At 69.2% G+C, this 56,871-nt stretch carries 53 protein-coding genes and 1 pseudogene (2 of these 54 running past the window's edge); 33 read left to right on the plus strand and 21 right to left on the minus strand.

What is annotated here, in order from left to right; genetic code table 11:
* Positions 1–657 carry the 3' portion of an alpha/beta fold hydrolase gene (locus HFP15_RS08640; RefSeq protein ID WP_210716953.1) on the plus strand. 105 nt of this gene lie to the left of the window's left edge, so the window shows 657 of its 762 coding nt (coding positions 106–762); its start codon lies off the left edge, out of view; the stop codon is at positions 655–657.
* Positions 658–690: 33 nt separating this feature from the next.
* The gene (locus tag HFP15_RS08645; protein ID WP_168513386.1) at positions 691–1,923 is read left to right on the plus strand and encodes a metal-dependent hydrolase family protein; all 1,233 of its coding nucleotides are present in this window, start codon (positions 691–693) and stop codon (positions 1,921–1,923) included.
* A gap of 44 nt (positions 1,924–1,967) precedes the next feature.
* Here HFP15_RS08645 and HFP15_RS08650 read toward each other — a convergent pair whose 3' ends face one another.
* Complete coding sequence (locus HFP15_RS08650) at positions 1,968–3,272, minus strand: DUF349 domain-containing protein (RefSeq protein WP_168513388.1); 1,305 nt, start codon at positions 3,270–3,272, stop codon at positions 1,968–1,970.
* Positions 3,273–3,498: 226 nt separating this feature from the next.
* Between HFP15_RS08650 and HFP15_RS08655 the strand changes: the two genes are divergently transcribed.
* From HFP15_RS08655 to dapF, 3 genes are read left to right on the plus strand one after another with little or no spacing between them, the layout of a single operon-like run.
* Positions 3,499–4,179, plus strand: a complete 681-nt coding sequence (locus HFP15_RS08655; protein ID WP_168513390.1) for a class III extradiol dioxygenase subunit B-like domain-containing protein — start codon at positions 3,499–3,501, stop codon at positions 4,177–4,179.
* Positions 4,176–5,078: a tRNA (adenosine(37)-N6)-dimethylallyltransferase MiaA gene (gene miaA, locus HFP15_RS08660; protein WP_168513410.1), complete on the plus strand. Its 903-nt coding sequence runs from the start codon at positions 4,176–4,178 to the stop codon at positions 5,076–5,078. The genes HFP15_RS08655 and miaA overlap by 4 nt, the downstream gene beginning before the upstream one ends.
* 9 nt (positions 5,079–5,087) lie before the next feature.
* Positions 5,088–5,909 (plus strand): diaminopimelate epimerase, encoded by an 822-nt coding sequence (gene dapF, locus HFP15_RS08665; protein ID WP_168513412.1) that lies wholly within the window; start codon positions 5,088–5,090, stop codon positions 5,907–5,909.
* On the opposite strand, the pseudogene HFP15_RS08670 reads toward dapF, so the two are convergent.
* Positions 5,898–6,107 (minus strand): annotated as a pseudogene (locus tag HFP15_RS08670) (MFS transporter); the annotation flags it as partial. The gene dapF and the pseudogene HFP15_RS08670 sit on opposite strands and share 12 nt — an antisense overlap.
* Positions 6,108–6,443: 336 nt before the next feature.
* On the opposite strand from HFP15_RS08670, the gene hflX reads away from it, so the two are divergent.
* Both hflX and HFP15_RS08680 read left to right on the plus strand, forming a co-directional pair.
* Positions 6,444–7,877 carry a GTPase HflX gene (hflX, locus tag HFP15_RS08675; protein ID WP_168513414.1) on the plus strand — a complete coding sequence of 478 codons (1,434 nt, stop codon included), beginning with the start codon at positions 6,444–6,446 and terminating at the stop codon, positions 7,875–7,877.
* A gap of 24 nt (positions 7,878–7,901) precedes the next feature.
* Positions 7,902–8,915 carry a hypothetical protein gene (locus HFP15_RS08680; RefSeq protein ID WP_376768863.1) on the plus strand — a complete coding sequence of 338 codons (1,014 nt, stop codon included), beginning with the start codon at positions 7,902–7,904 and terminating at the stop codon, positions 8,913–8,915.
* Here the strand turns inward: HFP15_RS08680 and HFP15_RS08685 are convergent.
* Both HFP15_RS08685 and lexA read right to left on the minus strand, forming a co-directional pair.
* A complete protein-coding gene (locus HFP15_RS08685; RefSeq protein WP_168513416.1) occupies positions 8,912–9,718 on the minus strand; it encodes a VOC family protein in 807 nt (268 codons plus the stop codon). The two genes, HFP15_RS08680 and HFP15_RS08685, sit on opposite strands and share 4 nt — an antisense overlap.
* A gap of 3 nt (positions 9,719–9,721) precedes the next feature.
* Positions 9,722–10,447, minus strand: coding sequence for a transcriptional repressor LexA (lexA, locus tag HFP15_RS08690; protein WP_168513418.1), 726 nt, complete (start codon positions 10,445–10,447; stop codon positions 9,722–9,724).
* 260 nt (positions 10,448–10,707) lie between these two features.
* On the opposite strand from lexA, the gene HFP15_RS08695 reads away from it, so the two are divergent.
* The 3 genes from HFP15_RS08695 (at position 10,708) to HFP15_RS08705 (ending at position 14,765) form a co-directional block, all read left to right on the plus strand.
* Positions 10,708–11,169, plus strand: coding sequence for a LysM peptidoglycan-binding domain-containing protein (locus tag HFP15_RS08695; RefSeq protein WP_168513420.1), 462 nt, complete (start codon positions 10,708–10,710; stop codon positions 11,167–11,169).
* Between the two features lie 278 nt (positions 11,170–11,447).
* Positions 11,448–11,918, plus strand: a complete 471-nt coding sequence (gene nrdR / locus HFP15_RS08700; RefSeq protein ID WP_168513423.1) for a transcriptional regulator NrdR — start codon at positions 11,448–11,450, stop codon at positions 11,916–11,918.
* 30 nt (positions 11,919–11,948) lie between these two features.
* On the plus strand, positions 11,949–14,765 hold the full coding sequence (locus HFP15_RS08705; protein WP_168513425.1) for a vitamin B12-dependent ribonucleotide reductase: 2,817 nt from the start codon (positions 11,949–11,951) through the stop codon (positions 14,763–14,765).
* Between the two features lie 48 nt (positions 14,766–14,813).
* Here the strand turns inward: HFP15_RS08705 and HFP15_RS08710 are convergent, their stop codons facing one another.
* The 3 genes from HFP15_RS08710 to HFP15_RS08720 form a co-directional block, all read right to left on the minus strand.
* Positions 14,814–15,401 (minus strand): DinB family protein, encoded by a 588-nt coding sequence (locus HFP15_RS08710; RefSeq protein ID WP_168513427.1) that lies wholly within the window; start codon positions 15,399–15,401, stop codon positions 14,814–14,816.
* Between the two features lie 339 nt (positions 15,402–15,740).
* Positions 15,741–15,971 carry a hypothetical protein gene (locus HFP15_RS43820; protein ID WP_168513429.1) on the minus strand — a complete coding sequence of 77 codons (231 nt, stop codon included), beginning with the start codon at positions 15,969–15,971 and terminating at the stop codon, positions 15,741–15,743.
* Complete coding sequence (locus HFP15_RS08720) at positions 15,971–16,603, minus strand: FMN-dependent NADH-azoreductase (RefSeq protein WP_168513431.1); 633 nt, start codon at positions 16,601–16,603, stop codon at positions 15,971–15,973. Before HFP15_RS08720 ends, HFP15_RS43820 begins: the two co-directional genes overlap by 1 nt.
* A gap of 76 nt (positions 16,604–16,679) precedes the next feature.
* Here HFP15_RS08720 and HFP15_RS08725 point away from each other — a divergent pair, with 76 nt between their 5' ends.
* The gene (locus HFP15_RS08725) at positions 16,680–17,549 is read left to right on the plus strand and encodes a sigma-70 family RNA polymerase sigma factor (RefSeq protein WP_168513433.1); all 870 of its coding nucleotides are present in this window, start codon (positions 16,680–16,682) and stop codon (positions 17,547–17,549) included.
* 246 nt (positions 17,550–17,795) lie between these two features.
* On the opposite strand, the gene HFP15_RS08730 is transcribed toward HFP15_RS08725, so the two are convergent.
* The gene (locus HFP15_RS08730; RefSeq protein WP_168513436.1) at positions 17,796–19,796 is read right to left on the minus strand and encodes a prolyl oligopeptidase family serine peptidase; all 2,001 of its coding nucleotides are present in this window, start codon (positions 19,794–19,796) and stop codon (positions 17,796–17,798) included.
* 30 nt (positions 19,797–19,826) lie between these two features.
* Positions 19,827–20,399, minus strand: coding sequence for a TIGR03086 family metal-binding protein (locus HFP15_RS08735; RefSeq protein WP_168513438.1), 573 nt, complete (start codon positions 20,397–20,399; stop codon positions 19,827–19,829).
* 83 nt (positions 20,400–20,482) lie between these two features.
* On the opposite strand from HFP15_RS08735, the gene pdxR reads away from it, so the two are divergent.
* On the plus strand, positions 20,483–21,886 hold the full coding sequence (gene pdxR, locus HFP15_RS08740) for a MocR-like pyridoxine biosynthesis transcription factor PdxR (RefSeq protein ID WP_168513440.1): 1,404 nt from the start codon (positions 20,483–20,485) through the stop codon (positions 21,884–21,886).
* Positions 21,887–21,982: 96 nt separating this feature from the next.
* The gene (locus HFP15_RS08745) at positions 21,983–22,411 is read left to right on the plus strand and encodes a CBS domain-containing protein (protein ID WP_168513442.1); all 429 of its coding nucleotides are present in this window, start codon (positions 21,983–21,985) and stop codon (positions 22,409–22,411) included.
* 942 nt (positions 22,412–23,353) lie between these two features.
* Here the strand turns inward: HFP15_RS08745 and HFP15_RS08750 are convergent.
* Complete coding sequence (locus HFP15_RS08750; RefSeq protein WP_168513444.1) at positions 23,354–24,400, minus strand: DUF2293 domain-containing protein; 1,047 nt, start codon at positions 24,398–24,400, stop codon at positions 23,354–23,356.
* Positions 24,401–24,836: 436 nt separating this feature from the next.
* Between HFP15_RS08750 and HFP15_RS08755 the strand changes: the two genes are divergently transcribed.
* A complete protein-coding gene (locus HFP15_RS08755; protein WP_168513446.1) occupies positions 24,837–25,937 on the plus strand; it encodes a DUF4192 domain-containing protein in 1,101 nt (366 codons plus the stop codon).
* A gap of 323 nt (positions 25,938–26,260) precedes the next feature.
* On the opposite strand, the gene galE is transcribed toward HFP15_RS08755, so the two are convergent.
* The 3 genes from galE to HFP15_RS08770 form a co-directional block, all read right to left on the minus strand.
* Entirely contained in the window at positions 26,261–27,250 is a 990-nt protein-coding gene (gene galE / locus HFP15_RS08760) for a UDP-glucose 4-epimerase GalE (RefSeq protein WP_168513448.1), read from the minus strand.
* A 157-nt stretch (positions 27,251–27,407) separates the two neighbouring features.
* Entirely contained in the window at positions 27,408–28,613 is a 1,206-nt protein-coding gene (gene galK, locus HFP15_RS08765) for a galactokinase (protein WP_210716983.1), read from the minus strand.
* A gap of 1,000 nt (positions 28,614–29,613) precedes the next feature.
* Positions 29,614–30,309, minus strand: a complete 696-nt coding sequence (locus HFP15_RS08770; RefSeq protein ID WP_168513450.1) for an iron-dependent transcriptional repressor DtxR — start codon at positions 30,307–30,309, stop codon at positions 29,614–29,616.
* 104 nt (positions 30,310–30,413) lie between these two features.
* On the opposite strand from HFP15_RS08770, the gene HFP15_RS08775 reads away from it, so the two are divergent.
* Together HFP15_RS08775 and HFP15_RS08780 are read left to right on the plus strand one after the other, a co-directional pair.
* Positions 30,414–31,586, plus strand: coding sequence for an acetoin utilization protein AcuC (locus tag HFP15_RS08775; protein WP_168513452.1), 1,173 nt, complete (start codon positions 30,414–30,416; stop codon positions 31,584–31,586).
* 5 nt (positions 31,587–31,591) lie between these two features.
* Positions 31,592–34,291, plus strand: coding sequence for a bifunctional acetate--CoA ligase family protein/GNAT family N-acetyltransferase (locus HFP15_RS08780; protein ID WP_168513454.1), 2,700 nt, complete (start codon positions 31,592–31,594; stop codon positions 34,289–34,291).
* Positions 34,292–34,300: 9 nt separating this feature from the next.
* Here the strand turns inward: HFP15_RS08780 and HFP15_RS08785 are convergent, their stop codons facing one another.
* Both HFP15_RS08785 and HFP15_RS08790 read right to left on the minus strand, forming a co-directional pair.
* Positions 34,301–35,293, minus strand: coding sequence for an acyl-CoA dehydrogenase family protein (locus HFP15_RS08785; protein ID WP_168513456.1), 993 nt, complete (start codon positions 35,291–35,293; stop codon positions 34,301–34,303).
* Positions 35,294–35,304: 11 nt separating this feature from the next.
* On the minus strand, positions 35,305–36,477 hold the full coding sequence (locus HFP15_RS08790; protein ID WP_168513458.1) for an acyl-CoA dehydrogenase family protein: 1,173 nt from the start codon (positions 36,475–36,477) through the stop codon (positions 35,305–35,307).
* Between the two features lie 167 nt (positions 36,478–36,644).
* Between HFP15_RS08790 and HFP15_RS08795 the strand changes: the two genes are divergently transcribed.
* From HFP15_RS08795 to HFP15_RS08855, 13 genes are all read left to right on the plus strand, one after another.
* Positions 36,645–37,466 (plus strand): SDR family NAD(P)-dependent oxidoreductase, encoded by an 822-nt coding sequence (locus HFP15_RS08795; protein ID WP_168513460.1) that lies wholly within the window; start codon positions 36,645–36,647, stop codon positions 37,464–37,466.
* Complete coding sequence (locus tag HFP15_RS08800) at positions 37,463–38,974, plus strand: aldehyde dehydrogenase family protein (RefSeq protein ID WP_168513462.1); 1,512 nt, start codon at positions 37,463–37,465, stop codon at positions 38,972–38,974. The genes HFP15_RS08795 and HFP15_RS08800 overlap by 4 nt, the downstream gene beginning before the upstream one ends.
* A 1-nt stretch (position 38,975) precedes the next feature.
* Positions 38,976–39,731 (plus strand): glucose 1-dehydrogenase, encoded by a 756-nt coding sequence (locus tag HFP15_RS08805; RefSeq protein ID WP_168513464.1) that lies wholly within the window; start codon positions 38,976–38,978, stop codon positions 39,729–39,731.
* A 104-nt stretch (positions 39,732–39,835) separates the two neighbouring features.
* The gene (locus HFP15_RS08810) at positions 39,836–40,630 is read left to right on the plus strand and encodes an MlaE family ABC transporter permease (RefSeq protein ID WP_168513466.1); all 795 of its coding nucleotides are present in this window, start codon (positions 39,836–39,838) and stop codon (positions 40,628–40,630) included.
* Entirely contained in the window at positions 40,630–41,487 is an 858-nt protein-coding gene (locus HFP15_RS08815; protein ID WP_168513468.1) for an MlaE family ABC transporter permease, read from the plus strand. Before HFP15_RS08810 ends, HFP15_RS08815 begins: the two co-directional genes overlap by 1 nt.
* Positions 41,484–42,815: an MCE family protein gene (locus HFP15_RS08820; protein WP_168513470.1), complete on the plus strand. Its 1,332-nt coding sequence runs from the start codon at positions 41,484–41,486 to the stop codon at positions 42,813–42,815. The genes HFP15_RS08815 and HFP15_RS08820 overlap by 4 nt, the downstream gene beginning before the upstream one ends.
* Positions 42,812–43,855, plus strand: a complete 1,044-nt coding sequence (locus tag HFP15_RS08825; RefSeq protein ID WP_168513472.1) for an MCE family protein — start codon at positions 42,812–42,814, stop codon at positions 43,853–43,855. Before HFP15_RS08820 ends, HFP15_RS08825 begins: the two co-directional genes overlap by 4 nt.
* The gene (locus HFP15_RS08830) at positions 43,852–44,883 is read left to right on the plus strand and encodes an MCE family protein (protein ID WP_168513474.1); all 1,032 of its coding nucleotides are present in this window, start codon (positions 43,852–43,854) and stop codon (positions 44,881–44,883) included. Before HFP15_RS08825 ends, HFP15_RS08830 begins: the two co-directional genes overlap by 4 nt.
* Complete coding sequence (locus tag HFP15_RS08835) at positions 44,880–46,067, plus strand: MCE family protein (protein WP_168513476.1); 1,188 nt, start codon at positions 44,880–44,882, stop codon at positions 46,065–46,067. Before HFP15_RS08830 ends, HFP15_RS08835 begins: the two co-directional genes overlap by 4 nt.
* The gene (locus HFP15_RS08840) at positions 46,064–47,230 is read left to right on the plus strand and encodes an MCE family protein (protein WP_168513478.1); all 1,167 of its coding nucleotides are present in this window, start codon (positions 46,064–46,066) and stop codon (positions 47,228–47,230) included. The genes HFP15_RS08835 and HFP15_RS08840 overlap by 4 nt, the downstream gene beginning before the upstream one ends.
* The gene (locus tag HFP15_RS08845) at positions 47,230–48,483 is read left to right on the plus strand and encodes an MCE family protein (protein ID WP_168513480.1); all 1,254 of its coding nucleotides are present in this window, start codon (positions 47,230–47,232) and stop codon (positions 48,481–48,483) included. Before HFP15_RS08840 ends, HFP15_RS08845 begins: the two co-directional genes overlap by 1 nt.
* Positions 48,480–48,968 carry an Rv1363c family protein gene (locus tag HFP15_RS08850; protein WP_168513482.1) on the plus strand — a complete coding sequence of 163 codons (489 nt, stop codon included), beginning with the start codon at positions 48,480–48,482 and terminating at the stop codon, positions 48,966–48,968. Before HFP15_RS08845 ends, HFP15_RS08850 begins: the two co-directional genes overlap by 4 nt.
* Positions 48,965–49,456 (plus strand): nuclear transport factor 2 family protein, encoded by a 492-nt coding sequence (locus tag HFP15_RS08855; protein WP_168513484.1) that lies wholly within the window; start codon positions 48,965–48,967, stop codon positions 49,454–49,456. Before HFP15_RS08850 ends, HFP15_RS08855 begins: the two co-directional genes overlap by 4 nt.
* Here the strand turns inward: HFP15_RS08855 and HFP15_RS08860 are convergent.
* The 6 genes from HFP15_RS08860 to HFP15_RS08885 all read right to left on the minus strand — a co-directional run bounded on the left by HFP15_RS08860 (position 49,437) and on the right by HFP15_RS08885 (position 54,524).
* Positions 49,437–50,045 (minus strand): hypothetical protein, encoded by a 609-nt coding sequence (locus HFP15_RS08860; RefSeq protein WP_168513486.1) that lies wholly within the window; start codon positions 50,043–50,045, stop codon positions 49,437–49,439. The genes HFP15_RS08855 and HFP15_RS08860 overlap by 20 nt on opposite strands.
* A 49-nt stretch (positions 50,046–50,094) precedes the next feature.
* On the minus strand, positions 50,095–50,400 hold the full coding sequence (locus tag HFP15_RS08865) for a hypothetical protein (protein WP_168513488.1): 306 nt from the start codon (positions 50,398–50,400) through the stop codon (positions 50,095–50,097).
* Positions 50,400–51,026 carry a hypothetical protein gene (locus tag HFP15_RS08870; RefSeq protein WP_168513490.1) on the minus strand — a complete coding sequence of 209 codons (627 nt, stop codon included), beginning with the start codon at positions 51,024–51,026 and terminating at the stop codon, positions 50,400–50,402. Before HFP15_RS08870 ends, HFP15_RS08865 begins: the two co-directional genes overlap by 1 nt.
* Positions 51,023–52,315: a WXG100 family type VII secretion target gene (locus tag HFP15_RS08875; RefSeq protein WP_168513492.1), complete on the minus strand. Its 1,293-nt coding sequence runs from the start codon at positions 52,313–52,315 to the stop codon at positions 51,023–51,025. Before HFP15_RS08875 ends, HFP15_RS08870 begins: the two co-directional genes overlap by 4 nt.
* Positions 52,315–52,632: a DUF6317 family protein gene (locus tag HFP15_RS08880; protein ID WP_168513494.1), complete on the minus strand. Its 318-nt coding sequence runs from the start codon at positions 52,630–52,632 to the stop codon at positions 52,315–52,317. Before HFP15_RS08880 ends, HFP15_RS08875 begins: the two co-directional genes overlap by 1 nt.
* A gap of 89 nt (positions 52,633–52,721) precedes the next feature.
* The gene (locus HFP15_RS08885) at positions 52,722–54,524 is read right to left on the minus strand and encodes an AMP-dependent synthetase/ligase (RefSeq protein ID WP_168513496.1); all 1,803 of its coding nucleotides are present in this window, start codon (positions 54,522–54,524) and stop codon (positions 52,722–52,724) included.
* A 91-nt stretch (positions 54,525–54,615) separates the two neighbouring features.
* On the opposite strand from HFP15_RS08885, the gene HFP15_RS08890 reads away from it, so the two are divergent.
* The 4 genes in view from HFP15_RS08890 to HFP15_RS08905 are tightly spaced (at most 28 nt apart) and all read left to right on the plus strand, a layout consistent with a single transcriptional unit that may run on beyond the window.
* Complete coding sequence (locus tag HFP15_RS08890; RefSeq protein WP_168513498.1) at positions 54,616–55,014, plus strand: polyketide cyclase / dehydrase and lipid transport; 399 nt, start codon at positions 54,616–54,618, stop codon at positions 55,012–55,014.
* A gap of 10 nt (positions 55,015–55,024) precedes the next feature.
* Positions 55,025–55,816, plus strand: coding sequence for a metallophosphoesterase family protein (locus tag HFP15_RS08895; protein WP_168513500.1), 792 nt, complete (start codon positions 55,025–55,027; stop codon positions 55,814–55,816).
* A 28-nt stretch (positions 55,817–55,844) separates the two neighbouring features.
* Positions 55,845–56,288, plus strand: coding sequence for an SRPBCC family protein (locus HFP15_RS08900; protein WP_168513502.1), 444 nt, complete (start codon positions 55,845–55,847; stop codon positions 56,286–56,288).
* A protein-coding gene (locus HFP15_RS08905) for an ArsA family ATPase (RefSeq protein ID WP_168513503.1) crosses the window boundary here: on the plus strand, positions 56,288–56,871 show its 5' portion. 562 nt of this gene lie beyond the right edge of the window; only the first 584 of its 1,146 coding nucleotides appear in the window; the start codon lies at positions 56,288–56,290; the stop codon falls past the right edge of the window. The genes HFP15_RS08900 and HFP15_RS08905 overlap by 1 nt, the downstream gene beginning before the upstream one ends.

Genomic DNA, 56,871 nt, shown 5'->3' on the forward strand with positions numbered 1-56,871 from the left:
GCCGACGCCCTGGCCGAGCGGTTCCGGGTGATCCGGGTCGATTCCGCGGGTGCCGGCCGCTCCGGCGTGCGCGACGGGATCAGCATCGAATCCCACGCCGACGACCTCGTCGCCGTGCTCGACGCGCTCGGCGTCACCTCCGCCGCGGTGGTCGCGCACTCGATGGGCACTCTCGTCGCGCGGACGCTCGCGGCACGCCATCCGGGACGGGTGCGCGCGCTCGCACTGCTGGGTGCGGTCGCCGAACCCGCCGACGCGGGCAGGCAGGCGCAGCGCGACCGCGCCGCCGTACTGCGCGAGCAGGGCACCGCCGCCGTCGCACCCGGCGTGGTGGCCAACGCCCTGTCCGCGGCGACCCGCCGTGACAAACCGGAAGTCGCCGCGTTCGTGCGGGAACTGGTGATGCGCCAGGACCCCGAGGGCTACGCCCGCAACTGCGAGGCCCTCGCCGGCGCCACCGATCCCGGTCCGGTCCCGGCCGATCTGCCGCTGCTTCTGGTCACCGGCACCGACGACAAGGTCGGGCCACCCGCGGTCAGTGAGGCGCTCGCCGCCGCGCACGGCGACGCGACGGTGACGATCCTGCCCGGCGTCGGCCACTGGACCGCACTCGAAGCCGCCCGCGACACCACCGACCAGCTGTCGAAATTCCTGTAACCACAACGAACCTCAACGACGAGGAGAACCGCCATGTCCGTCCCGGCGAACAAGACCCTGTTCCGCGACGTGTCTGTTCTGGACTCCACCGGCGCCGACCCGTACCGGGGTGACGTACTGATCGACCACGACCGCATCGTCGCCGTCGGCACCGTCGATGCCGGTGCCGCCGACAACGCCCGCGTGATCGAGGGCCGTGGCCGCACCCTCATGTCCGGATTGTGCGACGCGCACACGCATTTCACCTGGAACAACAGCGGTGACCTCGACGGCCTTGCCGCCCTGCCGGTGGAAGAACACCTGCTGTTCGCGATCGAGTCGGCTCGCTCCTACATCGACTCCGGCTACACCATGTGCCTCGGCGCGGCCTCCGCGAAGGACCGCCTCGACGTCGTCTGCCGCGACGTCATCAACGCCGGTCGTTTTCCCGGGCCGCGCTATCTGGCCAACGGGCCCGAAATCGCGGTCACCGGCGGCGAACTGGTCAAGGGCATCACCTGGTTCGCCGACGGGCCGGAGGAAATGCGCAAGACCGTGCGGCGGCTGATCGAAATCGGTGTGGACCAGATCAAGCTGTCCATGACCGGCGAGGAGATCACCGGCACAAAGCGTGCCGAGGACACCTACATGTCCGACGAGGAGGTCGCCGCCGCCGTCGCCGAGGCGCACCGCCGCGGCAAGCGCGTCTGCGCCCACGCGCGCAGCGCCGAAAGCGTCAAGATGTGCGTCCGCCACGGCGTCGACATCGTCTACCACGCCAGCTTCACCGACGACGAAGGCATGGACATGCTCGAAGCCGCCAAGGATCGGGTCTTCGTCGCACCCGGCGTCAACTGGCTGGTCGCGACCCTCTACGAGGCCGCCGACTTCGGTTATCCGCAGGAGGCCGCCGAAGCCGCGGGCTACAAACGGGAACTGGAGATGGCCACCGCCGCCATGATCGAAATGCACCGGCGCGGTATTCGCGTGCTGCCCGGCGGCGACTACGGTTTCGCCTGGACCCCGCACGGCACCTACGCCCGCGACCTGCAGCACTTCGTCGAACGCTTCGAGTTCACGCCGATGGAAGCGATCCTCGCCGCGACAGCGCAAGGCGGCGAGATCATGCTGCGGCCGGACGAGCTCGGCAAGGTCCAGCCCGGCTACCTCGCCGATCTGCTCCTCGTCGACGGCGACCCGCTCGCCGACATAACCGTCCTGCAGGACAAGGACAAACTGCACTACATCATGAAGGACGGCCGGTTCCACAAGGAAACCGCCGAGTGATGCGCGTTCCGGGACCGGCGCCTCGCGGCGCCGGTCCCGCCGTCTTACCGGTCCGCGACCGCCTGCTCGGCGGCCTGCATCCACTCACGCCACTGGGCGGCCTGCTCCTCGGCCTTCTTCGCCCGCCGTTCGTCGCCCGCGGCGCGCGCCTTCTCCGCCTGCGACTCGAACTGGGCGACCCGCTCGCGGAACTGGTTCACGCGCGCCTGCGCCTCCGGGTCGGTGCGGCGCCACCGCCGGTCCTCGACCTCGCGGATCCTGTCCTGCACCGCCCGCAACCGGCCGTCCAGCTCCCGGATCCGCTCGCGCGGCACCTTGCCGACCTCGTCCCACTGCTCCTGCAGCCTGCGCAGGTGCGCCTTCGCGGCGTCGAGGTTGGCCGACGGGTCGAGCTTCTCGGCCTCGGCGAGCAGCTCCTCCTTCTTCGTGGCGTTCTGCGCGAACTCCGCGTCCCGCTCGTTGAACACCGCCGAACGCCGCGCGAAGAACTTGTCCTGCGCGGCTCGGAAACGCTGCCACAACGCGTCGTCGGTCTCCTTCGGAGCGCGGCCCGCGGCCTTCCACTCCGACATGAGTTCCTTGTACCGGCCCGCCGTCGGGCCCCACTCCGTCGAGTCGACCAGCGACTCGGCCTCGGCGATCAGCTCTTCCTTGCGGGACTTCGCCGCGGCGCGCTGCTTGTCCAGCTCCGCGAAGTGCGAACCACGCCGGCGGTTGAACGACTCACGCGCCTTGGAGAACCGCTTCCACAGCTCGTCGTCGGTCTTGCGGTCGACGCCCTTGATGGTCTTCCACTCGTCGAGAATCGAGCGCAGCCGGTCGCCCGCCGCCTTCCACTGGGTCGATTCGGCGGCGATCTGCTCGGCCTCCTCGGCCAGCGCCTGCTTGCGCCCGATCGCGGCGGACCGGGCTTCCTCGCGCTCGTGCTTGGCGTCGGCCAGCGCGCGCTCGGCGTGCGACACGATCTGGTCGAGCCGGGCGCCGAGCGCGGCCAGGTCGCCGACGACGGCCGCGTCGGCGAGGCTGTCCCGCAGCTGGGTGGCGGTGCTCAGCGCGTGCTTCGGATCGCCGGCGCCCGAGTTGAGCCGGGTCTCCAGCAGCTCGACCTCGGTGCGCAGATCGTCGAATCGCCTGGCGTAGTGCAGCAGTCCTTCCTCGGCGGTACCCGCCTGCCAGACCCCTACGGTGCGCTCCCCGTCCGCAGTCCGGACGTAGACGTTGCCCTCCTCGTCAACCCGGCCCCACTTGGACGGGTGCGGTTCGGCCGGGGGCACCGGCGGCGCGGCCGGTGCGTGCGCATGCGGCATCTTGTGCGGCGCCGGGGTGCCGGTCTCTGTCTCGTCGGCCATCGCAGGCTCCTTATGCCTGTCGGCCCGCCGCGGTGGCGGGCGCCCCACCTGTGGGTGGGGCCGGGTGGTGCGGGTGTCGAACTCGTCGGGGTGTTCCGACCCCCTCGCCGCATTGAAGCAGTTCAGCGCGGCTTGTGGTACTCGGTGCGGCGGTTGGAGCGGGTGATTCTACTGCCCGGGGCTGTGGGAGCGGTGTGATCACCTGCGCCCGGTAACCTCGACCAGTGTGATCACGCATGCCGTCGTGGTGCCACACGCCCCGCTGCTGGTGCCCGAAATCTCGCCGGGGCCCGCCCCGGAACTCGCCGCGCTGCGGGAGGCGTGCTCGTCCGCCGTCCGCCGTCTCGGTGATCGGTGGGTCGCTGTGGGTGCCCACTCCGACAACCTGATCGTGGGACCCGCCGTCGCCGGTTCGTTCCGCGGTTATGGCGTCGACCTGCGGGTTGGCCTTTCGGAGGGTGATCACGACGAGCAGGTGCTGCCGCTGCCCGCGCTGATCGGGGGCTGGCTGCGCGAGGTGGCCGGTGCGGCGGAGGTGCAGGCGCGGCTGGTCGCCGACGACACCGGACCGGCGGACTGCGCGCGGATCGGCGCCGAGCTCGCGGACCGAGAGGGTGTCGGACTGCTCGTGCTCGGCGACGGGTCGAACCGGCACGGACCCAAATCTCCCGGCAGCGAGGACGAGCGCGCTCCGGGTTTCGACGAGGCGATAGCCAAGGCGCTGGCCAGGGCCGACAGCGAGGCGCTGCTGGCGGTCGACCCGGCGCTGGCCGGCGAGCTGGGCGCGGGCGGCCGGGTGCCGTGGCAGGTGCTGGCCGGCACCGGTGGCGGCTGGCAGGGCGAGCTGCTCTACTCGGCCGCGCCCTTCGGCGTCGGCTACCACGTGGCCGTCTGGGAGCGCGGATGAGGACCGCCATCGCCGTCGTCGGGCCCACCGCCACCGGCAAGTCCGAGCTGGCCGTGCGGCTGGCGCTCCAGCTGGGCGGCGAGGTGGTCAACGCCGACGCGATGCAGCTCTACCGCGGGATGGACATCGGCACCGCCAAGGTCACGGCCGAGGAACGGCGTGGTGTTCCGCATCACCTGCTCGACGTGCTGGAGGTGACCGAGACGGCCTCGGTCGCCGCCTATCAGCGCGACGCGCGTGCGGTCATCGAGCGGCTGCTCGCCGCGGGAAAGGTGCCGGTGCTCGCGGGTGGTTCCGGGCTCTACGTCCAGGCGGTGCTCGACGATTTGCGCTTCCCCGGCACCGATCCGGCCGTTCGCGCCCGGCTGGAGGCCGAGGCCACGCAGATCGGGCCGGTCGAGATGCACGCCCGGCTGCGGAGCCTGGACCCGGTGGCGGCCGAGGCGATTCTGCCGTCGAACACGCGCCGGATCGTGCGCGCGCTGGAGGTCATCGAGATCACCGGCGAGCCGTTCTCCGCATCGATGCCCAAACCGGGTCCTGCTCGCTATGGAACCGTAATGATCGGCATCGACCGCGACGTCGAGGAGCTGGACCGGCGCGTGGACACCCGCGTCGACCGCATGTTCGCGGCCGGTCTGGTGGACGAGGTGCGCGCGCTGATCGGCAGGGGACTGCGGGAAGGTAAAACGGCGTCGCGGGCGCTGGGCTACCAGCAGGTGCTCGAGGCGCTCGACGCTGATTCGGACTTCGACGCGGCGGCCGCGGCGACGAAACAGGCCACGCGCCGATTCGTTCGCAGGCAACGATCCTGGTTCCGCCGGGACGGCCGGATCCACTGGTTCTCGGGAAACGATCACGATGTGGCCGAGCGGGTGCTGTCCGTGGCGGGCCAGTAGGCTGATCGTGTGGCAATCGAGTTCCTCAAAGGGCATGGCACACAGAACGACTTCGTGCTGCTGCCCGATCCCTCCGCGCGTCTCGAGCTGACGCCGGGCCGGATCGCCGCACTGTGCGACCGGCAGCGCGGGCTCGGTGCCGATGGTGTGCTCCGGGTGGCCCGCGCCGAGGCGCTGGGACTGCCCTCGGCGGGCGAGTGGTTCATGGACTACTACAACGCCGACGGGTCCGTGGCGGAGATGTGCGGCAACGGGATGCGGGTGTTCGCCCGCTACCTGACGGATGCGGGCCTTGCCGAGGGGCCGGAGTTCGTGGTCGGCAGCCGGGCGGGCGACAAGCAGGTGATCGTGCATCCCGACGGCTCGGTCACCGTGCACATGGGACCCGCGACGATCACCGGCGCCTCGGTCGCGATCGTGTCCGGGCGGAACTTCTCCGGTGTCGCGGTGAACGTGGGCAACCCGCATCTGGTGTCCATTGTGGATGACGATGTGGCGGAGCTGGACCTGGGTGCGGAGCCCCGCTACGACAAGGACTTCTTCCCGGACGGGGTGAACCTGGAGTTCGTCAACCCGCTCGGCGAGGGTGCGCTGCGGATGCGCGTCTACGAGCGCGGCGTGGGCGAGACACGCTCCTGCGGGACGGGCACGGTGGCCGCGGTCGCCGCGGCGCTGCACCTCGCGGGCACCGACACCGGCGAGTCCACAGTGGATATTCCCGGCGGCAGGGTCACGGTGTCGATGAAGCGCGGCGAGGCGACGCTGACCGGGCCCGCCGAGTTCGTCGCGCGGGGTGAGCTGTTCGACGACTGGTGGGCGTCACACGGCTGACGCCGGCACGTCGCGCAGGGGGCGCCGCGGCACGAGCAGTGCGGCGCACGCGACCTACAACGTGCCGCGCACGCCGATCCACCCGCCCAGCGCACCGCCGAGCGGCATCGTGCCCCACACCACGAAGCGCACGGTCGCGTTCGTCCGGCCGAGCAGCCGGTCGGGGCAGCCGGCTTGCCGGTCGCTGACCTGGGCAAGTGCGACTATCTGACTTGCACAGGGAGGAGTTCGTCGTCTTCCCGCTGTTGGCACTACACGCTCCATGACTGCGAGGGAATGGCGACCGAAGCGGGGGCGAACGCGCTCGCCTCCGGAATACGGCTGCGCGTCATCCGGTTGACCTATGGGAAGACACGGGTTTTCTCGCGGCCCAGGAGGCCTACCTGGCCGAGGTCGCCGAGGTACCGGTCACCGACGTGCGACAGGCCCGCTCGAACACCGAGCGTGGCGGACGCACCGCCATCTATTTCGCGATCTACCCGAGCCGGTAATGAGTTCGGCTATCCACGCGAATCGTGGGACGATAAGAGGACGATGACAGAACTGACACACACGGACTTCTCCGACGACGACCCGTCCATCGGCGAACTGGAGCTCGAGGACCGCGCCTCGCTCCGCCGCGTCGCGGGCCTGTCCACCGAGCTCGCGGACATCACCGAGGTCGAATACCGGCAGCTCCGGCTGGAACGAGTCGTGCTGGTCGGCGTGTGGACCGAGGGCACCGCCGCCCAGTCGGAGGCGTCGCTGGCCGAACTGGCGCGCCTCGCCGAGACGGCGGGTTCCGAGGTGCTCGACGGGCTGGTACAGCGGCGCGACAAGCCGGATCCGGCTACCTACATCGGGTCGGGCAAGGTGCGCGAGCTGTTCGACATCGTGGCCTCCACCGGAGCCGACACGGTGATCTGCGACGGCGAGCTCTCGCCCGGCCAGCTGCGCAACCTGGAGCAGCGGCTCAAGGTCAAGGTGATCGACCGGACCGCGCTGATCCTGGACATCTTCGCCCAGCACGCCCGCTCCAAGGAGGGCAAGGCGCAGGTCGAGCTGGCGCAGCTGCAGTACCTGATCCCGCGGCTGCGCGGCTGGGGTGAATCGCTGTCCCGGCAGGCCGGTGGCCGTGCCGGTGGCGCGAACGGCGGCGTGGGCCTGCGTGGTCCCGGTGAGACCAAGCTGGAGACCGACCGCAGGCGCATCAACAAACGCGTGGCCAAGCTGCGCCGCGAGATCGCCGCGATGGACACCATCCGCGGCACCAAGCGGGGCCGCCGCGTCGCCAACGAGGTGCCCAGCGTCGCGATCGTCGGTTACACCAACGCGGGCAAGTCGAGCCTGCTCAACGCCATCACCGGCGCCGGGGTGCTGGTGGAGAACGCGCTGTTCGCCACCTTGGACCCGACGACCCGCCGCAGCACCACGCCGGACGGGCGCACGTACACGCTGACCGACACCGTCGGTTTCGTGCGGCACCTGCCGCACCAGCTGGTCGACGCGTTCAGGTCCACGCTGGACGAGGCGGCCGACGCCGATCTGCTGCTGCACGTCGTGGACGGCTCGGACCCGGCTCCCGAGGAGCAGGTCAACGCCGTGCGCGAGGTGCTCGCCGAGATCACCCGCCGCCGGTCCGAACCGCTGCCGCCCGAGCTGATCGTGATCAACAAGGCGGACGCGGCCGACGAGCTGTCGCTGGTCCGGATGCGGCACCTGCTACCCGACGCGATCGTGGTGTCGGCGCGCACCGGTCAGGGCATGTCCGAGCTGGTGCAGGCGCTGGCCGAGCGGCTGCCGCGGCCCGAGGTGAGCGTCGAGGCCCTGGTGCCCTACACCCGGGGCGAGCTGGTCGCGCGCGTGCACGCCGACGGCGAGGTGCTCACCGAGGAACATCTGGCCGAGGGCACCCGCCTGGTGGCCAAGGTGCGGCCCGAGCTGGCCTCGGCGCTCGAGGCATATGTCGTGAACGGGTCGCTTGCCTGATTCTCGGTAGCCTCGGCGGGTGTGATCCTCCGCCGCTGCGCGTCTCTCGTGGTGATCGTGCTGGGCCTCGCGTTGTGCGCGCCCCCGGCTACGGCGGCCGAGACGCCCGCGACCGTGTGCACGGTGACCGACAAGCGGATCACGGAGCTGTCCGGCCTGGTCAGCGACGGGCGGAACTGGTACGCGATCAACGACGGCGGCACCAGCGTGCAGGTGTTCGTGCTGGGTCGCGACTGCGTGGTGCAGCGCGTCATCACCAACTCGACCGATCCCTACGACGTCGAGGACCTCGCTCGGTCCCAGGACGGCACGCTGTGGCTGTCCGACACCGGCGACAACGACAAGAAACGGGACACGGTCGCGTTGCTCGCGGTGACGCCGCAGGGCAAGACGACCTTGTACCGGCTGACCTACCCCGACGGCGCGCACGACGCGGAAGCGTTGCTGCTCGACCGGAAGGGCACGCCGTACCTGGTGACGAAGAATCCCTTCGGGGACAGCGGGGTCTACCGTCCTTCCGGCGAGTTGCGCAGCCCGGGACCCACGCCACTGGAGCGCGTGGGCTCCCTCAGATTCAAGACCACCGACACACCGGGCGGACCCGTCGGCGGCTTCGGTTCCGTGCTGGTGACGGGCGGCGCGACGAGCGCGGACGGCACGGTGATCGCGCTGCGCACCTACACCGACGCGTACCTCTACCCCGCGCCGGACGGGGACGTGGCCGCGGCGCTCGGCCGGGACCCGGTGCGGATACCGCTGGCCGACGAACAGCAGGGCGAGGCCATCGCGTTCGAGCAGGACGGCACACTGCTGTCCGGGGGCGAGGGCACCGGCCGGCCGATCCGCGCGGTCAAGGGTGCGACGGCGCTGGTCACGCCGGCCACCACGGACGCGGCCCCCGGCGCGGGCGGGCAGGCCACCGGCAGTGAAACCGACAGCGGCGGTATGGAGGCGCTACCCGGCCTCCTGTTCGCGTTGTGCGTCGCGGGTGGTGCCGCCTTCGCCTGGACGAAACTGCGCGCCCGGCGCCGGGGCTAGCGCGTCCGCTGGACGATCTCGATACGGGCGCCTTGGGTGGCCGCGGTATCGAGAACCAGTGCGGGACCCTCCGTTGTGGACAGCGGCGTGGCCGGGACACCGCTCGCCGTGAGACTCGCCGCCGCCGAGGCCAGGTCCGGGACGGGCAACCGCAGCGCGTACAGCCGTTCCCGAGGGCCGAGCCCGGGATCGGCGAGACAGTCGAGCCGGTGGTCGCCGAAGTCGAGCGTGGTCGCGCGGGCGGCGCCCAGCGTGTCGTCGTGGGCGATGTCGCGGCCGGTCAGGCCGGCGAAGAACTCGCCCGCGGCGGCCGCGTCGGTGACCGCGAGGACGACCGTCGCCGGACCGGTGATGCCGAGCAGGTTACCGCCCGCGCCGACGTCCGGATCCCACTCCGGCTGCTCACGAGGATCGCCGGGGAAATGCTCGGCGGTCAGTTCGAGGCACAGCCCGTGAAGATCCTTCGGATGCAGGAAAACGTACCGGCCCGCCATCCGGTCGGTCACCCGGAAACCGCGCGCCGCCACGACTTCCTCCGCCTCGGCGAGGTCGGCCACCGTCCACTCCAGAGAGTGCCAGCTCGCGCCGAACCGGCCGATCCAGGAAGCGACGGGTGAATCCGGAGCGTCGGGGGAGAACACCTGCAGGCACGTCGAGCCGACGACGCTCAGCGCGTTGCGGCTGCCGGGCGTGCCGAACTCGCTGAAGACCTCGCCGCCGAGCGCGCGCCGATGCACCGCGAGTGCCGCGTCGTAGTCGGAGGTGTAGTGATTGACGTGGCCGTGCCGCGTGACGGTGAGCACCCGTCAGAGCCTACGCAGGACCGCGACCACCTTGCCGAGGATCGTCGCGTCGTTGCCGGGGATGGGCTCGTACGCCTCGTTGTGCGGCAGCAGCCAGACGTGCCCGCTCTTGCGCTTGAACGTCTTGACCGTCGCCTCGCCCTCGATCATCGCCGCGACGATCTCGCCGTTGTTGGCGGTGGGCTGCTGGCGCACCACGACCCAGTCACCGTCGGCGATCGCGGCCTCGATCATCGAGTCGCCGGCGACCTTGAGCAGGAACACCTCGCCCTCGCCGACGAGGTCCTTCGGCAGCGGGAAGACGTCCTCCACGGCCTGCTCGGCCAGCACCGGGCCACCGGCCGCGATCCGGCCGACGACGGGCACGTAGGCGGGCTGGGGCATGTTGTCCTCGGTGCGCCCGACGCGCGCGGCGCGTTCGGCGGCGGCGGTGAGCACGCCCACCGCACGCGGCCGGTTGGCGTCCCGGCGCAGATAGCCCTTGCGCTGCAACGTACGCAACTGATGCGACACCGACGAGGTGGACGTGAGTCCGACGGCCTCGCCGATCTCGCGGACGCTGGGCGGGTAGCCGAACCGGTCGACCCAGGCGCGGATGACCTCCAGCACCTGTTGCTGGCGGGGGCTGAGACCTTCCTCGACGTCTTCGGGTTCGGGAAGGGGATGCACGTCCCCGAACCGGCCGCCCGGCCTGCGCGGAATGTCCGCGGTCTCGTCGATCTCGGTCATCGGTACTGCCTCCCAGCTGTCAGTGAAACTCATGCTGTGCCGGGCCGCAGGACCTTCGCGACCGGCGCGTTTCGCCTCGTACTGGTCACCCACGGTAGTCCACCGGGCCACGAACATCAAACAACTGTTCGAGCGACACGCCGGACGGCTCTCGATTTTGTCAGACCCTGGTGGTACACATTCGCTCGAAGGTTCGATAGAACGAGTGTTCGACAGGGTGGCGCAGTGTCCGCCCTGGTCAGACCGCGAGGAGGCTTTCGATGACGGTTCTGCTGGACGGGCGGCCGGCCGCCGAAGGGGAGTTGCGTGAACGGGTGCGGGCGCGCCGTCGCCCCGCAGGAGAGATCCGGCGCCCGCCGACGAGGGCGCGTTATGTCGCCGGGCACCGGCGGCCCGCGGTGTCCGGATGCGGGCCGCGCCGGGTCATGCCGCGGTGGCCGTGGCTCGCCGCGGTGGGCATCGCGGTCGCGCTCGTTGTCACCGGACTGGGTGTTTTCGCCAACCAGATGCCGGGCGCCGCGGTTCCGGAGCGCACAGCCGTCGTCACCGTCGGCGATGGCCAGTCGCTGTGGGATGTGGCGCGCCAGTACGCGCCGGACGCCGACGCCGGTCAGGTCGTGGCGCGCATCCAGGCGCTGAACGACCTGCGTGACGCGAGCGTCGTGCCCGGCCTGCCGCTGACCGTTCCGATCGAAGCGCAGCCGTCCGGCGACGGTTCGTGACCTCTTGCCCGACCGGCTGCTGCGACACGTGCGTTCACCCCTCCGGGTTGCTTGCGCCCTGTCGGCGTGCGGCATACTCTCCACCGCTATATGTAGTAGTTACATGGCTGTAGTTGGTCCACAAGTTGGGGTAGACTAAAAGCGAGTTGTCCACAGCTGTTCGGTGTTCACCCACCGGATATCCACAAGATGATCACCAGGTCATCGCGAGCCCGGCCGTTGCGTGGCGGCGGGGAGCGGGTATCCGAGGGACAGACGTGAAGGGAAGGTGACCGGTCGTGCGGTGCCCGTTCTGCCGCCATGCCGACTCCCGGGTCGTCGACTCCCGCGAGGTGGACGAAGGGCAGGCGATCCGCCGCCGCAGGTCGTGTTCGGCATGCGGTCGCCGTTTCACCACCTCGGAGACGATGGTGCTGGCCGTCGTCAAGCGTTCCGGGGTCACCGAGCAGTTCAGCAGGGACAAGGTGGTCCGGGGCGTTCGCCGGGCCTGCCAGGGCAGGCCGGTCGATGACGACGCTCTGCAGCAGCTCGCCCAGCGGGTCGAGGAATCGATCCGCTCAACCGGAGTCGCGGAGATCCCGAGCCACGAGGTCGGCCTTGCCATCCTCGGCCCGCTCCGTGAGCTCGACGAGGTCGCGTACCTCCGGTTCGCCAGCGTCTACCGCTCCTTCTCTTCGGTCGAGGACTTCGAGAAGGAGATCGCGGACCTGCGTCAGGCCATGGCGGACAAGGCAGCGGGCGGCGAGTGAACTCGTCGCAGGCGCGGGAGAGGGAGATCCATGACGGAAACCGTGGCGACAGGCAGTAAAGGCGCGAAGAGGGGCAAGCGCGGGCTCACCGTCGAGCGCGTGTTCACCACCGAGGGCGTGCACCCCTACGACGAGGTGAACTGGGAAAAGCGCGACGTCGTGATGACCAACTGGCGCGACGGTTCGATCAACTTCGAGCAGCGTGGGGTCGAGTTCCCCCAGTTCTGGTCGGTCAACGCGACCAACATCGTCACCAGCAAGTACTTCCGCGGTGCGGTCGGCAGCCCGCAGCGCGAGCACAGCCTGCGCCAGCTCATCGACCGGGTCGTCCTGACCTACGTCCGCTCCGGCACCGAGAACGGCTACTTCGGCACCGCCAAGGACGCGGAGATCTTCGAGCACGAGCTGACCTGGATGCTGCTGCACCAGGTGTTCAGCTTCAACTCCCCGGTCTGGTTCAACGTCGGCACCACGTCCAAGCAGCAGGTCAGCGCCTGCTTCATCCTCGCGGTCGACGACAACATGGACTCGATCCTCAACTGGTACAAGGAAGAGGGGCTGATCTTCAAGGGCGGTTCCGGCGCGGGCCTGAACCTCTCGCGCATCCGCTCGTCGAAGGAGCTGCTGTCCTCCGGCGGCACCGCCTCCGGCCCGGTTTCGTTCATGCGCGGCGCCGACGCCTCCGCGGGCACCATCAAGTCCGGTGGCGCCACCCGCCGCGCCGCCAAGATGGTCGTGCTCGACGTCGACCACCCCGACATCGAAGAGTTCATCGCCACCAAGGCGCGCGAGGAAGAGAAGATCAAGGTCCTGCGCGACGCCGGGTTCGACATGGACCTCTCCGGCGCCGACATCCACTCGGTGCAGTACCAGAACGCGAACAACTCGGTGCGCGTCAACGACGAGTTCATGCGGGCCGTCGAGTCGGGCGCCGAGTTCGGCCTGCGCGCCCGGCTGACCGGTGAGGTCATCGAGACCACGGACGCGAAGAAGCTGTTCCGCTCGATGGCGCAGGCGGCGTGGGAGTGCGCCGACCCCGGCGTTCAGTACGACAGCACGATCAACGACTGGCACACCTGCCCCGAGTCGGGCCGGATCACCGCGTCCAACCCGTGCAGCGAGTACATGCACCTGGACAACTCCAGCTGCAACCTGGCGTCGCTGAACCTGCTGAAGTTCCTCGGCGAGGACGGCATGTTCGACGCCGAGCTGTTCGTCAGGGCGGTCGAGTTCGTCATCACCGCGATGGACATCTCGATCTGCTTCGCGGACTTCCCGACCGAGCCGATCGGCGACACCACCCGCAAGTTCCGCCAGCTGGGCATCGGCTACGCCAACCTCGGCGCGCTGCTGATGGCCACCGGCCACGCCTACGACTCCGACGGCGGCCGCGCGCTCGCCGCCGCGATCACGTCGCTGATGACCGGCACCTCCTACCGCCGCTCGGCGGAGCTGGCCGGTGTCGTCGGCGCCTACGAGGGCTACGCCCGCAACGCCGAGGCGCACCAGCGCGTCATGCGCAAGCACGCGGCGGCCAACGACGCGATCCGCACGATGCACGCCAACGACGTCAAGATCCGCGACCTCGCCACCCGCGAATGGCAGCGCGGCATCGAGATCGGCGGCAAGAACGGCTGGCGCAACGCGCAGGCCAGCGTGCTCGCGCCCACCGGCACCATCGGCTTCATGATGGACTGCGACACCACCGGTATCGAACCGGACTTCTCGCTGGTCAAGTTCAAGAAGCTGGTCGGCGGCGGTTCGATGCAGATCGTGAACCAGACCGTGCCGCGCGCTCTGAAGTCACTGGGCTACCAGGACGAGCAGATCGAGGCGATCGTGGAGTACATCGCCGAGCACGGGCATGTCGTCGACGCGCCGGGCCTGCGCCCGGAGCACTACGAGGTGTTCGACTGCGCGGTCGGTGAGCGCTCGATCAAGCCGATGGGCCACGTGCGGATGATGGCCGCGGTGCAGCCGTTCATCTCGGGTGCGATCTCCAAGACGGTGAACATGCCCGAGTCGGCCACGGTCGCCGACGTCGAGGAGATCTACTTCCAGGGCTGGAAGCTCGGCCTGAAGGCGCTCGCGATCTACCGCGACAACTGCAAGGTCGGCCAGCCGCTGTCGACGGCGAAGAAGGAAGCGAAGGCGGCGACTCCGGAGCCGGAGAAGGTCGTCGAGTACAAGCCGGTCCGCAAGCGGCTGCCGAAGAAGCGCCCGAGCCAGACCCTGTCGTTCACGGTTGGCGGTGCCGAGGGCTACCTGCACGCCGGTTCCTACCCCGACGACGGTCTCGGCGAGATCTTCGTGAAGCTGGGCAAGCAGGGTTCGACCCTGGCCGGTGTCATGGACGCGTTCTCGATGTCGATCTCGGTCGGTCTGCAGTACGGCATTCCGCTGGAGTTCTACGTCTCGAAGTTCTCCAACCTGCGCTTCGAGCCGGCGGGCATGACCGACGATCCGGACATCCGGATCGCCACGAGCGTGCTGGACTACCTGTTCCGCCGCCTCGCGCTGGACTACCTGCCGTACGAGAAGCGCGCCCAGCTGGGCATCTTCACCGCGGAGGAGCGCACCGCGCAGGTCGAGTCGGGCTACGGCTCGGACGCCGGGCAGGAAGAGAGCGTCGACCTGGAGACGCTGCGCAGCACGGTCGACGCGAGCCCCCGTCCGGTGGAGCAGCAGCCTTCCCCGGAAAGTGCGCACAGCACCGCCGAGCTGATGGACCTGCACCTCGGCAAGGCCGCCGACGCGCCGCTGTGCATGACCTGCGGCACGAAGATGCGCCCGGCCGGCTCGTGCTACGCGTGCGAGGGCTGCGGCGCCACCTCCGGCTGCAGCTGATCGAGCGATACACATGCGGGCCCTGGCGCTTCGGCATCAGGGCCCGCGCTATGCGTGCTCACCGTCGGCCTTGGCCGCGGCCGCCGTGGCGGCTTGCTCGATCGTCGCGCGCCGCGCCGCCCAGAAGGCCGCGTCACGCTCCTGGTTCGCGGCCCCGGTCGAGCCGTCCAATTGTTCGCGCACGATGTCCGCGTGCCCGGCGTGCCGGTTGGTCTCGGTGAGCATGTGGACCAGGACGTTGAACAGCATCACGGTGGGACGCGGCCACCACGGCACTCGGCCAGGTGCGTCGATGGCGAGGGCGGCGATAGTCGCGTCGGAGTGCGCCCAGACACGCCGGTAGCGGCGGATGATCTCCTCGCGTGTCTCGTGCTCGGTCGCCCACATTTCGGTGGCCCGCTGTCCCGGGTCGTCCCAACGGGGCAACGGCTCGGGAAACGGCCGGCCGAAGACCACGCCGAAGTACCTGGTCCCCGCCACCGATAGGTGTTTGACCAGGCCGAGCAAGTTGGTCCCCGTCGAAGTCACGGGACGGCGGATGTCGTACTCGCCCAGTCCGTCCAGCTTGCGGAGCATCACCTCACGGATCTCTTGCAGATCGGTGTGCAAGTACTCCTTCGCGAAGTCATCGATCACGGGACATGAGCGTGCCATGTGCCGAACACGCCCATCGCGAGATGTGTTCGACGACCCGGAACGCCGTCGCCGCTCGGCTGCGCGAGGAGTGCGGCCTGCCGCTGGGCAGTTTCGACGTCATGCGTGTCATCAGCAGGACCCCGGACTGCCGCGTGTACGACATCGGCGCCGAGCTCGGCGGCACGAGCCAGGCCGCCTGCGCGTGGCGGGGCTGGACCAGTTCGCGGCCACTTTCGCCACTCTCCGCGCCAACGCGGCGAAGAACCGAACCTGAGGAGGCTCCATGTCCACATCCGCCCGCGCCGCGCGTTTCGACCAGTACGGCGACCGCGACGTGCTCTACATCGCCGAAGTCCCGGTGCCCGAACCGGCGCCGGGTGAGGTCCTCGTCGCCGTCCGCGCGGCCGGCCCCGTCGCCGCGTTCATCGACTGTTCGGCCCGGAGTGCGTCCAGCTCGCCGCCGACCTGGGCGTCCCGGCGGACCGCATCGAGACGATCATCTCGTTCGAGAAGGCGGCCGAGGTCGGCGTGCGCCACACCCGCGGCAAGATCGTGCTTGTGCCCTGGCATCACCGCATCGCGATGAGTTGTTCCCGCGCCGCGGCGAGCGATTTCAGTTTCATTTCCCGGAATTCGGCGAGTCCGGGAATGTCGTCGGCCCGGGTCATCTCCGCGCACACGAATCGAAGATCGGTGACGCCGAGTTTGCCGAAATGCGCGCGCAGGTACGGTTCTTGGAAATCGCAGCCCGCGCGCGGCGTTCCGGGCCCATAAGCGCCACCGCGGGTAAGCACGGCGATGACCGTCGTATCGCGCAACACGCTCTGTCCGGCCGCATCGTCGTAGGCCGAAGGGAACGAGATCCGGTCGATCCACGCCTTGAGTGACGTGGGCACGCCGAAGTTGTACATCGGCACGCCGAGCAGCACGACGTCAGCCGCGCGCAACTCGGCGATCAGCGGCTCGGTCAGCGCCCATTCACGTTCCTCGCCGGCGTCGGCGGGCAGCACGCCGGCACCTTCCCGTTCGACCCGGGTGCCGAGGGTGACATACGCCGGCCCGATCAGCGGCACCGGATCGCGGGCCAGGTCCCGGTGGACGTACCGGCCAGGCCAGCGCTCCGCGTACAGCGCGGTGAGCTGCCTGCTCACCGAATTCTCGATCGGGCTGGCACTGGAGTCGACGTGCAGCAAAGATGTCACGGTGGTGCTCCTGTCACTTTGTTCGCGCGGGTTCCGTCAAATGGGGTGACGAAGTCCCTGACGGAAAGGTGACCGGGTGTCAGACCTCGCCGAACGTTTCGAAGTGCAGCGCCCGCACCTGCGCCGCGTCGCCTACCGGATGCTCGGTTCGCTGAGCGAGGCCGACGACGCCGTGCAGGAGGCGTGGTTCCGGCTCAGCCGAACTGGCGACGTGGAGAACCTGCCCGGCTGGCTGACCACGGTCGTTTCGCGGATCTGCCTGGACATGCTGCGGTCCCGCAAGGCGCGGCGCGAGGAGATCGTGGACAGCGTTCCGGACCGCGCGACCGACGGTGACGGACCCGAGGACGAGGCGTTGCTGGTCGAGTCCGTGGGCCGGGCGCTGCTCGTGGTGCTGGACCTGCTCTCACCCGCCGAACGTGTCGCCCTCGTCCTGCACGACACGTTCGCCGTGCCGTTCGACCAGATCGCGGTCGTTCTGGAGCGCACCCCGGCCGCGGCCAAGAAGCTCGCGAGCCGCGCGCGTCAGCGCGTGCGCGGCACACCCGCCGTGCCCGAGCCGGAACTGGCGCGGCAGCGGCACATCGTGGACGCGTTCCTCGCCGCCGCGCGCGAAGGCGATTTCGCCGCCCTGCTGGAGGTGCTGGCACCGGACGTCGTGCGCACCGCCGACGCCGCCGCATTGCGGCCCGGGATGGCGGCGCGTGCGCAGGGCGCCGAGGCCGTCGCGGAGCAGACCGTCGGCTTCGCGCGGCGTTCGCGGTACGCGGAGGTGGCGCTGGTCGACGGCGCGGTGGGCGTGATCGTCGCCCCGCGCGGGCGGTTGCTGTTCGTGTTGACGGTGACGGTCGCCGACGACAGGATCGCGAGCTACGACGTGGTCGCCGACCCGGCCCGGCTCGCGGGCCTGGACCTGGCGGTCCTGGGTGAGGAAGCCCGGGCATGAAGATCCACGTCAGCCGTGGCACCGGCAAACTGGGCAGGGTGGTCGCCGAACGTCTGCCGGCCGGCGGGCACGCCCGCCGGTCGCGTGCCGGACATGGTCGGGCCGGACGTACGCGACTCGGACGAACTCACCCTTACCTATCTGCGCGCCGCCGGACGCCGTCGCCCGGTGATCGCCCTGCGTGTGCCTGACTCCCGAGCACGCGACGGGCAAGGTCACCTTCGGGCAGTTTCTCGCGGAGCGCTTCTAGAGCTGCTCCCACAGGAACTCGAACAACAGCGCCCATTTCTGCGCCAGCTGCTCGTTGTCCGCGGCGGCGCCGTGCCCGCCTTCGATGTTCTCGTGGTAGCGCACGCCGTAGCCCTGCTCGCGCATCTTCGCCACCATCTTGCGCGCGTGCGCGGGGTGCACCCGGTCGTCCCTTGTGGACGTCATGAACAGGGTCGGCGGGTAATCGCGTCCACTGTGGACATTTTGGTAGGGCGAGTACTGGCTGATGTAGGCCCATTCGTTCGCGTCGTCCGGGTCGCCGTACTCCGCCATCCAGGACGCGCCCGCGAGCAGCAGGTGGTAGCGGCGCATGTCCAGCAACGGAACCTGGCAGACGATGGCGCCGAACAGCTCCGGATACCGCGTCAGCATCACGCCCATCAGCAGCCCACCGTTGCTGCCACCCTGGATGCCGAGCCGCTCGGGTGTGGTGATCCCGCGCTCGACCAGATCCTGGGCCACGGCGGCGAAATCCTCGTAGACGAGGTACCGGTTCTCCTTGATCGCCTGCGTGTGCCAGGACGGCCCGTACTCGCCGCCGCCACGGATGTTCGCGACCACGTACGTTCCGCCGCGGGCGAGCCAGCCGCGCCCGATCACGCCGCTGTACCCGGGCAGCCGCGAAACCTCGAAACCGCCGTACCCGGTCAGCAGCGTCGGCCCGACCGCCGCGTTCGGCCGCACCACGAAGTACGGGATCTTGGTGCCGTCACGCGAGGTCGCGAAGTACTGGTCCACGGCCGTGCCGTCGCTGTCGAAGCGCGCCGGCGACTGCTTGAGCAGCTCCAGTTCGCCGCCGACATGGCCGTAGCTCAGCGTGGGTGGCTCGGTGAAACCGCTGGTGCTCAGCAGATATTCCTCGCTGTCGTCGGGGTCGGTGTCGAGGATCTCGGCCGTGCCCAGTTCCAGGCCGGTCGTCAGCGGTGCGCGCCGCCAGCCCTCGTTCGGCGTCAGCACGTGCAGTTCGGTGCGCACGTCGGACAGCGTCGTGAGGATCAGGTGGTCGCGGGTCCAGTCGTAGGCTTCCAGCGACGTGTGTGCGTCGGGCTCGAACAGCGTGGTCAGTTCGCGTGAGCCGTCGAGGTAGTCGTCGAACCGGGCGGCGAGCAGCGTGCCGGCCGCGTAGTCCCGGCCGTTGACCGTCCAGGACGAGCGGATCCGGATCAGCAGCCATTCCCGGTGCACGGTGGTCTGCGCGTCCTCGGGCACGTCGATGCGGATCAGCCGCTCGGGCGTGCGGAGGTACTTTTCCGACCGGTAGAAGTCGAGCGACCGGCCGACGAAGTCGCGTTCGAAACCGGGTGTGGAGAGGTGGTAGGCGAACGCGGACACGTCGTCCGGCTTGGCCTCGTAGACCGTTGTCGCCTCGGCCAGTGGCGTGCCCCGTCGCCATTCCTTGATCACGCGCGGATAGCCGGACGCAGTCAGCGAGCCCGCACCGAAATCGGTGCCGACGTAGATCAGGTCCTCGTCGATCCAGCCGACGCGGCTTTTGGCTTCGGGCAACTGGAAACCGTCGGCCACGAACGCGCGCTGCTCCAGATCGAACTCGCGCACCACGGTCGCGTCGGCACCGCCGCGGGAGAGTTCGACCAGGCCGCGCCGGTAGTCGGGCCGCAGCACCGTCGCACCCTGCCACACCCAGTTCTCGCCCTCCGCCTCGGCGAGCGCGTCGACGTCGAGCAGGACCTCCCACTCCGGGTGCTCGCCGCGGTAGCTGTCCAACGTGGTCCGGCGCCACAATCCGCGCGGATGCGTGGCGTCCTGCCAGAAGTTGTAGAAGTAGTCACCGCGCCTGCGGATGTAGGGAATCCGGTCGTCGGCGTCGAGCACCTCGCGGATTTCCGCGCGCAGCGTCTCGAACCGCTCGCCGCCGGTGAGCTCGTCCAGGGTTTCGGCGTTGCGCGTGCGGACCCAGTCCAGCGCCTGCTCGCCGGTGACGTCCTCAAGCCACAGGAACGGATCTTCGTCAGCCATGCGTACCAGTCTGCCAGCCGGTATCGCTTTTCACTGCCAGTTCGGATCACGCCCGGTCAGCGCGAGAAACCGGTGAAGCTCGGACTCGTCCGCGGCCACTTTCACGACGGGTGCGAAGGTGCCGCGTTCCCGGCGGAAATCGGGATCCGCGGGCATGAACTGGGCGAACGCGAGCGCGTCGTGTACCGCGTCGGGGTCCGGTTCGTAGGGCAGGCCGAGGCTGCGGGCGATATCCCATCCGTGCGCGACGGAGTCGACCAGATGCATGGCCACCGCGACGCGGCCGGGGAACGTGCCGAACTCGCGCACGGTGACCTTCCGCTCGAGCAGGGCGTCGTCGTCGAACGCGGCGAGCACGGCGGCGACCGAATCGGCGTAGTCCCGGTACGGGTTGTCGCTCAAGGTGCCGCTGTTCCAGTCCGGCGCGTGCCCGTGGCGGAGCGCTGTCCCGAACGCGCGGTTCTCGCTGACCTGATGGCGCAGCAGGTCCCCGAGGTCCCAGCCGTCACACGGTGTCCGCCGGGCCAGGTCGGTGGTGCGGATGGGGCTGACCAGCTTGTCGAGCGTGCCGAGCGCGCGCCGGTCGAGTTCGCGAATGTCCACGCCTGCCGACGTTACGAGCCGGAGGTGAGCGGTCGTAGAGCCAAAACGCCGGGAATGTCGGTGGGCCAATTTAGGCTCGGACCGTGGACATCCACATCACGATCGACGGTGGGCGCGGGCTGCGGGAGGAGATCTACCGGCAGCTGCGCGCGGCGATCCTCGATGGGCGGCTGCGTGCGGGGGAGGCGTTGCCGCCGACGCGTGAACTGGCGCGGCGGCTGGCGGTGTCGAGGAACACCGTCAGCGGTGCCTACGACCGGCTGGCGGGGGAGGGTTTTCTCGCTGCCAGAGCCGGTGCGGGCACGTTCGTACGGGCGGGTGCGGGGCGTGCCGAGCCACCGGTCCGGGAGACCTCGGCCCTGCGGCCTGCGCAGGCGTGGGCCGGGGTGCCGGAGCCTCCGACGCGGTTCGCGGCCGCGCCGGAATACGACTTCCGCGCCGGTGCGCCCGACGTCGGCCTGTTCCCGTTCGACACCTGGCGCCGGCTGATCGCGGAACAGTTGCGGGGCTCGCGGCCGCAGGTGCTGACCTATGGCGATCCGCGCGGGCACCAGGGCCTGCGCGAGGCGATCGCGCGGCATGTCGGGTTGTCGCGCGACGTGCGCGCCGACCCGGATGACGTCCTGGTGACCAACGGCTCGCAGCAGGCCGTCGATCTCGCCGCGCGGGTGCTGCTGCGGCCCGGTGACCGGGTCGCCGTCGAGAATCCCGGCTACCCGCCACCGCGCCAGCTGTTCTCGACGCTCGGTGCCCGGCTCGCGTGCGTGCCGGTCGACGAGGAAGGCCTGGTGGTCGACGAACTGCCGGATGACTGTCGCCTGGTGTATGTCACGCCGTCGCATCAGTTCCCGCTGGGTACCCCGATGTCGCTCGCCCGCCGGATGGCGCTCATCGAATGGGCGCAGCGGCACGACGCGGCCATACTCGAGGACGATTACGACACGGAATTCCGCTACACCGGTCGGCCGCTGGAACCGTTGCACAGTCTCGACACCGCGGGCCGGGTGCTCTACATCGGATCGTTCTCGAAGGTGCTGCTGCCCGCGTTGCGGCTCGGTTTTCTCGTCTCGCCACCGGGCTTGCGGGAGGCCGTGACGAAGGCGAAGTACCTCACCGACTGGCATTCGGCGAGCGTCGAGCAGGCGGCGGTCGCGCAGTTCATGGACGAAGGCGGGTTCGCGCGGCACGTGCGCCGGATGCGCCGCGAGTACCAGGCGCGGCAGCAGCTGGTCAGCAGCATCGTGGCCCGTGACTTCGCCGATGTGCTGACGCTGATTCCCGCCGCGGCCGGTCTGCACGTGAGTGCCTACAGTTCGGTGCCGACGCGTCCGGTGGCGCGCGCCGCGCGGAATGCGGGCATGTGGCTGTACACGCTGGGTGATTTCACCGAGCCGAGGGACGCGGTGCAGGGCTTGGTTTTCGGCTTCGGCGCGGTGCCGCGGGCCGCGATCGAGCCAGGTCTGCACCGTTTGCGTGACTTTCTGTGAAACACGATGTCACCCCTTCGCCCGGTTCGCGACTTTCGCAGGCCGTCGCGGAGCCCTAACCTGGTGTGAACCAGATCACTACCCGGGAGGCGCCGGATGCGGATCGCGGACGTGTTGCGGAACAAGGGCACGGCGGTGGCCACACTCACGCCGTCGGCCACTGTCAAGGAGCTGCTCGCGGGGCTCGCGGAGCACAATATCGGTGCGATGGTCGTGCTGGGTTCCGATGGGGTCGCGGGCATCGTGTCGGAGCGTGACGTGGTGCGCAGACTGCACGAACGGGGAGCCGACCTGCTGTCACGCCCGGTCGCGGACATCATGACGACGATCGTCGCCACCTGCACCCCCCAGGATTCGGTGGACGATTTGAGTGTCCTGATGACGCAGCGTCGAGTCCGCCATGTCCCCGTGATCGACCAGGGGCGGCTGGCGGGCATCGTCAGCATCGGCGACGTGGTCAAGACACGGATGGAGGAGCTCGAGGCCCACCAGGAGCAACTGCAGGCCTACATCGCCCACGGGTAGCGGCTCTGGGCGCCGGCAACGCCCGGCTCGCGGCCCACCAGGAGCAACTGCAGGCCTACATCGCCCACGGGTAGCGGCTCTGGGCGCCGGCAACGCCCGGCTCGCGGCCGCCGCCTGGTGAGGTCCACTTCGGGCTCGCCCCGCGGCGGTGCTCGGTGCCTGCGCGGCTGGTTCGACCGGCTCAGGGCGGCCCGGTGCTTTCGCGACTCGGTTCGGCTCGGTTCACGGCGGCACCCGGTGTGTTCGCGACTCGGTTCGGCTCGGTTCACGGCGGCACCCGGTGTGTTCGCGACTCGGTTCGGCTCGGTTCACGGCGACACCCGATGTGTTCGCGGCTCGGGTTCGGCTCGATTCACGGCGGCCGGGTGCGTTCGCGGCTCGGTTCGGCTCGACCGGCTCAGGGCGGTATCCGGTACTTTCCGCGGCTCGGCTTTGCTTGCGGCGGTGCTCGCTAACTGGCGCCGCCCGACTTCGCCGCCCTGCCTCGTTCGCGGCGGCGTACGACATGTGGGGATGTCTCCCCCTGGCGAGGCCGCTTCGTGGCGGGATGCCTGGCCCTGGCGAGGACGGCGCCGCGGCGTGGCCGCGCTCGTTTCGTGGCAACGCCCCCTTCGCGGCCGCGCCAGCTCGCTGACGACGCCGTACGGTCGGCGACCTTTACCGTCAGCGACACCCGGTCACAGACGGAGCGGTCGGCCACGGCGCGGCGTCAGCGCCGCCTGTTTTGTGGCGGCCTCCACTGCCCGAAGACGCCTCCCGGTGGCGGCGTCGCTTACCTGGTGACCTTCACCCGTCGCGCGAGCATCGACATCGCGTCACGGCGGGCCGGGTCCCGGACCCGTCTCGTAGTGTCCCCTGCCGGTCTCGACACAGACGACACCCGCACAGCGACCCCACCGGCCCCCGCCAGTCTCGCGTGCCGTCGTTGTCCCCTGGCTTCGGTCAGGCCCAGCTCTTGAGCACCTTGTCGATCGTGTCCCGGATGCGGTCGCGCGCTTCGGCCCGCGGCACGCCCGACATGAGCAGGTCGTCGTAGTCCGTGTCGGCGTGCCGCACCGACGCGATCACCGCCAGCCGCACGGCCTCCTCGTCCAGCGCCCGCCCGGCGGCCGACCGTCCCACACGCCCGCTGCCCCTGGTGCCGGCGTGTTCGGCGATGGCCTGCGCTCGTTCGGCCGGGCAGCCGGGGTACAGCCGCAGGATTTCCGCCGCCATCGCGGCCTGGAACTCGACGTCCTGCAGCGCCCTCCGCTCCGCGTCCCGTTCCCTGCGACGGGCCCGTACGTCCTCGTCGGCAAGGCACTGCTCTTCCGCCCGTTCCAGCGCTGCCTGTTCGACGAGAATCCCTTGCCGCTCATGGCGTTTGCGGCGCTTGTTGAAGCGCATGACCAGCGCCGACAGCGAGCTTTCCTTCTTCGCCCGCCGCGAGAGCGCCGCGTTGCCTGCCGGGAGGAACACGAGGTGATCGAAGTCGGCGCAGGTCAGGCAGAGTGGTTCCTGCTCGGGAAGGAGGAACTCCCCGGCCGAGCCCCGCGTGTCGCATTCCGCACAGGTCCACTCGCCGCTCGGCGAGATCACCACGAGATCCGGTGCCTTGTTCTGCCGCGCTTCCAGCCGTTCTCGTTGTTTGTCGGACAGCTCCGCCGAGATCCAGTGCGTGCGAAAGAGCGTGTCGGTCGCCTCGTCACCGGTGAAGACCAACGCACGGCGATCCCGCGTCGCGGCGGTATACGTGGTCTCGCTCGGACGCAGACCGTGCGCGGTCGCCCACGCGAGCAGGTACTCGAACGCCGTCGCGACCTTGTCGCGGTCCACCGGCAGCTCATCGGCCAGAGGACCGAGCCGCCCCTGACGCCACGCCTCGACCTTGACCGACGGCAGCCAGCCCAAGATCACCAGGAGGTCGACCGGGGCCACATACTTCACCCGGCGAAGCGCCTGCTCAGCCGCGGTGTCGACGCGGCGCTGCAGCTTCGGTTGATCGGCCATCGGCCGGAGTTTAGCCAAGGTCCCTGGCGTCGGCGCGCGAACGCGCACATCTCTCGCACGCTCAACCCGTCGCACCTCACGGGGCGTCCCAGAAGGCCGCGCTCAACGGGGTCGACTCGGCGACCCCCGGCAAGTCGGGCACCGTTCATCTTCCTCTGCAACGCTCCCGGAAGGCGAACTGCGCGACGACCGTGAAGTCAGAGTCGCTCGGACGGACGACCGCGGGCGCAACCTGTGTGCAGGGGAGGGGTTCCGTAGCTTCGGGCTCATTGCACGACAGTCCCTTCGAACATTGCGGATAACGACTCGACGACCGTAGCGGCGGCCACCGACAAAAATCGCGACCGGAGGCCGAGTTATCCACACCACCCCAGTTATCCACAATTTCCCGGATCTCTTCTTCCGGCGCGTGTCACCAATCCGCCACGGTGATGACATGACCACCACCACGACGAAGCTGCCGGACGGCAGAACGAGGATCAACATCAGCGATCCGGCGCAGCTGATCGCCGCGATCCCGTGCCTTCTCGGCTTCTGCCCCGAGAACTCGATAGTCCTCATTGGACTGAGTAAGGGCAAGGGCACGAAGATCACCGCGCTCGTGCGCGTCGATCTACCCGCCGCCGATCTCGAGACGGACGCCGTCGAGGCCATCACCCGCGCGTTGTGTCAGAACCCGGGTGAGGAGGTGCTGACCGTCGTCATCGGCCGGCACCCAGACCATCCACCCGGGTCATCTGGTCCGCCGCACTCGGCCCTCGTGAGGCGTGTGGCGGCCGCCTTCCACAAGCGCGGACGCAAGGCCGGTTATGCGGCATGGGTGCCTGAAATCCGTGGTGGCGCTCGCTGGCGTACCTATCGAGAGTGCGCGCCGGACAACGAGGGGGTGCTGCCTGAGCCCGCCAGCACGGTGATGGCAGCTGTCTGCGTGGCTGAGGGGCTTGTCACCTTCGACAGCAGAGCGGAGATGGAGAAACTGCTCGAACCCGACGATCCGTTGGCACATGACAGACGTGCACGATTGCTGGACACGGCCGTCGACGCGCTGGCGCCGGACCTGACGCCGAAGAGCACCTACGAGCAGTACGCGCGCATTGTGCGCGCCGCCATCGACCAGGTCCGCCGGGACGATCTGTCGTTCACCGATGAGAAGGTCGTGCGGCTCGCCCTGGCGCTGTCGAACCCACTGGTCCGGGACTCGTGCCTGCGGACGGCTCTGCCCCAGGGCAGTGTCCGAAGCAGGTACGCGCGTCGCCTGTGGCTGGAGCTCGTGCGGCTGACTCCGCCGCCCGAACGTGCCGAAGCGGCCGCTTTGCTCTGCCACGCGGCATATCTCCACGGCGAAGGCAGTTTCGCGATCATGGCGGCTGAGAACGCTCTCGACGCTGATCCTTCCCACCCGCTGGCTTCCCTGCTGCATGCGTGCCTCACGCACGGTCTGCCTCCGGACCAGCTGCAGCACCTGACCGACGATATCCCCGACCTCTACCGTCCACGCGCACTGCAGGCAGAACTTTCCGCGCAAAAAGACCCGTAAGTCCGAGCGCCGGTCTACGTCAGCCCGCGGGGGCTGACGTAGACGCCGAGACCGCGAGGATCTTCATCGCAGGGGAGTACGTTCGTCTGGCTCGACGATCAGCCGAGCGAGACGGAGGCGGGCAGGCAGGGGCGGTTCAGTCTGAGCGTGGGCAAAGACGGCCTCTGGTTCGTGAAGCGGTTCGTGAAAGCTCCGCTCGTTCACCGGGCCGTCGGCTGTCTCCACGGCGGGCAGAACCGGCTCAGCCGGCCATAACGTCCGCGGTCACCGCTGCGATGCTCAACCGGCGGCTCTCGCCGCGACCGCTGCTACCCCCGTCCCGGCTACGCCTGGGCACGTTCCTGAGTGAACCGCCAGGCGTCGGCCACGATGCCGTACAGGTCGGTGCGCTCGGGCTTCCAGCCGAGTTCCTCGCGGGCACGGTCGCTGGCCGCGACGAGGATCGCGGGGTCTCCTTCCCGGCGTGGTGCGACGGCGGCGGGGATGGCGTGACCGGTGACCTCCCGGCAGGCCTCGATCACCTGGCGGACGGAGAATCCGGTGCCGTTGCCGAGGTTGTAGATGCGGTGCACTCCGCGTTCGGCGTGCTGCAGCGCGAGCAGGTGAGCATCGGCGAGATCCGACACGTGGATGTAGTCGCGGATCGCCGTGCCGTCCTCGGTGGGGTAGTCGTCGCCGAAGATCTGGATCTGTTCGCGGTGTCCCGTTGCCACCTGCAGGACCAGCGGGATCAGGTGCGTCTCGACGGTGTGCCGCTCGCCGTAGCGGCCGTAGGCTCCGGCGACGTTGAAGTAACGGAGACTCATCGCGGCGAGGCCGTGCGCGCGTGCGTAGCTGGTGATGGCGTGGTCGATCGCCAGTTTCGAGGCACCGTAGGTGTTCGTCGGCATGGTGGGGGCGGTCTCGGGTATGGGGGACCGCTCGGGCTCGCCGTAAGTCGCGGCGGTCGAGGAGAATACGAGACGTGGTGTGCCGTGCTCGCGCATGGCGTCCAGCAACCGGATGGCGGTGAACACGTTGCCGCGCCAGTACTTCCCCGGGTCCTGCATCGACTCGCCCACCAGGGACGTGGCGGCGAAGTGCAGCACACCGTCGAACCCCTCGGCGAGCAGGCCCGCCGTGGCATCGGCGGCGTCGCCCTCGACGAACCGAGCACCGTCGGGGACAGCGTCCGCGTGGCCGGTGGACAGGTCATCCACGACGACGACCTCGTGACCGGCTTCCAGCAGTCGGGCCGCGCACACGCTGCCGACGTAGCCGGCGCCGCCGGTGACGATCAGTTTGAGGGCCTTGCGGTCGCTAGCGGTGGCCATGAGCAGTCAGAAGCCTTTCTTACTGGAAACTCAAGGAGGTGGTTGAGCACAGTGTGGACCATTCAGCTGTGAGCCTCGCACCGGATGACCGTGTACGCGGTCATCCCTCGTTTCATCGGGGCCGACGGTCGGAGCGTGCGCTTGGTAGCCCGGGGCGTCAGCTGTCGCGCCGCGCCCCCGGCGAGGGCACCGCGACGAACGTGCGCGGGATTCGCCAGCCCCGCTTCTCGTAAGCCGCGGTGACGGTCGCCTCGACCTCGGCGAGGGACCCCTCCGGGACGAGAGCGATGGCGGAGCCACCGAAACCGCCGCCGGTCATCCGGGCGCCGAGAGCTCCGCCTTCGCGGGCGGCCTCGACAGCGACGTCGAGTTCCGGGATCGAGATCCGGTAGTCGTCGCGCATGCTCACATGCGAGGCGTCGAGCAGGGGGCCGATGTCCGGGAGCCGCTCGTCGTGTAGCAGCGACACGACGTCGAGCACCCGCTGGTTCTCTGTGACGACGTGGCGGACCAGCGGCACCAGCTCGTCGGGCAGGCGGCCGAGCGCGGCGTCCAGGCCGGCGAACGGGACGTCTCGCAGGGCCTTGAGCCCGAGCAGGTCGGCGGCGTGTTCGGTGCCGCGCCGGCGGTCGCCGTAGCCGGACTCGCTGTGGGAATGCTTGGTACGCGTGTCGATGACGAGGATCCGCAGGCCGACACCGGCGGTATCGAAGGGCACCTGCTCGATCGCACCCGAGCGGACGTCCAGGAAGAGCACGTGCGACTCGGTGCAGCACAGCGACGCGGTCTGGTCCAGCAGACCGGTCGGCGCGCCGACGAAGTCGTTCTCGGCGCGCTGGACCCACCGGGCGATTTCGTGCCGGTCCGGGGTGCCGGGTGCGTCCAGTTCCTGCCCGGCCAGGCCCAGCAAAGCCAGCGATACCGCGCATTCGAGAGCGTGAGAGGAGGACAAACCGGCGCCGGTCGGTACGTTGCCGGCCAGGACCACGTCGGCGCCGCGCTCGATACCGTGTTCGGCCAGCACCCACGCGACACCGGCTGGATAGGCCGCCCAGCCTTCCACCGCACCGGGCCGCAGTTGGGGGATCTCGATCGGATCGGCTCGCTGGATGCGGCCGTCGGACCCGAGTGTGGCGACGGTGAGCAGTTGGTCGTCGCGCGGCGACGCGGCCGCCGCCAGCCGGTGCGGCAGAGCGAAGGGCAGCACGAAGCCGTCGTTGTAGTCCGTGTGCTCGCCGATGAGGTTCACCCGGCCCGGTGCGGACCAGACGCCGCTGGGTGCACGGTCATGCACCGAGCGGAATGCCTCAGCGGCGGCCTCGTGCGCCTTGAAGCCACCGGCCACGTCCTGCTTCTCGTTCAACGTCACCCATCCCTGCTGGGACCCCAGCCCCACCTGGCCGCCCGCGAACTCCGGCGGCGCGCTGCACTCCTCTATGCACCCTAGAGCTCACCTGTGAGCGCGGTGTAGTGCCGTCCTGAGCCTGGCCCGAGCCCGGGTCGGAGTAGGAGCGGGACGGAGGCCTGCCATGTCGCTCGGGGCTGGGGCGCTGTTCGAGGGCGAGGAATCATGTTCCGGCGCGATCCGGGTGACCGGTGCCCCTGGCGTGATCTCAGGAGTGGATGGAGGGGCGCGGTTGTGCGGCGCGGCCGGCAGGTGCGCAGCGCGGTGCGCTGCTCGCGGCACACGGGCCCGGCGGCAGGGCGGTGCGGCCGCTTACGGGGCACGAAGTGGCAGTGGCAGTGTGCGGCGCGGTCGGATGGCACGGGGCGTGGCGGCCTGTGGTGCGGCGGCTTGCGACGCGCGGTGTGCTGCGCGGGCGACCTTGCCGCGACCGAGCTGCGCTGCGTGGCGGGGCCGGGCGAGGGTTGGGGCTGGCGGACGGTGCGATGACCTGCGACGCGAGCGACTTTGCCGGGACTGACCTGTGCTGCGTGGTCGGGCCGGGCGAGGGTGGGGCTGCTGGACGATGCGGTGACCTGCGACGTGGGGGCCTTGCCGCGACCGACCTGCGCTGCGTGGTCGGGCCGGATGAGGGCGGGGCTGCTGGACGATGCGGTGACCTGCGACGTGGGCGACCTTGCCGGGACTGACCTGTGCTGTCTGGCCGGGCCGGGCGAGGGTGGGGCTGCCGGACGATGCGGTGACCTGCGACGCGGGCGGCCTTGCCGCGACCGACCTGCGCTGCGTGGTCGGGCCCGATCAGGGTGGTGACTGCCTGCCGCGGCAACGGACCTGCGCGACGCGACCCCACCCGGACGGTGCCGGGCCGCTGCGTACGCGACGGCACGAGGCGCGGACGCGACGGCACGGGCGCGGACGGGGCCAGCCTGGGGGTCTCGGGGCCTGACCGGCCCGCGGGTTACCGTGCCTGGGCGAGGACCGCGTGCATCACCGACATCGGTACCTGCACGCTGGAGGCCTCCCCGGCGACTTCCACCGTGCCGCCGCCGGCTGCCCTGCCCACGTTCACCGTGCTGCCGGGTACCACGCCGGCCGACTTGAGGTCGACCATCAGCTTCTCGTCCAGCTGGACGTGCTCGGCGATGCGCCGGATCTCGACCTTGCCGCCGCCCGCGCGGGCGAACTCGTCGAGGCGGATCAGGTCGGCTTCGGCGGGCGGGGCCGGCTCGCCACCCTCACCGAGCTTGTCGAGGCCGGGGATGGGGTTGCCGTACGGCGAAGTGGTCGGGTGGTCGAGCAGCCGCACGAGCTTGCGCTCCACGGCCTCGCTCATGACGTGCTCCCAGTGACACGCCTCGGTGTGCACCTGCTCCCACTCCAGACCGATTATGTCGAGCAGGAGCCGCTCCGCGAGACGGTGCTTGCGCATGACGGCGGTGGCCAGGTCGCGACCGTGCTCGGTCAGCTGCAGGTGCCGGTCATCGGCGACCCGCACGAGGCCGTCCCGCTCCATCCGGGCCACGGTCTGGCTCACCGTCGGCCCACTCTGCTGCAACCGCTCCGCGATGCGGGCACGCAGCGGCACGACACCTTCCTCTTCGAGCTCGAAGATCGTCTTCAAGTACATCTCTGTGGTGTCGATGAGATCGTTCACGATATCCCCTTCGTCCGCAGACAACCATGGTAGTCGTTGACACCGACAGTCAGCCCAGGTGATCGGTGGGGAAACGCCGCTCATGGCGACTACCATCGGGCCTCATGTACCAGCCCGCGGTCGTCTGGGACCCCGCCCTCCTCGGCTACGACCTGGGCGGCGACCATCCGTTCAATCCGGTACGCCTGCAGCTGACGATCCGCCTCGCCACGGAGCTCGGCGTCCTCGACGGCGTTCCGCTGCTCGTCCCCGAACCCGCCACCGACGACGAATTGTGCCGCGTCCACGCTGAGGAATACCTGAGCGCGGTCAAGCAGGCCCCGCTGGCCGGCTGGGACGTCGGCCACGGGCTGGGCACGACCGACAACCCCGTGTTCAGCGACATGCACGAGGCCACCGCGCTGGTCGTCGGCTCCACGCTGCTCGCCGCACGCAAGATCGCCGACGGCGAGGCCTCCCGCGCGGTGAACATCGCCGGCGGCCTGCACCACGCCATGCGCGACCACGCCGCCGGTTTCTGCGTGTACAACGACTGCGCCATCGCGATCTCCTGGCTGCTCGACCACGGCTTCGACCGCATCGCCTACGTCGACACCGACGTGCACCACGGCGACGGCGTGCAAACAGCGTTCTACGACGACCCGCGCGTGCTGACCATCTCCCTGCACCAGCACCCGTTCACGCTCTGGCCCGGCACCGGCTACTCCGCCGAGGCCGGCGCGGGCGAGGCCGAGGGCAGCGCCGTCAACATCCCGCTGCCCCCGCGCACCGCCGACCCCAGCTGGCTGCGCGCCTTCCACGCCGTCGTTCCCTCCCTGCTGGAGGAGTTCCAGCCGCAGATCCTCATCACCCAGTGCGGCGTCGACTCCCACGATGAGGACCCGCTGGCCGATCTGTCCCTCACCGTCGACGGGCACCGCACCATCTACGCGACCCTGCGCTCCCTCGCCGACCGCTACGCCGGGGGCAAATGGCTCGCCGTCGGGGGCGGCGGTTACCAGCTGATCCGCGTCGTCCCGCGCTCCTGGACCCATCTCATCGCCACGGTCCTCGACCGCGACGTCAAACCCGAGACGAAGGTGCCGCCCGGCTGGCTCGACATGGTGCGCAAGGCCGCGCCGCACGCCGACCTGCCGACGGAGATGACCGACGGCGCCGACACCAACTACCGTCCATGGGGCGACGGTGACGACGATCCGGTGGACGTCGCGATCCGCGACACGCGGCGCGCCGTCTTCCCCTTGCATGGCCTGGATCCCGACGATCCGAGAGACTGACGATCATGACCGACGGCGACGCCAGGAACGGTGCGACCGACCCGTTCGACTATCCGCGCCGGTGGGAAGCCGACGTCGTGCTGTCCGACGGCGGCACCGTCCACTTGCGACCGATCGTGCCCTCCGACGCGGACGCGGTGGTGGCCTTTCACGCCAAGCTTTCCGAGCGCACCCGCTACCTTCGCTACTTCGGGGCCTACCCGCGCATTCCGCAGCGTGACCTCGAACGTTTCACCGTCGTCGATCACCACAATCGGGTTGCTTTCGTCGCGCTGCTGGGTGACGACATCGTCGCGATCGGTCGCTACGAGCGGCTCGGCGACGGGCCGTCGGCGGAGGTGGCGTTCGTCGTCGACGATTCGCACCAGGGCCGCGGGCTCGGCTCGATCCTGCTGGAACACCTCGCGGCGGCCGCGTCCGAAAGCGGGCTGCGCCGCTTCGTCGCCGAGGTGCTGGCGGAGAACTCGGCGATGGTGCGGGTGTTCCGCGACGCCGGCTACCAGGTCAGCCGCGCCATCGAGGAAGGCGTGCTGCACCTGGAGTTCGACATCGACCCGACCGAGGAGTCCCTCGCCGTGGCCCGCGCCCGCGAACAGGCGGCCGAGGCACGCAGCGTGCACAACCTGCTGCACCCGCGCTCGGTCGCGGTGATCGGTGCGTCGGCCGATCCGACCAAGGTCGGCTATGTGGTGCTGTCGAACCTGCTGGCCGCGGACTTCGCGGGCACCGTCTACCCGGTCAACCCCGAACACCGCGCGGTGCGCGGGGTCCGTGCCTACAAATCGGTGCTGGAGATCCCCGATCCGGTGGAACTCGCCGTGGTGGCGGTCCCGGCGGATCAGGTCGAGTCGGTACTGGACGGCGCACTCGCCAAGGGTGTGAAGACGTTGCTGATCGTCACCGCCGGGTTCGCCGAGGCCGGGCCGCACGGGCTGCACGCCGAGCTGCGCCTGGTCGGTGAGGCGCGGGCACACGGCATGCGCGTGGTCGGGCCGAACGCGCTGGGCGTGCTCAACACCGATCCCGCGGTGCGGCTCAACGCGACACTCGCGCCGCGCCTGCCCGCGCGCGGCCGCGCCGGGTTCTTCTGCCAGTCCGGTGCGCTGGGCACCGCGATCCTCGCCGACGCCGAGGCACGCGGCCTGGGGCTGTCCACCTTCGTCTCGGCGGGAAACCGTGCCGACGTCTCCGGCAACGACTTGCTGCAGTACTGGGAGACCGATCCCGACACCGATCTCGTGCTGCTGTACCTGGAGTCCTTCGGTAACCCGCGCAAGTTCGCGAGGCTGGCCCGGAGGCTGGGCCGCAGCAAGCCGATCGTCGCCGTGAAATCGGGACGGCACGCGGTGCGCCCGCAGCTGGCCGCGACCTCCGCCGAAGTCGACGAGGCCAGCGTGCAGGCGCTGTTCGAGCAGGCCGGCGTCGTGCGGGTGGAGACGCTGGCGCAGCTGTTCGACACGGCACTGGTGTTCGCGCACCAGCCGCTGCCCGCCGGGCCGAGGGTCGGCATCGTCGGCAACTCCAGCGCGATCGGCCTGCTGGCCGCGGACACCGCGCGGGCGCAGGGCCTCAAGCTCGCCTTCGAACCGGTCGACATCGGCGCGCAGGCCGGGCCGGAGGAGTTCGCCGCCGCCGTGCGCGAGGCGCTGAACTCGCCGGACACCGACGCGCTCGTGGTCGTGTTCGTACCGCCCGTGGCCACACCGGGCACGTCCTACGCGCGTGCCCTGAAGGAGGCCGCCCTCGAACTCGACCACGGCAAGCCGATCGTGTCCACGTTCCTCGCCGCCGAGGGGGTGCCCGCGGAACTGGCGGTCGCGAAGGACGGCGCGCCGGGGCCGGGGTCGATCCCGTCGTTCCCGAGCCCGGAGCGCGCGGTGAACGCGCTGGCGAAGGTCGTCCGGTATGCCGCGTGGCGGCAGCGCCCGCAGGGACATCTCGTGCGCCCGGCCGGGGTGCACACCGAGGCGGCGCAGCAGGTGGTGCGCGACCTGCTCGGCGACGCCGGCGAGAAGAACGTGGTGCTGGAGGACAGCGACGTCGTGCGGCTGCTCGGCTGCTACGGCATCGATGTCGTGCCGTTCCGGGTCGTCGGCAGTGAACGCGAAGCCGTGGACGCCGCCGCCGAACTCGGCTACCCGGTGACGGTCAAGGCGGTCGACGAGCGGCTGCGGGGGCGGCCCGACCTGGCCGGGGTGCGGCTGGACCTGGGTTCCGAGGACGCCGTGCGCCGGGGTTACCACGATCTGCGCGAGGTCTCGGGCGAGAACGAGATGTACGTGCAGCGGATGGCGCCCAAGGGGCTGTCCTGTTTCATCGGGCTCCAGGACGACCCGTCGTTCGGCACGCTCGTGTCGTTCGGGCTGTCCGGGCTGGTGAGCACGCTGCTCGGGGACCGCGCCTACCGCGCCGTGCCGCTGACCGATGTGGACGCGGCCACGCTGATCCGCGAACCGAAGAGCGCGCCGCTGCTGACCGGCTACCGTGGCGACGAGCCCGCGGACCTGGCGGCTCTGCAGGACATGGTGTTGCGGGTCGCGGCGCTGGCCGAGGACAACCCGGAGGTGCGGGTGCTGACGCTCGATCCGGTGATGGCCTCGCCGGAGGGTGCGTTCGTCGCCAACGCGCGGATCGTGCTCGGCCCGCCGCCCGCGCGTCCCGACACCGGCCCCCGCCGTCTGCGCGCCATCAACGCACCGGACTGACCGTGACCCTCACGCCGTCGCGGGGTCCGGGCGGGTCGCCAGCAGGTGGCCGAGGGCGAGCAGCTGAGCCGTCGCGCCGCCGAGGGTGAACTCGATGCGCTTGGCGGCGACGAAGTACTTGTGCAGCGGGTAGTCCACGTCGATGCCCACCCCGCCGTGCAGGTGCACCGCGGTGTGCGCGACGCGGTGGCCCGCGTCGGCGGCCCAGTACTTCGCGGTCGCGACCTCCTCGGCCGCCGGCAGGTCCTCCGAAAGCCGCCACGCCGCCTGCCACAACGACAGCCGTACCGCCTCGACGTCGACATAGGCGTCGGCGAGCCGCTGCCGCACCGCCTGGAAACTGCCGATCGGGTGGCCGAACTGCTCGCGCTGTTTGGTGTACTCGGCCGTGCGGTGCAGCGCGCTTTCCAGCACGCCGAGCTGCGTGGCGCACAGGCCGACCGTGCCGCGCTGCCGCAGCCATTCGAAATCCACCGCGAGCGGATCGCCCGCGACGCCGTCGAGCCGCATCAGCGCGGCGTCGTCGTTGTCGACCACGCGCTGGCGCTGGGCCTCGGCCTGCTCGGCGATGAATACCCGCACCCCGTCGGGCGTTTCGGCGGGGACGAGGAACGCGTCGGCCTGTGCACCGAACGGGACCGCGGTCTGCTCGCCGGAGAGCCGGCCGCCCTCGGCTGTGAACCCGCACGGCGCCCCGACCTCAGGCAACGCGACCGCGAACGTCGTCTCGCCGCGCATCACCGGCATCAGCCAGCGCTCGATCTGCGCGGGCGTGCCGAACTTCGCGATCGCCGAGGCCGCCATGGTGACGGCCGGCAGGTACGGCACGGGCGCGACCGCGCGGCCGATCTCGGTCAGGACCGCGCACTGCTCCAGCAGGCCGATGCTGCCGGGATCCACGACCCCGACCTTGACCAGCGTCGCCCAGTCGCCGCCGTCCTCCAGCACGCGCCGGGTCAGCGCGGCCAGTTCCCGCATCTCCTCAGAACCGGTGAAATCCACGCCGAAATCTCCTATCGCGTAACGGGAAGGCCGAGTGCGGTCGCGGCGATGAGGTCGCGCTGGATCTCGTTGGTGCCGCCGCCGAAGGTGAGGATCAAAGCCGAGCGGTGCGCGCGTTCCAGCCGCCCGCGCAGGACCGCGCCCGGCGATCCCTCGCGCACGATCGAGGCGGGCCCGACCACTTCCATCAGCAGCCGGTAGGCCTCGATCGCCAGTTCGGTGCCGAACACCTTGGTGGCCGAGGCTTCCGCCGGGTTCAGATCCGGTGTGGACGCGATCCGCCAGTTGCGCAGTTTGAGGTACTCGGCGTGCGCGTGCACGCGGGCCAGATGTGTACGGACCCACTCGGCGTCGATGACGCGGCTGCCGTCGGGCTGCTTGGTCTCCAGCGCCCACTGCCGCACTTCGCTCAGCGCCGACTGCAGCGGCGCGGCCGAGGTCAGCGCGACGCGTTCGTGGTTGAGCTGGTTGGTGATCAGCGGCCAGCCCGCGTTCTCGTCGGCGATGCGCGCGCTGACCGGTACCCGCACGTCCTCGTAGTAGGTCGCGCTGGTGCCGGGCCCGGCCACCGTGTGCACCTTCGTCCAGGAGAACCCGGGCGCGGAGGTCGGCACGATCAGGATGGACAGGCCCTTGTGCTTGCGTGCCTCGGGATCGGTGCGCACCGCCAGCCACACGTAGTCGGCGTACTCGATGAGACTGGTCCACATCTTCTGCCCGTTGACCACGTACTCGTCGCCGTCACGCACGGCGCGGGTGCGCAGCGACGCGAGGTCGGTGCCCGCGCCCGGCTCGGAGTAGCCGATCGAGAAGTGCAGTTCGCCGCCCGCGATCTTGGGCAGGTAGTGCGCCTTCTGCTCCGGCGTGCCGAACCGCATGATCGTCGGGCCGATCGTGTTGACCGTCAGGAACGGCACCGGCACGCCGGCCACGGCGGCCTCGTCGAGGAAGATCAGCTGGTCCATCATGGGCCGCGCCTGGCCCCCGAACTCTTCGGGCCAGCCGATCGCGAGCCATCCGTCGCGGCCGAGCTCACGCACGATCTCCTTGTACGCGGTGCCCTCGCCGTACTCTCCTCCGTCACCCGAGAGGCCTTCTCGTCGTTGCGGTGTCATCAGGCGATCGAAGTAGGTGCGCAGCTCCGTGCGGAGGCGCTCCTGCTCGGGGGTGTAGGCAATGCGCATGGGCCACACTCTAGAACAAGTTTCGCCTGGGATCACTAGCTTGGCGGCAAATGCCCAGTTCATGACGGTGAATTTGGTGCTTGCCCAGAACGAGAACAGATTCTAGTCTGTGCCGTGAGAGGCGAGCCGACGGGGGCTTGCCGCGCCAGCGAGGAGGCAGCCGCCGCGTGAATCGGGTCGCCATTGTCACGGGAGCAGGAGCCGGGCTGGGACGGGCGGAAGCGCTCGCGCTGGCCGCCGACGGTGTGTCGGTGGTCGTCAACGACGTCGCCGGCACCGATGTGGTCGACGAGATCGAGGCCGAGGGCGGCAAGGCGCTGCTGGTCAAGGGAGACGTCGGGGAGCGCGAGACGGCCGACGCGCTCGTGAAGGCCGCGCTCGAGCACTTCGGCGGCCTGCACATCGTCGTGAACAACGCCGGCGTGGTGCGGGACCGGATGCTGTTCTCGATGTCCGACGAGGAGTGGGACACCGTCATCCGGGTGCATCTGCGGGGGCATTTCCTGCTGTCGCGCAACGCGACCGCGCACTGGCGGCAGCAGTCCAAAATGGATGGCGAGCCGGTTTTCGCGCGGATCGTGAACACCGCGTCGGAGGCGTTTCTGTTCGGGGCGCCCGCCCAGCCCAACTACGCCGCCGCCAAGGCCGGAATCGCCGCGCTCACCGTCGCCACGGCGCGGGGCTGTGAGCGCTACGGTGTGCGCGCCAACGCGATCTGCCCCAGGGCGAGGACCGCGATGACCGAAGGCGTCTTCGGTGCGGCGCCCGAAGGCGATGACCCGTTGTCGGTCGGGCACGTGGCGCCGTTCGTCGCGTTCCTCGCCTCCGAACGGGCCGAGTCGATCAACGGCCAGGTCTTCGTCGTGCACGGGGGAAACGTCGCGCTGGTCAGCCCGCCGGCGGTCCGGCAGCGGTGGAGTCTCGACGATCTCGACGACATCGCCACCTTCGGCTACGACACGATGTTCGCCAGTCAGGAGTTGCTATGACGCTCACCGTTCAGCCGCATCGCGAAGCGGCCGGACTCAAGACCGGACAGCTGTACATCGACGGCCAGTGGGGGCCGGGTGGCGAGGGCGCCACCTGGACCCACCGGCACCCCGCGACGGGTGAGGAGGTCGGCGACTTCGCCATCGCAACGAAGGCCGACGTCGACGCCGCCGTCGCCGCGGCACGTAAGGCGTTCGACTCCGGCACCTGGTCCAACTCCCGCGCCGGGACGCGCATCAAGCTCCTGCACCGCTACGCCGAAAAGCTGCGTGAGCACGCCGAGGAGCTGCGCTGCCTGCAGGCACTGGACAACTCGGTGCCGATCTCCTTCAGCGGCAGCATCTACGCGACCTCTGTGGAGGCCGCCGCGGACGTGTTCGACCACCACGCGGGCTGGGTCGACAAGCTCGGCGGGCAGACCCTGCCGCCGTATCAGGGCGGCGACCACCTGGCGATGACCTTCCGCGAGCCGATCGGTGTCGTGGCCGCGATCCTGCCGTGGAACGCGCCGTTCCTGTTGTACGCGCAGAAGGTCGCGCCGGCACTGGCCGCGGGCTGCACCGTGGTGCTCAAGCCGTCGGAGTACTGCACGTTCACCGTGCTGCGCATGGTCGAACTGCTGGTGGAGGCCGGGCTTCCGGAGGGCACGCTCAACGTCGTGACCGGTCCCGGCGATCCGGTCGGCGAAGTCCTGATCACGCACCCCGACGTCGACAAGGTCAGCTTCACCGGCAGCCGCGCCGTCGGCAAGCGCATCGTCGAGGCCTCTGCGGGTACGTTGAAGCGGGTTTCGCTGGAGCTGGGCGGAAAAAGCCCCGCGCTGGTGTTCGCCGACGCGGCGAACGTGGGGCTCGCCGCGGCGACGACCATCGGCGCGGTCACGATGGGCCTGTCCGGCCAGGCGTGCGTGGCCAACACGCGGGCGCTGGTGCAGCGCGAGGTCTACGACGAGTTCCTCGCCGCGGCGCAGGGCATGGCGGCGGCGATCACCTACGGCGATCCGTTCGACCCTGGCGTGCTGTCCGCGCCGCTGATCAACGAGCGTCAGCTGGACCGCGTGCTCGGCTACATCGAAAAGGGCAAGCAGGAGGCGCGCCTGGTCTCCGGCGGCGAACGGCTCGGCGGTGACCTGGCGGGCGGCAACTTCGTCGCACCCACTATTTTCGCCGACGTGGAGAACTCCGCGACCATCGCGCAGGAGGAGATCTTCGGCCCGGTGCTCGCCGTCGTTCCCTTCGACGAGGAGGACGAGGCCGTGCGGCTGGCCAACGACACCGAGTACGGGCTGGGCGCGAGCGTGTTCAGCGCGGACGCGCAGCGGGCCTTCCGCGTGTCGCGCAAGCTGCGTGCGGGCACGATCGGCGTCAACGGTTTCCAGATCGAACCGCATCTGCCATTCGGCGGATTCAAGGAATCGGGGCTGGGCCGCGAGGGCGGCGACTCCTCGATCGAGGCCTACACCGAACTGAAGTCGGTGTACATGCCGCTGACCGACGAGATGATGTGACATGGGCAGGCTCGAAGGAAAGACCGCGATCATCACCGGCGCGGCGCGGGGACAGGGTGCGGCGGCGGCGCGGCGGTTCGTCGAAGAGGGCGCGAAGGTGATGATCGCCGACGTGCTCGACGAAGAGGGCAAGGCGCTCGCCGACGAGATCGGCGCGCTCTACCAGCATCTCGACGTCTCCGCCGAGGAGGACTGGACTGCGGCGGTCGAACGTGCGGTGACCGAGTTCGGCGGGCTGACCGTGCTGGTCAACAATGCCGGTGTCCTGCATTTCTCCGAACTCGCCAAGACCACGCTCGCCGACTACGAGCGGATCATCAGAATCAACCAGATCGGAACGTTTCTCGGAATGCGTTCGGTCGTTGAACCGATGACCGAGGCCGGCACGGGCTCGATCATCAACCTGTCCTCTGTGGAGGGACTGGCCGGAATGCCGTTCCTTGTCGCCTACACGGCGAGCAAGTTCGCCATTCGCGGAATGACCAAGGTCGCCGCGCTGGAGCTGGGCGAGCGCGGCATCCGGGTCAATTCGGTCCATCCCGGCATGATCGACACAAAGATGGTCTCGGACGCCGCGGGCGGTGCCGAAATCGACACTTCCTGGGTGCGCAAGAAGGTGGCGCTGGGCAGGGTCGGGCAACCGGGTGAGATCGCGCAGATGGTGGTGTTCCTGGCCAGCGACGAGAGCTCGTACAGCACGGGCGCCGAGTTCGTCGCCGACGGCGGCGCGACCGCGACGCACGCGCTCAAGGTATAGCCACCGGGAGGCCCGCGGAAGATCAGGTGAACACTGCTAACCAAAATGGGATTCACCTGGTGAGTAAGACTCAGGGCAACGTAGCTAGGGTCGGCGGAGGTGTGATGGGCTCCCGTAGTGGGACGGTTTCGGTACCGGGTACCGCCGCGCTGGTCCAGATCGGCAGGCTCGCGACGCTCGGCTGGGAGGTGCTGCGCGCCATTCCGCGCCGTCCCTTCCAGTTCCGCGAGTGGATCCAGCAGTGCTGGTTCTTCGCGAGCGTGACGATTCTGCCGACGGCGCTCGTGGCGATCCCGTTCGGCGCGGTCATCGCGCTGCAACTGGGATCGCTGACGCAGCAGATCGGCGCGCAGTCCTTCACGGGCGCGGCGAGTGCGCTCGCCATCGTGCAGCAGGCGTCCCCGCTGATCACCGCGCTGCTGGTCGCCGGCGCGGGCGGCAGCGCGGTGTGCGCCGACATCGGCGCGCGCAAGATCCGCGAGGAGATCGACGCGATGGAGGTGCTGGGGGTCAATCCCGTGCAGCGCCTGATCGTGCCGAGGGTGCTCGCCGCGATCGTGGTGTCGATCCTGCTCAACGGCCTGGTCAGCGTGGTCGGCGTGCTGGGCGGCTACTTCTTCAACGTGGTGATGCAGGGCGGCACGCCGGGTGCGTACCTGGCGAGTTTCAACGCGCTGGCCCAGTTGCCGGACCTCTACATCAGTGAGATCAAGGCGCTGTTGTACGGGTTCGTCGCCGGGGTGGTGGCGGCTTATCGCGGGCTGAATCCCGCGGGTGGCCCGAAAGGCGTCGGTGACGCGGTGAACCAGGCCGTCGTGATCACGTTCCTGCTGCTGTTCCTGATCAACGTGGTGCTGACCGCGATCTACCTGCGGATCGTGCCACCGAAGGCGATGTGATGACCACGCAGCCCGTCGAGACCGGCGAGGACGACCGGACACTCGAGTGGATCGCCCGCCCCGGTGCGATCTTCGAGGGTCTGGGCGTGCAGTTGTCGTTCTACGTGCGCGCGCTCGCGTGGGCGCCGCGCACGTTGCGCCGCTATCTCAAGGAAACGGCGCGGCTGCTGACCGAAGTGTGTTTCGGCACAGGTGGTCTCGCGGTGATCGGCGGGACACTCGGCGTGATGATCGGCATGACGATGTTCACCGGTCTGATCGTCGGCCTGCAGGGCTACGCCGCGCTCAACCAGCTCGGCACCGCCGCGCTGACGGGCTTCATTTCCGCCTACTTCAACACCCGTGAGGTGGCGCCGCTGGCGGCCGGGCTCGCCTTGTCCGCGACTGTCGGATGTGGATTCACCGCGCAGCTCGGTGCGATGCGGATCTCCGAGGAGATCGACGCACTGGAGGTGATGGGCGTGCCGAGCATGCCCTACCTCGTCACGACCCGCGTACTGGCGGGGATTTTCGCGGTGATCCCGTTGTACGCGGTGGGGCTGCTGTCGTCGTATCTGGCGTCGCGGCAGGTGACCGTGTGGCTCTACGGCCAGTCGGCGGGCACCTACGACCACTACTTCAACCTGTTCTTGCCGCCCGAAGACGTGATCTGGTCGTTTCTGAAGGTGATCATCTTCAGTGCGCTGGTGATCCTTTCCCACTGCTACTACGGCTTCACGGCCAAGGGCGGCCCGGCCGGGGTCGGCGTCGCGGTGGGCCGCGCGGTGCGGACCTCGATCGTGCTGATCTCCGTGCTCGACTTCTTCCTCAGTCTCGCCATCTGGGGTGCGACGACGACGGTGAGGATTTCTGGATGAACCGGCGGACGCTCTATCGGCGTTTGGGCTACCAGGTGCTGGGGCTGGTGTTCCTGGTGGTGTGCGCGGTCTTCATCTGGACCACGATCTCGATGTACCAGAAGAAGTTCACGCCGGTGGCGATGGTGCGCCTGGAGACCGATCACGTCGGCAACCAGCTCGGCAAGGGTTCCGACGTGAAGATCCGCGGTCTCGTGGTGGGCGAGGTGCGTTCGGTCGAGGCGCTGGGTGATCACGCCGCGCTCGAGCTCGCCCTGGATCCGGACAAGATCGGCGAGATCCCGGCGAACGTGTCGGCGCGGTTGCTGCCGAAGACGTTGTTCGGTGAGCGTTATGTCGCTTTGCAGATACCGCAGGATCCGTCGTCGCGGCATATTCAGGCGGGGGATGTGGTCGGGCAGGATCGCAGCAGTGCGGCGATCGAGCTGGAGAAGGTGCTCGATGACGTGATGCCGTTGTTGCAGGCGGTGCAGCCGGAGAAGTTGTCGGCGACGCTGAGTGCGGTGTCCACGGCGTTGCAGGGTCGCGGTGAGCAATTCGGCCAGACGCTCGTGGGACTGTCGGACTACCTGGGCGGGCTGAATCCTTCCCTGCCGAACATCAAGGCCGACATCAGCAGTTTCGCGAACGTGACCGACATCTACAACAAGACTGCCCCGGATTTCCTGCAGGCGTTGTCGGATCTGACCACGACGAGCAAGACCCTGGTCGACAAGCGGGCCCAGCTGCAGCAGATGTTCGACTCGGTGACCACGGTGTCGGTCGATCTGGGCAACTTCCTGAAGGTCAACGAGAACAACATCATCCGGCTGACCACCACCTCACAGTCCACTTTGGATGTGCTGGCCAAGTACGCGCCCGAGTACCCCTGCATGCTCCAGCAGTTCGCGGACTCGGTGCCGCGGGCGTATGAGGCCTTCGGCTACGGCACCGACCAGATGAACCACGTGACGATCCGGTTCATCGCCGACCGCACCAAGTACGAGCCGGGCCAGGACGAACCGAAGTACCTGGACAAGCGCGGCCCGCGGTGCTACCCGCAGGTTGTGCCGCCGGGCCGGTGGCCACAGTATCCGCCGGGCGGGCCGCTTCAGGACGGTTCCACCCACCCTGCGCCGGGCCCGGGGGCCAACACCCCGCTGCCCGACGACGGAATCATCAACGGCGGTTCGTCCAGCACGGGTTCGGTCGCGAACTCGCCGGCCGAGCAGAACCTGATCGGCGTGCTCGCCGCGCCCGCGCTGGACACCACACCGGACCAGGTGCCGGACTGGGCGGGCCTGCTCGTCGGCCCGCTCTATCGCGGGACGGAGGTGGACATGAAATGAGGAACCTCGCCGCACCCCTGATCAAGATCCTGATCTTCGCCGCCGTCACCGTGCTGCTCACCGGAATTCTCGGCGCCACCATCGCGAACACCAACTTCGGCGTCACCTCCGGCTACACCGCGCGGTTCACCGACGCCTCCGGCCTGCACGAGGGCGACGACGTGCGGATCGTGGGCGTCAAGGTCGGCCAGGTCGAGAAGATCACCGTGGCACAGGAGGGCGACCGCAACCTCGCCGACGTGCATTTCACCTTGTCCTCGGCGTACAAACTGCCGGGCGCGGTGACCGCGACCGTCAGGTACCGCAACCTCGTCGGCCAGCGGTACCTGTCACTGAACACCAATGTGGACGAGGGCAAGACGCTGCCCTCGGGCGGGGTCATCCCGCCGGAACGTACCCAGCCCGCGCTGAACCTGACGGTGCTGTTCAACGGATTCAAGCCGTTGTTCCAGGCGCTGGACCCGCAGCAGGTCAACCAGCTCTCCTACGAGATCATCCAGGTGTTCCAGGGCGAGGGCGGCACCATCCAGAGCCTGCTGACGCACACCGCCTCGGTCACCTCCACCATCGCCGACAAGGACAAGGTGATCGGGCAGGTCATCGACAACCTCAACAACGTGCTGTCCACGGTCAACCAGCACGGTCCCCAACTGTCCACTTTGATCGATCAGACGCAAGCGCTGGTGACCGGCCTGGCGCAGGAGCGGCAGCCGATCGGCGAGGCCGTGTCCGCGCTGTCGAACCTGACCGACGTCACGGCCGGGCTGCTCCAGCAGGCACGGCCGAGCGTCAAACAGGACATCCAGCAACTCGGGCTGCTGTCGAACAACCTGGCCGATTCCGGGCAGCTGCTGGACCAACTGATGCAGAAGCTACCGGGAAACCTGGAGAAGTTCACGCGGACGCTGAGCTACGGCAGCTGGTACAACTACTACCTCTGTGGCCTGTCGGGCACGATCGGCATCACGTCGCTGAACATCACGCTGCCGTTCCTGCCGTTGCCCGCCACCGAGACCCCGGAGAGGTGCAAGCCGTCGTGAAACCTCTGCGCGAACGCAACCAGGCCGCGGTGGGCGCCGTGGCGCTCGTCCTCGTCGTGCTGGTCACGCTCGTGTCGTACTTCTCGGACGAGCTGCCGCTGCTGGGTACCGGCACCACCTACCAGGCCTATTTCGCCGAATCCGCCGGCCTGATCCCGGACAACGAGGTGCAGGTCGCGGGCGTGAAGGTCGGGCAGGTCACCTCGGTCGCGCTGGCGGGCAAGAAGGTGCTGGTCAAGTTCAAGGTCAAGGACACCCGCGTCGGGGACCAGACCACCGCCGCGATCCAGATCAAGACCCTGCTCGGTGAGAAGTACCTCGCGCTGCAACCGAAAGGTGCCGGTGCGCTGAGCCCGGACTCGCCGATTCCGGTCGAGCGCACCACCACGCCGTTCCAGTTGCAGGACGCCTTCCAGCAGCTGACCAACACCGTGGGCGACATCAACACCCAGCAACTCGCGCAGAGCTTCGACTCGGTTTCGGCCGCGCTCAAGGACACCCCCCAACCGTTGAAGGACACGCTGAACGGGTTGTCCGCACTGTCCAATACGATTTCCTCCCGCGACCAGGAACTGGCGAACCTGTTGTCCAACACGAGCCAGGTGTCGAAAACGCTGGCCGATCGCAACGCCCAGTTGCAGCAGATCATCAACGACGGCAACCTCCTGCTGTCCGAGCTGCAACAACGCCGGGACGCGATCAGCGCGCTGCTCAAGGGAACGCAGGCACTGTCGGCGCAGCTCACCGGGCTCGTCGCGGACAACCGCGCGCAGCTCAAGCCCACCCTGGACAAACTGGGCGTGGTCACCGACATCCTGCAGCGCAACCAGGACAACCTCGGCCGCAGCCTCGCGTTGCTCGCGCCCTTCTCGCGGATCGGCGCGAACGCGACAGGCAACGGCCGCTGGTTCGAGGGCTACATCTGCGGGCTGTTCCCGCCGGTGATCAAGGCCGGTGGCGTCTCGATCAACCCGGGGGGCTGCACACCGCCGCTGTCCGCACCGGACCAGGGGGTGCGCAACCCGTGACCATCGAAACCCGTAACCAGCAGAACGTCTACCGCTGGGTGGCCACCGCGGCGGTCGTCGCGTTGCTGGTGGCCGGCGGGCTGTACCTCGTGCTCCGCGACACCGGCGGCACCCGGATCTCCGCGATGTTCGACAAGACGGTCGGGCTCTACGCCGGTTCCTCGGTGCGGGTGCTGGGCATCCAGGTCGGCGAGATCACCGACGTGACGCCGCAGGGCGACGCGGTGCGCGTGGACATGCGCGTGGACCCCGGCACGCCGATCCCGGCGGGAGCCGGGGCCGTCGTCGTCGCGCCGTCCCTGGTCAGCGACCGCTACGTGCAGCTGACCCCGGCGTATGACTCCGGGCCGGTGATGGCCTCGGGCACGCTGATCCCCAAGGACCACACGGCGACGCCGATGGAGCTCGACGACCTCTACGGCAGCCTCGACAAACTGTCCACGAGCCTCGGGCCGCAGGGCGCCAACAAGAACGGCGCGCTGTCGAACCTGCTGGACACCGCGGCGAAGAACCTCGACGGCAACGGCAAGAACCTCAACGACACGGTCACCGAACTGGCCAACCTGTCGCGTACGCTGGACGACTCCAAGGGAAACCTGTTCTCCACCGTCCGCAACCTCCAGTCGTTCACCACGGCACTGTCCGACAGCGACAAGCAGCTCAACGAGTTCTACGGGCGGCTGGGCGATGTGGCGACGTTCCTCGCCAACGACTCCGGTGACGTGGGCGCGGCCCTGTCCTCACTGGGGTCCTCGCTCGGTGAGGTCCAGCAGTTCGTGCAGGAGAACCGCGACGGGCTGACGTCCAATGTGGACAAGCTGGCGAGTGTGAGCAAGGTGCTGGTGGACCAGCGGGCCGCGCTGGCCGAGGTGCTCGACGTGGCGCCGACCGGCATGTCGAACTTCATCAACTCCTATGACGCGGCCTCGGGCAGTATCGCGATCCGGTACAACGCCAACGAGTTCACCAACCCGCTGGTCACCACGCTGTGCCGGCTGCTCAAGGCGTCCACCCCCGTCGGACTGCCGGACGTGGTGAGCAACCTGTGCACCGACCTCGCGCCGGTGGTGGACGGGGTCGCGAAAACGCCGTCGCTGTCGCAGCTGTTCGCCGACATCAGCGCGGGCAAGCTGCCGCCGCTTCCGATCATGTCGCTCGTCGAGACCCCGGAGACGGGCCAATGAGACGGATTCTCGGACTCGCCGTGATCGCGCTGCTGGTGGCGGGCTGTGGCGCCGGGGGCTTCTCCGGGCTGTACAACACACCGCTGCCCGGCGGCGCCGATCTGGGCGATCACCCCTACCACGTGACAGCGCAGTTCGCCGACGTGCTCGACCTGGTGCCGCAGGCGAGCGTGAAGGTCAACGACATCGCGGTCGGCCGCGTCGACAAGGTGGATCTCGCGCCCGACACCCGGTCGGCCATCGTGTCGATGACGGTCAACGGCGGGGTGAAACTGCCCGCCAACGCCTACGCCGATCTGCGCCAGTCCAGTCTGCTGGGCGAGAAGTTCATCGAACTGCGCGCGCCGCAGGACGCGACCGGCACGCTCACCGACGGTGCGGCCATCCCGCTCGCGCGGACCAACCGCAACCCCGAGGTGGAGGAGGTGCTCGGTGCGCTTTCGTTGCTGCTCAACGGCGGCGGAGTGAACCAGCTCGCCGACATCACGCACGAGCTGAACAAGACGCTCACCGGCAACGAGGCCGACATCCGGGCCCTGCTGTCCAGAGTGGACACCCTCGCCACCGAGCTGGACGGGCAGAAGGGCGAGATCGTCCGCGCGATCGACGGGCTGAACCGGCTGTCCAGCACACTCGTCGGGCAGACCGCGAATCTCAGCAACGCGCTGCAGAACCTCGGGCCCGGGCTGCAGGTGGTCACCGAACAGCGTGACCAGCTGGTCGGGATGCTGCAGTCACTGGACAAGCTCTCCGGCGTCGCGGTGGACACGATCAACAAGAGCAAGGACGAGCTGATCGACAACCTGCGTGCGCTCGCCCCGACACTGACGAAACTGGCCGCGGCGGGCCAGAACCTGCCCACCGCGCTGAAGATCCTGCCCACCTATCCGCTGCCCGACGTGGCGGGCGACGTGGTCAAGGGCGACTACGCGAACGTCCGCGCCCGCCTCGATTTCAACCTGGACGAGATCCTGCAGAACATCACGAACGCGGGCAAGATCCCCGGCACACAGATCCCGCTGCCCGGCCTCGCGCCCGCGGTCCAGCCACCGCCGTTGCCGCTGCCCCTGCAACAGCAGACGGCCGCGCAGGGCACGGGCACCCAGTCCTCGCCCGGCGTGCTCGGCGGGCTGCTGGGCGGTGTCCTGGGAGGGGGAAGCTGATGTTCACCAGGACGCACTGGGTCAAGCTGCTCGTCTTCGGTCTCATCGCGGTGCTCTCCGTCGGCTACGCGGGCGCCCGCTACGCCGGACTGGACCGGCTGTTCGGACCGCGTGGCTACCTCGTGCACGCCCAGCTCGTGGACTCCGGCGGGATCTTCGTCAATTCCGAGGTCACCTATCGCGGCGTCGCCGTCGGGCGGGTGAGCGCGCTGCATCTGGACGACCAGGGTGTGGTGGCCGACCTCGACATCGACTCCGGTTCGCCGTCGATCCCCGCCGACACGCAGGCCGTGGTCGCGGACCGCTCGGCGGTCGGGGAGCAGTACGTCGATCTGCGGCCGAGTCACCAGAACGGCCCGTACCTGCACGACGGGTCGACGATCGACGCGAACAAGACGGCGATCCCGCTGTCGCCGGACACCGTACTGTCCAATCTGGACAATCTCGTGAGCAGCGTCAACCCGCAGTCGTTGCGGACGGTGGTGGACGAGACCTACAACGCGTTCGCCGGCGCGGGCCCGGATCTGCAGCAGCTGCTCGACACGGCAGGCTCGTTCACCTCGACCGCGACGGAAAACCTGCCGCAGACGTCGAAACTGCTTTCCGACGGGCGCACCGTGTTGCAGACGCAGCAGCGGCAGTCGCAGAACATCACCTCGCTCGCCGAGGGGCTGCACAAGATCGCGAGCCAGCTCAAGACCTCCGACCCGGATCTGCGGCGGGTCATCGACACGGCGCCACAGCTCGCCGACGACGTGGACAACATCCTGTCCGTGTCCGGCTCGGATCTCGGGGTGCTCATCGCGAACCTGCTGACCACGTTCCAGGTCACATCGGTGCGCACGGACGCGATCGAGCAGCAACTGGTCGCGCTGCCGATCATTTCCGGGTTCACCCGCTCCGTCGCGTCCGACGGCGAGGGGCACCTCGGGCTGGTGATGAACTTCTTCGACCCGCACTCCTGCACCAAGGGCTACGAGACGACCAAACAGCGGCCGGCCGACGACACCAGCGAGGCGCCCGCGAACACGCTCGCGTACTGCGCCGAGCCGCCCGGCAGCAAGACCGATGTGCGAGGCGCGCAGAACACGCCGTACGGCGGCCAGCCCGCGACTCCCGCACAGTCCCCGCAGCCCGCTCCGACCTCGGCGAGCACCACGTCGCAGCAGCCGCAGCTGCCCGGCGTGCTCGGCCTGGTCGCCGGGTCCGCTGCGGCACCGGGTCTTTCGCAGTTGCTGGGCGCGTCGGGATGAGCAGCAGGCTGGTGCGCGGCCTGATCGCGCTGACCGTGCTCGCGGTGCTGGCCGCGGGCTGGTTCGGCTGGTCGTGGTGGCGCACCGCGCACGACGACGAGAGCCGGCGCGCGGCGGACCGGGACGCGGTGCTCTCGGCGGCGAGCGACGCGCTGGTCACGCTCAACACGATCGACTACCACAATCCGCAACCGGCCGTGGACAAGTGGGTTCAGGTCACGACCGGGCAGCTGGGCAAGACGATCGGCGGGGACAAGCAGACGCAGCTCGACCAGGCCAAGTCGAGCAAGACCGTCGCGACGGCCACACTCAACCAGGCGGCGGTGGTGTCCGTGCAGGGCGACGCGGCGCGGGTCATCGCGGTGCTCGACGTGCGACTGTCCACAAACGACGCTCCGGCGGCGCAGAACCGGAGCAGGCTCACCGCGGACCTGCAGCGCACGCCACAGGGGTGGAAGGTGTCGGGGGTGCAGGCGGCGTCATGACGCGGGCGAATCTGCTGTCGGTGCTGACCGCGGTGCTGGTGCTCGCGGCGGGTTTCGCGGTGTACGCGGGTCTGCAGGCGAACGCGAAGCCGGACAACGCCGCGATCGCCGACCCCGCGGCGACCGCGGAGGTCGCCGACCAGGTGAGCGCCGGCGTGAAGGCGATTTTTTCCTACGACTACGCGAATCTCGACCGGACCGAGCGCGCCGCGGCCGGTGTGCTCGTCGACGACGCGGTCGGCCAGTACCAGGCCGCGTTCACCGCGGCGAAACAGCAGGCGAGCGACCAGAAACTCGTGCGCACGACGAACGTCGGCTCGACCGGGGTGCAGGATGTGCGCGGCGACACGGCGCGGCTGCTGGTTTTCGTGGACCAGCAGACCCTCAACACCACGACGAACGCCCAGTCCTCGGCGCCGGCCTGCCTGCTCGTCAAGGCGCGCAAGATCGACGGCCAGTGGAAGATCGCTAGCCTGACGGCGTTATGACGGCGTGGACGACGCGTTCGTAGGCCTGCTGGTAGTTGCGGGTGGCGGCCTTCCGCCGTCGTAGTGCCCGTGCCGCGCCGGCGAAGCCGACGACCATCCCGGCGACGAGCAGCGCGGCGGGTACGAACACCGCGGGGTTGGCGAAGTGCCGCGCTCCGGCGATGGCGAGGACGATCAGGGCCAGCAGGCTGACGCTGCCGAGCCCTCCGTAGCGAACGCCTTCGCGGTAGTACCGCAGGTGCCGTTCCCGCGTTTCCCGCAGCGCGATGCTGGACAGGGGATCGATGCCGAAGTCGCGTTTGGCCCGCGCTGCGGCCTCCCTCGCTGCGGGGTGCCGACGCAGTTCGTCGAGCCCGGGCCCCTTGAGAAAGAGCGGATCACGCCGGTCGACTGCGGGCACGCCGGGCCGCTTGAGCACCCAGTAGCTGTTGCCCTCAGCCTGCTCCGACCTGTGAATCTCCCACCCGTGCGCGGCGAAGATCTCCTCGTACTCTCGCAGCGGCAACCGGAGCCCGTTGTCCTTGTCGAGCCGCGCCGTGCCCCCGAGGTCGGGTTGAAGCCGCGCCAGCCGGGCGAGGAGGAGGTCCATGCCCCGAGCTGGGTCTGCAGGGGTGGGTTCGTCGGGCATGTCGGAAGCCTCAGGCTTGAATGCGGCGCTGGAAGTTGAGCTGACGGTCGTTCTGACCGGAGTAGCCAGTCCATTGGTAGCCGTCGGCGGTGGCGGCCTCCCGGACCAGGTCGTCCGGCACCCCCGAGCGGTAGCCCGAGAGTATGAACGTCTCTCCCGTGGGCGTCTCGTTGTCGCGGAGCTTCTTTTTCACCTGTTCGATCCGTTCTGGTAGAGGGGTGCGGCGCTGCTGGACGGTCGAGACCGCGAACACCACCAGCACGGCGACCGCGAGCAAGCCGAACAAACCCACGAAGACATACAGCGCGATTTCCATCAGCCGTCCAACACCATGCTTATGGCACCCCGTTCACCCGTCTCGGCCCAGGAGATCGTTTTGCTGATCCCGGCCATCATCTCCACGTAGTCATCCCAGTCCCGCAGGAACTCGGTCGCCAGGCCGAAGAATGCCAGCTGTCCACGATCGCCCAGCGGATAGATCACCTGGATCTGCCGCACGTGGTGCGGCCTGCTTCCCGGGTTGCCGAGGATATCGACCGGAGTGGCGAACTGGTCGTCCTCGACCACGACGAGCGCCCGGCCGACGCTCAAGTCGACCAGCTGCGCCTCGCTGTTCTCCCGTTCCTGGCGTATCGCGTCCAGGATGGTCTCGAGCGGACGGCCGGTGCGGTCCCCGGCCTGCTTGACCAGCACCGTGAACTGCGCGGTCGTGGCGGCTGCCGGGTCACGCTCCGATCTGCCCACGAAGGTGGCGGCGTAGATGACGCCCTGTTCAACCATGCGCTCGACCATGTACTGATTCGCCAGTACCACGTGCAGTCGTTCTTCGGGAGGCAGCGCCGAGAGCCGACCGAGGAGCCGGTCCGCTCGCCGGTTCGGTGTCTCCGCCAGATCGATGGGTTGAAAGCCTTGTGGCAGCGCGAATTTCAGCGGGAACGTCATCTGAGAGCCCTCGCGAAGTTCGACAGCGAATTACCCAGGCCCACAATACCCGTGGCCGCCTTGCCCCATTCTCCGACGCTTTGCCCGCTTGCGACCGCACCCGCGGCGTACCCGGTGGCGTCCTTGGCGGTCTTCGTCGTGTCGTTGCCGACGATGAGATCCGCGGCGACCGGTGCCTGTGCGCCGAGGTTGAGTGTGTTCTGGGTCGCCTTCGCGATGGTGTCGGGGTTCCCGCCGATTGTGTCTGCGACTTTGTTGCCCAAGGATGTAAACAACTTCGCCGGCTTGGCCACGTCCCCGGCTTCCTGCAGGATCACCCGGCCCCCTGTCGTCGCTGCGGTGCTGAGGCCGTCCACCATCTGCAGCGAGTCCGTGGCCGCGGACATGCCCTTGCTGACCGCCCCGACACCGGGCAGCACGCCGAGCATGTCCGTGCCGAGGCCTACCCACGCGGACGGCTCGGTCCACTTTCCTTCCTTGACCATCTCACCGCCGTGTGCGAGCAGTGCCACTCCACCGGCGGCCAGCGCGATCGGGCCGGTGACCGGTGCGAGGACCGGGATGAAGGAGAGTGCGCCCGCGACCGCCGAGACGATGCCCGCGACATCGCCGATGGCACCCAGGTTGTTCATCACCCAGTCGCCGGCCGAGCTGAAAGCGTCCCCAATGGACTCGAAAAATCCCTTCTCCGGTGCCCGTTCCGCTGCTCGGTTGAGTGCGTCGGCGCACACGCCTGCGTCGTCCTCCCAGCGGTCGCGCAAATCCTGGGCCTGACGGCGGATGTCGTCGACCTTCGCCCACGCCGCACCGGCCGCCTGGTTGGCCTGGTCGACTGCTTCGGCGTTGGCCTGGGCCTGCTGTTGCGCGGACTGCGCCGCGGCCGGATCGTTCGCGTTGTAGGCGATGGGTGTGTCCGCCTTCGCGCTGGCGGTGCGCGCCGCGGCGTCGGCTTGTTCCGCGGCGGCGATCGCCTGCTTCGCTTGCTGCTCGAGTTCGCGCGCACGACGCTGATGCGCCTCGAGCCGGTCGCTCCACGACGTCAGTGCCTTGCCCGCGTCCTCAAGCGACACATGTGCGTCGTCCAGGTAGCCCGGGAGGTCGCCAAGCTTGTCCCTGAACGCCTTCGCCGCGTCGCCGGTCCAGACATCTTTCTTGTCCTGCACCGACTTCAGGACGCGGTGTGCTTCCCGCGCGTAGCCGCCGGTATCGGTCATCTGCTTCGCGAGCTCTCGCACGGTACCGACGTTGCCGCGTGCGGGATCGAAGCCGAGGGCGGGGTAATCGGCCATTACGAGTTCACCTCGGCCGACCCGATCGCCTGCGCCATCTTGGCCAGGCTTCCCTGCAGATCGTTCTCGATCTCCGCGTAACCCTGTTTGGCCTTGTCCAGACCGTCGCGGATCTCGCTGACCGCCTCGCGCAGCTTGTCGAGGCCTTCCTCCCAGTCCGCGCGGAAGTCCTCGCAGGCCTCGTCGAGATCGTCCGGGCCGATCGAATCAGGACCGAGATCGGCGAGGCGTTTCGTCGCCCCGTCGATGTTCTCGGTTGTGCGGTCGAGATTCTTGCCGAGCGCGTCAAGCCCACCGACATCGACCGTAAAGTCCATTGCGCGTCCCCCAGTGCCCGCATCGGATGCCGAGTCGGGTGGAGGCTAGCTGCGCAGGACTAATCGTGCAAATCGGATCTAGGCAACCCCTACTTCTGGTACAGCTCCTCGATCGCGTTCGCGTAGTTCTTGCTCACCACGTTGCGCTTCAGCTTCAGGCTCGGGGTGATCTCGCCCGTCGCTTCGCTGAAGTCCTTCTCCAGGATCACGAACTTCTTGATCGCCTCGGCGTGGGAGACCTGCTTGTTCGCCTCGTCCACGGCTTCCTGCACGGCCGCGCGCAGGTCCGCGTCATCGGCCAGATCGGACACCGACGCGCCGGCGGGCTTGCCGTGCTGTGCCTTCCACGACGGGAAGAACTCCTCGTCGATCGTGACCAGCGCGCCGATGAACGGGCGCTTGTCGCCGACCACCATCGCCTGGCTGATCACCGGGTTCGCGCGCAGCGTGTCCTCGAGGCCGGACGGGGCGACGTTCTTGCCGCCCGCCGTGACGATGATCTCCTTCTTGCGCCCGGTGATCTTCAGGAACCCGTCGTCGTCGAGCTGACCGAGGTCGCCGGTGTGGAACCAGCCGTCGTCGAGGGAGTCCTTGGTGGCGGTGTCGTTGTTGAAGTACGACCGGAACACCACGTCACCCTTGAGCAGCACCTCGCCGTCGTCGGCGATGCGCACCGACGTACCGGCCACCGGCCGCCCCACGGTGCCGACCCGGAAGGCCGACTCGGTATTGACGTTGGCCGCCGCCGACGTCTCGGTCAGGCCGTAGCCCTCGAACACCGGAACCCCGATGCCGCGGAAGAAGTGCGCCAGCCGGCCGCCCAGCGGCGCACCACCGGACACGGCCGCGACGCACCGGCCGCCGAGCGCGGCCCGCAGCTTGCCGTAGACGAGCTTGTCGAACAGGAAGTGCTGCGCCTTGAGCGCGAGCCCGGCACCGCCGGCGTCCTGCGCCTCGCTGTAGGCGACCGCGACCGCCTCGGCCTTGTCGAAGATCGCGCCCTTGCCGTCGCCGTGCGCCTTCTGTTTCGCGGTGTTGTAGACCTTCTCGAACACGCGCGGCACGGCCACCACGAACGTCGGGCGGAACGTGCCGAGGTCGGCGACCAGGTTCTTCACGTCCGGCGTGTGGCCCAGCGTGACGCGCGCGGCGATGCCGGTCAGCGCGATCGCACGGGCCAGCACGTGCGCCAGCGGCAGGAACAGCAGCAGCGAGTTGCCCTGCTCCATCAACTGCGGGAACGCGTTGATGTCGGCGCGGATCTCCGAGAGCAGGTTGAAGTGGCTCAGCTCGACGCCCTTGGGCCTGCCCGTGGTGCCCGAGGTGTAGATGATCGACGCCAGGTCGGCTGCCTTGAGCGAACGGCTGCGCTCGTACACCGTGTCGTCGGCGACCTTGACCCCGAGCGCGGTCAGCTCCTCGACGGCGTCCGCGGTGTGCGTGCCCTCGATCTGCCACACGTACTTCAGCTCGCCCAGCCGGTCACGCACCGAGTCGACCTCACCGCGGTGCTGGTCGGTCTCGACGAACACGCCCTTGGCGCCCGAGTCGGACAGGATCCAGTGCACCTGCTCGGCGGAGGAGGTGTCGTAGATGGGGACGGTCACGCCGCCGGCGGCCCAGATCGCGAAGTCGATCAGGGTCCACTCGTAGCGGGTCTTGGACATCAGGCCGACGCGATCCCCGCGCTCGATACCGGCCTCGATGAGGCCCTTGGCCACGGCGATCACCTGCGTCGCGAACTCGCGAGCGGTCACATCCAGCCAGGACCCGTCCACCTGGCGCCGGAAACTGATGGCATCCGGGAACCGTTCGGCGTTCGCCCACAGAATGTCGCCGAGGTTCTCGTCGTCGGCAACCGGCTGCGCCGCCGGGGCGCTGTACTCGCGCACTGGAACCTCCGCGTCCTAGGTTACTCGCTAGTTAACTTAGCGTCGGTACCAGCTTAGGGCCAAGCCGTGTACCTCATGTCATTCTGGCACCGTGAGCACGGTTAACGGGGCTGCACCCGCGATCGACCTGGTAGATGAGACCTTCCTGGCGGTGCCGCCCAGCACGATCGCGGCGGCCTTCGCCGACCCCGCCGCCTGGCGCCGGTACTGGCCCGACCTGACCCTGGAGGTCTACACCGACCGCGGCGACGCGGGCCTGCGCTGGACGGTCAAGGGAGCACTGGTCGGGACGATGGAGGTGTGGCTGGAACCCGTGCTCGACGGGACCCTGCTGCACTACTTCCTCCGGGCGACCCCGGTGCCCACGCCGGCCCGCCCGCGCGACCTGATGCGCGAGCGCGACCGCCGGGCGCGCGCGGCCAAGGCCATCGCGCTGGGCCTGAAGGAGGTACTGGAGGACGGCCGGGAGCCAGGAGTGCCGCCCCGATAAAGTCGAGATCATGCGAGTACACGTCGTCTCGGATGTGCACGGCAACGCCGAGGCGCTCGCCAGGGCGGGCGACGGTGCGGACGCGCTGGTCGTGCTCGGCGACCTCCTCGACTTCGTGGACTACCACGAGCACGACAAGGGCATCCTCGGCACGCTGTTCGGCCCCGAGAAGGTCTCGACGTTCGCCAGGCTGCGGCGGGAGGGCACCCGGGAGGAGACCGTCGCCTTCTCGCGCACGTTGTGGGCCAGCCTCGACGACCCCGGCGCGGCCGTCGAGGAGGCGATCCGCGAGCAGTACGCGGAACTGTTCGCCGCGATGACCGCCCCCACCTACGCCACACCGGGCAACGTCGACTCGCCACACCTGTGGTCGGAGTTCGCCGGAGACGGGGTCACGATCCTGGACGGCGAGGTCGTCGACATCGGGGGCCTGCGGTTCGGCTTCGTCGGCGGCGTGGTGCTGCCCGAGGGCGTGACGCCGCGCCGCACGAACCCGGTGTGGCGGCCCTACCTGCGCACCCGCGAGGAGTTCGACGCGGCCGTCGGCAAGCTCTCCGGCGTCCAGGTGCTGTGCACGCACGCGCCGCCCGCGTACCCGGAGCTGACCTACGACGTCGTCGCCCGCCGCCACGAGCTGGGTTCTCTCGCGCTGACCGGGCTCATCGAGGAACAGCAGCCGCGGTGGGCGCTGTTCGGGCACGTCCATCAGCCGCTCTCGCCGCGGCTGCGGGTCGGGCGCACCGAATGCCGCAACGCCGGCCACTTCAAGGTCACCGAACGGCCGTACGTGCTGCGCTGGTGAGGTGGCCGGGACCTGTAACCTCTCCGGCATGGCCGACCAGTCCACGCAGTCCATCGAGGTCGACGCGCCACCCGAGCGGGTCATGGCCGTGATCGCGGACTTCGCCTCCTATCCCGAATGGGCCAAGCAGGTCCGGGAGACCGAGGTGCTCGCGACCGACGACGACGGCAACCCCAAGCAGGTCAAGCTGACCCTGGACGCCGGGCCGATCAAGGACGTCTACACGCTCGAGTACGACTGGGCCGCCGACGGCCGCTCGGTGTCCTGGCACCTGGTCAGGGGCCAGATGCAGAAGGCGCAGGACGGCCGCTACGAGCTGGAGCCCACCGGATCCGGGGGCACGCGGGTCACCTACACGCTGTCGGTGGAGCTGGTGCTGCCGATGATCGGGCTGCTGCGGCGCAAGGCGGAGAAGATGGTCATGGACACCGCGCTCAAGGAGCTCAAGCGCAGGGTCGAGGGTACGGCCTGATGCAGCGGCTGCTGCTGTTCACCGGCAAGGGGGGCGTCGGCAAGACGACCCTCGCGGCGGCGACGGCAGCCGCACTGGCCCGGCGCGGCCGCAAGACGCTCGTGGTCTCCACCGACCCCGCGCATTCGCTCGGCGACGCGTTCGCGCAGCGGCTGGGCGCCGAGCCCGCCGAGGTCGAGCACTGCCTGCACGGCGCGCAGGTCGATTCGCGCGGGCTCGTCGACGGGATGTGGCAGGACCTGCGCGGCAAGCTGAAGTCCGCGCTGGCCGGTTCCGGTATCGACGCGCTCGACGCCGAGGAACTGACCGTGCTGCCCGGCGTGGACGAACTGCTCGCGCTCACCGAGGTGCAGCGGCTCGCGGAGTCGGGCCGCTGGCACACCGTGGTCGTCGACTGCGGCCCGACCGCGGAGACGTTGCGGCTGCTCGCGCTTCCCGAGGCCGTGTCGGGGTATCTCGACCGCATGTGGCAGCTGAAGTTCACCGGCGCGCGCGGCACCGTCGAATCGGTGCGGCGACTGGCGGCGCATCTGGACGCGTTGCGTGCCCTGCTCACCGATCCGGAGATCACCGGGGTGCGGCT

It is taken from the genome of Amycolatopsis acididurans, from assembly GCF_012328925.1.
Taxonomy (GTDB): Bacteria; Actinomycetota; Actinomycetes; order Mycobacteriales; family Pseudonocardiaceae; genus Amycolatopsis_E; species Amycolatopsis_E acididurans.

Excerpts from the sequence above, each read along its gene's own strand:
- HFP15_RS08645 (WP_168513386.1), top strand. The coding sequence starts at position 691 with ATGTCCGTCCCGGCGAACAAGACCCTGTTCCGCGACGTGTCTGTTCTG.
- HFP15_RS08650 (WP_168513388.1), bottom strand. The coding sequence starts at position 3,272 with ATGGCCGACGAGACAGAGACCGGCACCCCGGCGCCGCACAAGATGCCG.
- miaA (WP_168513410.1), top strand. The coding sequence starts at position 4,176 with ATGAGGACCGCCATCGCCGTCGTCGGGCCCACCGCCACCGGCAAGTCC.
- hflX (WP_168513414.1), top strand. The coding sequence starts at position 6,444 with ATGACAGAACTGACACACACGGACTTCTCCGACGACGACCCGTCCATC.
- lexA (WP_168513418.1), bottom strand. The coding sequence starts at position 10,447 with ATGACCGAGATCGACGAGACCGCGGACATTCCGCGCAGGCCGGGCGGC.
- HFP15_RS08695 (WP_168513420.1), top strand. The coding sequence starts at position 10,708 with ATGACGGTTCTGCTGGACGGGCGGCCGGCCGCCGAAGGGGAGTTGCGT.
- HFP15_RS08705 (WP_168513425.1), top strand. The coding sequence starts at position 11,949 with ATGACGGAAACCGTGGCGACAGGCAGTAAAGGCGCGAAGAGGGGCAAG.
- HFP15_RS43820 (WP_168513429.1), bottom strand. The coding sequence starts at position 15,971 with ATGCCAGGGCACAAGCACGATCTTGCCGCGGGTGTGGCGCACGCCGAC.
- HFP15_RS08730 (WP_168513436.1), bottom strand. The coding sequence starts at position 19,796 with ATGGCTGACGAAGATCCGTTCCTGTGGCTTGAGGACGTCACCGGCGAG.
- HFP15_RS08745 (WP_168513442.1), top strand. The coding sequence starts at position 21,983 with ATGCGGATCGCGGACGTGTTGCGGAACAAGGGCACGGCGGTGGCCACA.
- HFP15_RS08750 (WP_168513444.1), bottom strand. The coding sequence starts at position 24,400 with ATGGCCGATCAACCGAAGCTGCAGCGCCGCGTCGACACCGCGGCTGAG.
- HFP15_RS08755 (WP_168513446.1), top strand. The coding sequence starts at position 24,837 with ATGACCACCACCACGACGAAGCTGCCGGACGGCAGAACGAGGATCAAC.
- galE (WP_168513448.1), bottom strand. The coding sequence starts at position 27,250 with ATGGCCACCGCTAGCGACCGCAAGGCCCTCAAACTGATCGTCACCGGC.
- HFP15_RS08775 (WP_168513452.1), top strand. The coding sequence starts at position 30,414 with ATGTACCAGCCCGCGGTCGTCTGGGACCCCGCCCTCCTCGGCTACGAC.
- HFP15_RS08780 (WP_168513454.1), top strand. The coding sequence starts at position 31,592 with ATGACCGACGGCGACGCCAGGAACGGTGCGACCGACCCGTTCGACTAT.
- HFP15_RS08790 (WP_168513458.1), bottom strand. The coding sequence starts at position 36,477 with ATGCGCATTGCCTACACCCCCGAGCAGGAGCGCCTCCGCACGGAGCTG.
- HFP15_RS08800 (WP_168513462.1), top strand. The coding sequence starts at position 37,463 with ATGACGCTCACCGTTCAGCCGCATCGCGAAGCGGCCGGACTCAAGACC.
- HFP15_RS08805 (WP_168513464.1), top strand. The coding sequence starts at position 38,976 with ATGGGCAGGCTCGAAGGAAAGACCGCGATCATCACCGGCGCGGCGCGG.
- HFP15_RS08810 (WP_168513466.1), top strand. The coding sequence starts at position 39,836 with ATGGGCTCCCGTAGTGGGACGGTTTCGGTACCGGGTACCGCCGCGCTG.
- HFP15_RS08815 (WP_168513468.1), top strand. The coding sequence starts at position 40,630 with ATGACCACGCAGCCCGTCGAGACCGGCGAGGACGACCGGACACTCGAG.
- HFP15_RS08820 (WP_168513470.1), top strand. The coding sequence starts at position 41,484 with ATGAACCGGCGGACGCTCTATCGGCGTTTGGGCTACCAGGTGCTGGGG.
- HFP15_RS08825 (WP_168513472.1), top strand. The coding sequence starts at position 42,812 with ATGAGGAACCTCGCCGCACCCCTGATCAAGATCCTGATCTTCGCCGCC.
- HFP15_RS08840 (WP_168513478.1), top strand. The coding sequence starts at position 46,064 with ATGAGACGGATTCTCGGACTCGCCGTGATCGCGCTGCTGGTGGCGGGC.
- HFP15_RS08845 (WP_168513480.1), top strand. The coding sequence starts at position 47,230 with ATGTTCACCAGGACGCACTGGGTCAAGCTGCTCGTCTTCGGTCTCATC.
- HFP15_RS08850 (WP_168513482.1), top strand. The coding sequence starts at position 48,480 with ATGAGCAGCAGGCTGGTGCGCGGCCTGATCGCGCTGACCGTGCTCGCG.
- HFP15_RS08855 (WP_168513484.1), top strand. The coding sequence starts at position 48,965 with ATGACGCGGGCGAATCTGCTGTCGGTGCTGACCGCGGTGCTGGTGCTC.
- HFP15_RS08860 (WP_168513486.1), bottom strand. The coding sequence starts at position 50,045 with ATGGACCTCCTCCTCGCCCGGCTGGCGCGGCTTCAACCCGACCTCGGG.
- HFP15_RS08865 (WP_168513488.1), bottom strand. The coding sequence starts at position 50,400 with ATGGAAATCGCGCTGTATGTCTTCGTGGGTTTGTTCGGCTTGCTCGCG.
- HFP15_RS08870 (WP_168513490.1), bottom strand. The coding sequence starts at position 51,026 with ATGACGTTCCCGCTGAAATTCGCGCTGCCACAAGGCTTTCAACCCATC.
- HFP15_RS08875 (WP_168513492.1), bottom strand. The coding sequence starts at position 52,315 with ATGGCCGATTACCCCGCCCTCGGCTTCGATCCCGCACGCGGCAACGTC.
- HFP15_RS08880 (WP_168513494.1), bottom strand. The coding sequence starts at position 52,632 with ATGGACTTTACGGTCGATGTCGGTGGGCTTGACGCGCTCGGCAAGAAT.
- HFP15_RS08895 (WP_168513500.1), top strand. The coding sequence starts at position 55,025 with ATGCGAGTACACGTCGTCTCGGATGTGCACGGCAACGCCGAGGCGCTC.
- HFP15_RS08900 (WP_168513502.1), top strand. The coding sequence starts at position 55,845 with ATGGCCGACCAGTCCACGCAGTCCATCGAGGTCGACGCGCCACCCGAG.